This window comes from Actinacidiphila guanduensis (genome assembly GCF_900103985.1).
In the GTDB taxonomy this organism is placed as follows: Bacteria; Actinomycetota; Actinomycetes; order Streptomycetales; family Streptomycetaceae; genus Actinacidiphila; species Actinacidiphila guanduensis.
The window spans coordinates 57672-113951 of the sequence record NZ_FNIE01000010.1 but is presented as its reverse complement, the minus strand read 5'-3'; the positions used below and the strand labels follow the sequence as shown (position 1 = coordinate 113951).

Annotated in this window: 54 protein-coding genes and 1 pseudogene (1 of these 55 cut by a window edge); 30 read left to right on the top strand and 25 right to left on the bottom strand. The window is 73.7% G+C overall.

Translation table 11 applies throughout. The features are described 5' to 3' along the window. Positions 1-71 precede the first annotated feature (71 nt). The 4 genes from BLR33_RS22370 to aroA all read left to right on the top strand — a co-directional run bounded on the left by BLR33_RS22370 (position 72) and on the right by aroA (position 4418). The gene (locus tag BLR33_RS22370; protein ID WP_093786353.1) at positions 72-1367 is read left to right on the top strand and encodes an ROK family transcriptional regulator; all 1296 of its coding nucleotides are present in this window, start codon (positions 72-74) and stop codon (positions 1365-1367) included. Positions 1368-1425: 58 nt separating this feature from the next. After that, positions 1426-2244: an AIM24 family protein gene (locus tag BLR33_RS22365; RefSeq protein ID WP_093786352.1), complete on the top strand. Its 819-nt coding sequence runs from the start codon at positions 1426-1428 to the stop codon at positions 2242-2244. Positions 2245-2459: 215 nt separating this feature from the next. Further along, positions 2460-3083, top strand: coding sequence for a bifunctional 4-hydroxy-2-oxoglutarate aldolase/2-dehydro-3-deoxy-phosphogluconate aldolase (locus BLR33_RS22360; RefSeq protein ID WP_093786351.1), 624 nt, complete (start codon positions 2460-2462; stop codon positions 3081-3083). Between the two features lie 99 nt (positions 3084-3182). Continuing rightward, on the top strand, positions 3183-4418 hold the full coding sequence (gene aroA / locus BLR33_RS22355; protein ID WP_093786350.1) for a 3-phosphoshikimate 1-carboxyvinyltransferase: 1236 nt from the start codon (positions 3183-3185) through the stop codon (positions 4416-4418). Positions 4419-4438: 20 nt separating this feature from the next. Here the strand turns inward: aroA and BLR33_RS22350 are convergent, their stop codons facing one another. Beyond that, positions 4439-4999 carry a cysteine hydrolase family protein gene (locus tag BLR33_RS22350; protein ID WP_093786349.1) on the bottom strand — a complete coding sequence of 187 codons (561 nt, stop codon included), beginning with the start codon at positions 4997-4999 and terminating at the stop codon, positions 4439-4441. Between the two features lie 109 nt (positions 5000-5108). After that, on the bottom strand, positions 5109-6110 hold the full coding sequence (locus tag BLR33_RS22345; RefSeq protein ID WP_093786348.1) for a sigma-70 family RNA polymerase sigma factor: 1002 nt from the start codon (positions 6108-6110) through the stop codon (positions 5109-5111). A gap of 232 nt (positions 6111-6342) precedes the next feature. Here BLR33_RS22345 and BLR33_RS36975 point away from each other — a divergent pair, with 232 nt between their 5' ends. After that, positions 6343-7524, top strand: a complete 1182-nt coding sequence (locus tag BLR33_RS36975; RefSeq protein ID WP_322987181.1) for an SDR family oxidoreductase — start codon at positions 6343-6345, stop codon at positions 7522-7524. A 102-nt stretch (positions 7525-7626) separates the two neighbouring features. Here BLR33_RS36975 and BLR33_RS22335 read toward each other — a convergent pair whose 3' ends face one another. Both BLR33_RS22335 and BLR33_RS22330 read right to left on the bottom strand, forming a co-directional pair. Then, positions 7627-8166, bottom strand: coding sequence for a hypothetical protein (locus BLR33_RS22335; protein WP_093786347.1), 540 nt, complete (start codon positions 8164-8166; stop codon positions 7627-7629). After that, a complete protein-coding gene (locus tag BLR33_RS22330) occupies positions 8157-8681 on the bottom strand; it encodes a thioredoxin family protein (protein ID WP_176930384.1) in 525 nt (174 codons plus the stop codon). Before BLR33_RS22330 ends, BLR33_RS22335 begins: the two co-directional genes overlap by 10 nt. 340 nt (positions 8682-9021) lie before the next feature. On the opposite strand from BLR33_RS22330, the gene BLR33_RS22325 reads away from it, so the two are divergent. The 11 genes from BLR33_RS22325 to ligD all read left to right on the top strand — a co-directional run bounded on the left by BLR33_RS22325 (position 9022) and on the right by ligD (position 20528). Beyond that, positions 9022-10068 carry a sugar ABC transporter substrate-binding protein gene (locus BLR33_RS22325; RefSeq protein WP_456049200.1) on the top strand — a complete coding sequence of 349 codons (1047 nt, stop codon included), beginning with the start codon at positions 9022-9024 and terminating at the stop codon, positions 10066-10068. After that, on the top strand, positions 10065-11138 hold the full coding sequence (locus tag BLR33_RS22320; RefSeq protein ID WP_176930383.1) for an ABC transporter permease: 1074 nt from the start codon (positions 10065-10067) through the stop codon (positions 11136-11138). The genes BLR33_RS22325 and BLR33_RS22320 overlap by 4 nt, the downstream gene beginning before the upstream one ends. Before the next feature lie 23 nt (positions 11139-11161). Further along, positions 11162-12052, top strand: a complete 891-nt coding sequence (locus BLR33_RS22315) for an ATP-binding cassette domain-containing protein (protein ID WP_093786510.1) — start codon at positions 11162-11164, stop codon at positions 12050-12052. Beyond that, a complete protein-coding gene (locus BLR33_RS22310; RefSeq protein WP_093786345.1) occupies positions 12049-13197 on the top strand; it encodes an ROK family glucokinase in 1149 nt (382 codons plus the stop codon). Before BLR33_RS22315 ends, BLR33_RS22310 begins: the two co-directional genes overlap by 4 nt. Further along, entirely contained in the window at positions 13194-13820 is a 627-nt protein-coding gene (locus BLR33_RS22305) for a hypothetical protein (protein ID WP_245771585.1), read from the top strand. The genes BLR33_RS22310 and BLR33_RS22305 overlap by 4 nt, the downstream gene beginning before the upstream one ends. 80 nt (positions 13821-13900) lie before the next feature. Then, positions 13901-15295 (top strand): bifunctional 3-oxoadipate enol-lactonase/4-carboxymuconolactone decarboxylase PcaDC, encoded by a 1395-nt coding sequence (gene pcaDC, locus BLR33_RS22300; RefSeq protein WP_093786344.1) that lies wholly within the window; start codon positions 13901-13903, stop codon positions 15293-15295. Between the two features lie 145 nt (positions 15296-15440). Further along, positions 15441-16073 (top strand): MBL fold metallo-hydrolase, encoded by a 633-nt coding sequence (locus tag BLR33_RS22295; protein WP_093786343.1) that lies wholly within the window; start codon positions 15441-15443, stop codon positions 16071-16073. 52 nt (positions 16074-16125) lie between these two features. Further along, complete coding sequence (locus BLR33_RS22290; RefSeq protein ID WP_093786342.1) at positions 16126-16914, top strand: exodeoxyribonuclease III; 789 nt, start codon at positions 16126-16128, stop codon at positions 16912-16914. Between the two features lie 200 nt (positions 16915-17114). Further along, a complete protein-coding gene (locus BLR33_RS22285) occupies positions 17115-17366 on the top strand; it encodes a TfoX/Sxy family DNA transformation protein (RefSeq protein ID WP_093786341.1) in 252 nt (83 codons plus the stop codon). Positions 17367-17700: 334 nt separating this feature from the next. Next, positions 17701-19566, top strand: a complete 1866-nt coding sequence (locus BLR33_RS22280; RefSeq protein WP_093786340.1) for a transketolase — start codon at positions 17701-17703, stop codon at positions 19564-19566. Positions 19567-19571: 5 nt separating this feature from the next. After that, positions 19572-20528, top strand: a complete 957-nt coding sequence (gene ligD, locus BLR33_RS22275; protein ID WP_093786339.1) for a non-homologous end-joining DNA ligase — start codon at positions 19572-19574, stop codon at positions 20526-20528. Between the two features lie 112 nt (positions 20529-20640). Here the strand turns inward: ligD and BLR33_RS22270 are convergent, their stop codons facing one another. Further along, positions 20641-21030, bottom strand: coding sequence for a DUF6479 family protein (locus tag BLR33_RS22270; RefSeq protein WP_093786338.1), 390 nt, complete (start codon positions 21028-21030; stop codon positions 20641-20643). A 263-nt stretch (positions 21031-21293) separates the two neighbouring features. On the opposite strand from BLR33_RS22270, the gene BLR33_RS22265 reads away from it, so the two are divergent. Further along, positions 21294-22241: an SGNH/GDSL hydrolase family protein gene (locus tag BLR33_RS22265; protein ID WP_093786337.1), complete on the top strand. Its 948-nt coding sequence runs from the start codon at positions 21294-21296 to the stop codon at positions 22239-22241. A gap of 48 nt (positions 22242-22289) precedes the next feature. Then, a complete protein-coding gene (locus BLR33_RS22260; protein WP_093786336.1) occupies positions 22290-23042 on the top strand; it encodes a ZIP family metal transporter in 753 nt (250 codons plus the stop codon). On the opposite strand, the gene BLR33_RS22255 is transcribed toward BLR33_RS22260, so the two are convergent. The 3 genes from BLR33_RS22255 to BLR33_RS22245 all read right to left on the bottom strand — a co-directional run bounded on the left by BLR33_RS22255 (position 23011) and on the right by BLR33_RS22245 (position 24954). Next, complete coding sequence (locus tag BLR33_RS22255) at positions 23011-23775, bottom strand: hypothetical protein (RefSeq protein ID WP_093786335.1); 765 nt, start codon at positions 23773-23775, stop codon at positions 23011-23013. The two genes, BLR33_RS22260 and BLR33_RS22255, sit on opposite strands and share 32 nt — an antisense overlap. Positions 23776-23887: 112 nt before the next feature. After that, complete coding sequence (locus tag BLR33_RS22250; protein ID WP_093786334.1) at positions 23888-24451, bottom strand: isochorismatase family protein; 564 nt, start codon at positions 24449-24451, stop codon at positions 23888-23890. Beyond that, positions 24448-24954, bottom strand: a complete 507-nt coding sequence (locus tag BLR33_RS22245) for a MarR family winged helix-turn-helix transcriptional regulator (RefSeq protein WP_176930382.1) — start codon at positions 24952-24954, stop codon at positions 24448-24450. The genes BLR33_RS22250 and BLR33_RS22245 overlap by 4 nt, the downstream gene beginning before the upstream one ends. Before the next feature lie 231 nt (positions 24955-25185). Here BLR33_RS22245 and BLR33_RS22240 point away from each other — a divergent pair, with 231 nt between their 5' ends. Beyond that, the gene (locus tag BLR33_RS22240) at positions 25186-26637 is read left to right on the top strand and encodes a hypothetical protein (RefSeq protein ID WP_143031734.1); all 1452 of its coding nucleotides are present in this window, start codon (positions 25186-25188) and stop codon (positions 26635-26637) included. A 50-nt stretch (positions 26638-26687) separates the two neighbouring features. Here BLR33_RS22240 and BLR33_RS22235 read toward each other — a convergent pair whose 3' ends face one another. From BLR33_RS22235 to BLR33_RS22215, 5 genes are all read right to left on the bottom strand, one after another. Further along, positions 26688-27578, bottom strand: a complete 891-nt coding sequence (locus tag BLR33_RS22235; RefSeq protein ID WP_093786331.1) for a helix-turn-helix domain-containing protein — start codon at positions 27576-27578, stop codon at positions 26688-26690. 91 nt (positions 27579-27669) lie between these two features. After that, positions 27670-28254, bottom strand: coding sequence for a DUF6907 domain-containing protein (locus BLR33_RS22230; RefSeq protein ID WP_093786330.1), 585 nt, complete (start codon positions 28252-28254; stop codon positions 27670-27672). Next, a complete protein-coding gene (locus tag BLR33_RS22225) occupies positions 28251-28520 on the bottom strand; it encodes a hypothetical protein (protein ID WP_093786329.1) in 270 nt (89 codons plus the stop codon). Before BLR33_RS22225 ends, BLR33_RS22230 begins: the two co-directional genes overlap by 4 nt. 100 nt (positions 28521-28620) lie before the next feature. After that, on the bottom strand, positions 28621-29802 hold the full coding sequence (locus BLR33_RS22220; RefSeq protein ID WP_093786328.1) for a helix-turn-helix domain-containing protein: 1182 nt from the start codon (positions 29800-29802) through the stop codon (positions 28621-28623). An 18-nt stretch (positions 29803-29820) separates the two neighbouring features. Beyond that, on the bottom strand, positions 29821-30468 hold the full coding sequence (locus BLR33_RS22215) for an HAD family hydrolase (RefSeq protein WP_093786327.1): 648 nt from the start codon (positions 30466-30468) through the stop codon (positions 29821-29823). A gap of 99 nt (positions 30469-30567) precedes the next feature. Here BLR33_RS22215 and BLR33_RS22210 point away from each other — a divergent pair, with 99 nt between their 5' ends. Together BLR33_RS22210 and BLR33_RS36970 are read left to right on the top strand one after the other, a co-directional pair. Then, complete coding sequence (locus BLR33_RS22210) at positions 30568-31122, top strand: NUDIX domain-containing protein (RefSeq protein ID WP_245771584.1); 555 nt, start codon at positions 30568-30570, stop codon at positions 31120-31122. Positions 31123-31262: 140 nt separating this feature from the next. After that, positions 31263-31544 (top strand): HAD family hydrolase, encoded by a 282-nt coding sequence (locus tag BLR33_RS36970; protein WP_093786326.1) that lies wholly within the window; start codon positions 31263-31265, stop codon positions 31542-31544. 37 nt (positions 31545-31581) lie between these two features. Here the strand turns inward: BLR33_RS36970 and BLR33_RS22200 are convergent, their stop codons facing one another. Beyond that, a complete protein-coding gene (locus BLR33_RS22200) occupies positions 31582-32121 on the bottom strand; it encodes a GNAT family N-acetyltransferase (RefSeq protein WP_093786325.1) in 540 nt (179 codons plus the stop codon). Between the two features lie 213 nt (positions 32122-32334). Between BLR33_RS22200 and BLR33_RS22195 the strand changes: the two genes are divergently transcribed. The 6 genes from BLR33_RS22195 to BLR33_RS22170 all read left to right on the top strand — a co-directional run bounded on the left by BLR33_RS22195 (position 32335) and on the right by BLR33_RS22170 (position 39518). Beyond that, positions 32335-33177 carry a nitrilase-related carbon-nitrogen hydrolase gene (locus BLR33_RS22195; protein WP_093786324.1) on the top strand — a complete coding sequence of 281 codons (843 nt, stop codon included), beginning with the start codon at positions 32335-32337 and terminating at the stop codon, positions 33175-33177. A 1-nt stretch (position 33178) separates the two neighbouring features. Next, positions 33179-34585 carry an aspartate aminotransferase family protein gene (locus BLR33_RS22190; RefSeq protein WP_093786323.1) on the top strand — a complete coding sequence of 469 codons (1407 nt, stop codon included), beginning with the start codon at positions 33179-33181 and terminating at the stop codon, positions 34583-34585. Beyond that, entirely contained in the window at positions 34582-35979 is a 1398-nt protein-coding gene (gene hydA, locus BLR33_RS22185) for a dihydropyrimidinase (RefSeq protein ID WP_093786322.1), read from the top strand. Before BLR33_RS22190 ends, hydA begins: the two co-directional genes overlap by 4 nt. Positions 35980-36042: 63 nt before the next feature. Next, on the top strand, positions 36043-37059 hold the full coding sequence (locus BLR33_RS22180) for a TIGR03842 family LLM class F420-dependent oxidoreductase (protein WP_093786321.1): 1017 nt from the start codon (positions 36043-36045) through the stop codon (positions 37057-37059). A 156-nt stretch (positions 37060-37215) separates the two neighbouring features. Then, positions 37216-38100, top strand: coding sequence for an inositol monophosphatase family protein (locus tag BLR33_RS22175; RefSeq protein ID WP_093786320.1), 885 nt, complete (start codon positions 37216-37218; stop codon positions 38098-38100). Positions 38101-38111: 11 nt separating this feature from the next. Continuing rightward, the gene (locus tag BLR33_RS22170) at positions 38112-39518 is read left to right on the top strand and encodes a phytoene desaturase family protein (RefSeq protein ID WP_093786507.1); all 1407 of its coding nucleotides are present in this window, start codon (positions 38112-38114) and stop codon (positions 39516-39518) included. A gap of 55 nt (positions 39519-39573) precedes the next feature. Here BLR33_RS22170 and BLR33_RS22165 read toward each other — a convergent pair whose 3' ends face one another. Further along, positions 39574-39903 (bottom strand): hypothetical protein, encoded by a 330-nt coding sequence (locus BLR33_RS22165; RefSeq protein ID WP_093786319.1) that lies wholly within the window; start codon positions 39901-39903, stop codon positions 39574-39576. A 351-nt stretch (positions 39904-40254) separates the two neighbouring features. Next, positions 40255-40770, bottom strand: a complete 516-nt coding sequence (locus BLR33_RS22160) for an NUDIX domain-containing protein (RefSeq protein WP_093786318.1) — start codon at positions 40768-40770, stop codon at positions 40255-40257. 140 nt (positions 40771-40910) lie between these two features. On the opposite strand from BLR33_RS22160, the gene BLR33_RS22155 reads away from it, so the two are divergent. Beyond that, entirely contained in the window at positions 40911-42032 is a 1122-nt protein-coding gene (locus BLR33_RS22155) for a glycerate kinase (protein WP_093786317.1), read from the top strand. Between the two features lie 321 nt (positions 42033-42353). Here BLR33_RS22155 and pssA read toward each other — a convergent pair whose 3' ends face one another. The 9 genes and pseudogenes from pssA to BLR33_RS22110 form a co-directional block, all read right to left on the bottom strand. Then, on the bottom strand, positions 42354-43163 hold the full coding sequence (gene pssA / locus BLR33_RS22150) for a CDP-diacylglycerol--serine O-phosphatidyltransferase (RefSeq protein ID WP_245771610.1): 810 nt from the start codon (positions 43161-43163) through the stop codon (positions 42354-42356). A 40-nt stretch (positions 43164-43203) separates the two neighbouring features. Next, positions 43204-43851, bottom strand: coding sequence for a phosphatidylserine decarboxylase (locus BLR33_RS22145; protein WP_093786316.1), 648 nt, complete (start codon positions 43849-43851; stop codon positions 43204-43206). Positions 43852-44055: 204 nt separating this feature from the next. Continuing rightward, positions 44056-45270, bottom strand: a complete 1215-nt coding sequence (locus BLR33_RS22140; protein WP_093786315.1) for an acyl-CoA dehydrogenase family protein — start codon at positions 45268-45270, stop codon at positions 44056-44058. A gap of 1 nt (position 45271) precedes the next feature. Next, positions 45272-45826 carry a MaoC family dehydratase gene (locus BLR33_RS22135; RefSeq protein WP_093786314.1) on the bottom strand — a complete coding sequence of 185 codons (555 nt, stop codon included), beginning with the start codon at positions 45824-45826 and terminating at the stop codon, positions 45272-45274. 2 nt (positions 45827-45828) lie between these two features. Then, positions 45829-47814: pseudogene (locus BLR33_RS22130) on the bottom strand (methylmalonyl-CoA mutase family protein); the annotation flags it as partial. Between the two features lie 204 nt (positions 47815-48018). Continuing rightward, positions 48019-49368 (bottom strand): crotonyl-CoA carboxylase/reductase, encoded by a 1350-nt coding sequence (gene ccrA, locus BLR33_RS22125; RefSeq protein WP_093786312.1) that lies wholly within the window; start codon positions 49366-49368, stop codon positions 48019-48021. A gap of 400 nt (positions 49369-49768) precedes the next feature. Then, positions 49769-50554 carry a TetR family transcriptional regulator gene (locus BLR33_RS22120; RefSeq protein WP_093786311.1) on the bottom strand — a complete coding sequence of 262 codons (786 nt, stop codon included), beginning with the start codon at positions 50552-50554 and terminating at the stop codon, positions 49769-49771. A 21-nt stretch (positions 50555-50575) separates the two neighbouring features. Further along, positions 50576-52381, bottom strand: coding sequence for a 3-hydroxyacyl-CoA dehydrogenase family protein (locus BLR33_RS22115; protein WP_093786310.1), 1806 nt, complete (start codon positions 52379-52381; stop codon positions 50576-50578). A 269-nt stretch (positions 52382-52650) separates the two neighbouring features. Continuing rightward, complete coding sequence (locus BLR33_RS22110; RefSeq protein WP_093786309.1) at positions 52651-53763, bottom strand: Rv2578c family radical SAM protein; 1113 nt, start codon at positions 53761-53763, stop codon at positions 52651-52653. 194 nt (positions 53764-53957) lie between these two features. Here BLR33_RS22110 and BLR33_RS22105 point away from each other — a divergent pair, with 194 nt between their 5' ends. Beyond that, positions 53958-54410, top strand: a complete 453-nt coding sequence (locus BLR33_RS22105) for an SRPBCC family protein (RefSeq protein ID WP_093786308.1) — start codon at positions 53958-53960, stop codon at positions 54408-54410. Between the two features lie 141 nt (positions 54411-54551). Next, positions 54552-56280, top strand: the 5' portion of a protein-coding gene (locus BLR33_RS22095; RefSeq protein ID WP_322987180.1) for an MFS transporter. 890 nt of this gene lie beyond the right edge of the window; the window shows 1729 of its 2619 coding nt (coding positions 1-1729); the start codon lies at positions 54552-54554; the stop codon falls past the right edge of the window.

Here is a 56280-nt window from a genome sequence, read left to right as displayed (position 1 = left end):
TGTGAGAAAAGGTGGCGTCAAGACCCTGTGCAGCGATAGATTCACGCCGGACGGTCCAGGAGGGAGCAAGGATGGCTGAGCGGGTCAAGCGCACGGTGCGTGACCTGCGCCGCGGCAACCGGGCATCGCTCCTGCGCCACCTGTACTTCGAAGGCCCCCTCAGCCGGCAGGAGTTGGGCCGCGACACCGGCCTGAGCGCCGGGTCGATCAGCAACGTCGTCGGCGAGCTCATCGCCGACGGAATGGTCGAGGAGGCCGGCGCCGTCGAGTCCGACGGCGGCCGCCCGCGCATCCTGCTCCAAGTCGCCGCCGGCTACGGGTACGTGGTCGGCGTGGACGTCGGCGAGACCCGGGTCCGGGTCGAGCTGTTCGACCTCGCCCTGACCGAGCGGGCCTCGGCCGACCTGCCGCTGAGCGACGGCGGCCACGACGTGGACCACGTGGTGCGGCTCGCCCTGGAGGGCATCGGCACCGTGGTCCGCGAGGCGGGTGTCGACGACCGCGAGGTGCTCGGCGTCGGCATCGGCGTGCCCGGCATCGTGGAGCAGGGCGACCGCGCCCCCGGCGACGGCGACGGCATCGTCGTGCACGGCCAGACCATCGACTGGGAGGCCGTCCCGCTCGGCCGGCTGCTGCGGGCCGGCACCGCTCTTCCGCTCTACATCGACAACGGTGCCAAGACCCTCGGCCAGGCCGAGATGTGGTTCGGCGGCGGCCGCGGCTCCGGCAACGTGGTGATCGCCCTGATCGGCTCCGGCGTCGGCGCTGCGGTGGTCGCCGACGGCCGCCCGTACCACGGCGCCAGCAGCAGCGCGGGGGAGTGGGGGCACACCACGCTGCGGGTCGGCGGGCGCACCTGCCGCTGCGGCTCGCGCGGCTGCCTGGAGGCGTACGTCGGCGCCGAGGCGCTGCTCGGCCGCTGGCCGGGGCGGCCGGACGGGGTCAGCGAGGAGAGCGCGCTGGCCGCGATGCTCGCCGCCGCCGACCACGACCCGCACGCCGGCGCGCTGCTCACCGAGGCCGCCGAATACCTCGGCGCCGGCATCGCCGACCTGATCAACCTCTTCAACCCGCAGCGGATCGTCATCGGCGGCTGGGCCGGGCTGCTGCTCGGCCCGCGGCTGCTGCCGGCCGTCCGCGAGTTCGCCGCCGCCTACGCGCTGCGCCACCCCGGCGCGCAGACCTCCATCGAACTCGGCCGGCTCGGCGCCGACGCGGTCACCGTGGGCGCGGCCACCCTGCCGCTGGGCCACTTCCTGGACACCGGCGGCGAGCTCCCGGTGCGGCTGCCGGCCCAGACCCGCGGCGACGCGGACCATGGCGGCTCGGACCCGGTGCGGAACCGAATCGCCCGCGCGGTACGTTGACGGCTCGGTGCCCCGCGCACCGCCCCGCAGTGTGACCGCAACGCCGAGGAGCCCTCCCGTGACCCTCCAGCAGCAGATCGTCGGCAACGCCATGCAGATGGCCGTGTGCACCCTCCGGCCCGGTCAGACCGTGTACTGCGAGGCGGGCAAGTTCCTCTTCAAGACCGCCAACGTCTCGATGGAGACCCGGCTCGGCGGCCCCGGCAGCCGGCCGGCCGGCGGCGCGGGCCCGGGCGCGGGCGGCGGCATGGGCGGCCTGCTGCGCCAGGCGATGGGCACCGCGATGCAGGTCGGCCAGCGCGTCCTGGCCGGCGAGTCGCTCGCCTTCCAGTACTTCACCGCGGCCGGCGGCGAGGGCACCGTGGGCTTCGCCGGGGTGCTGCCCGGCGAGATGCGCGCCCTGGAGCTGAACGGCTCGCGGGCCTGGTTCGCCGAGAAGGACGCCTTCGTCGCGGCCGAGGAGACCGTGCAGTTCGGCATCGCCTTCGCCGGCGGCCGGCAGGGCATGAGCGGCGGCGAGGGCTTCATCCTGGAGAAGTTCACCGGCACCGGCACCGTGATCATCGCCGGCTCGGGCAACTTCATCGACCTCAACCCGGCGGACTTCGGCGGCCGCATCGAGGTCGACACCGGCTGCATCGTCGCCTTCGAGGACGGCATCCGCTACGGGGTGCAGCGCATCGGCGGCCTGAACCGCCAGGGCATCATGAACGCCGTCTTCGGCGGCGAGGGCCTGTCGCTGGCCACGCTGGAGGGCGACGGCCAGGTGATCCTGCAGTCCATGACGATCGAGGGCCTGGCCAACGCGCTGAAGAAGGCCCAGGGCGGCGACAAGCAGGGTCCCACGGGCGGGTTGTTCTCCACCCACGTGGGGTGACGGCCGGGCGGCGGTCGCCGGGTGCCGGCCGGGCCGGGCCACAGGGGATGACGGGCCACCCCTGGGGTCTCATGCTCCTCTCATGTCACGGTGCGGTGACAGCTGCTTCCGGCCGGGGCATGGGAGCCCCGGCCGGCCGGTAGCGTCGGACCACGTGCATCCGGCAGTGCCGCCCGCACCCGCGCGGCACCGGCAAGGAAGGTGGGCCCACCACCGTGTACCGCTGGGAGATCACCCGGGCCGCACTGGCCCAGCGGGTATTCGCCACCATCCGCAGCAGGAGTTACGACCAGGCCGCCGCCACCGCCGACACCCTGCTGTCGGCCGGGCTGACCACCCTGGAGATCTCCCTCACCACGCCCTACGCCCTCGAAGCCGTCACCACCCTGGTGCGCGAGGTCGGCGACGACGCGGTGATCGGCGCCGGCACGGTGCTGGACGAGGTCTCCGCGCGGATGGCCATCGAGGCGGGCGCCCGCTTCCTGCTCTCGCCCAACCTCGACGAGCGGGTCCTGCACGCAGGCCACCGCTACGGCATCCCCGTCTTCCCCGGCGTCGCCACCCCCACCGAGGCGGTGCGCGCCATGGAACTCGGCGCCGACGCGCTGACCCTCTACCCGGCCACCGCCTACACCCCCGAGTGGGTGGGCGACGTACGGGCGATCATCCCGCAGGCCGCGCTGCTGCCCATCGGCGGCATCACGGTCAGCGAGGCCCCCGGCTGGGTCGCGGCCGGCGCGGTGGCCGTCGGCATGGGCTCGGCGCTGACCGACGGCGACCGGGCCACCGTCACCAAGCGCATCACCGAACTCCTGGACCGGCTCGCCGACACCGCCTGAGCCGGGGCCCCATCGGGCTCAGCGGGAGGGTCCGGGGCGGGGCCGTAGAATCCGGAGCCGGGGCGGGAGTCCCCCCTGCGCCTGGAGGAGGAGACCGCCGTGACCGTCCTTGCCGTGCCCGGCTCGAAGTCCGTGACCGCCCGCGCGCTGTTCCTCGCGGCCGCCGCCGACGGCGTGAGCGTGCTGCGCCGGCCGCTGGTCTCCGACGACACCGACGGCTTCGCCGAGGCCCTGACCGCACTCGGCTACGGCGTGGACCGCTCCGGGCCCGACTGGCGGATCACCGGCCGCCCGGCCGGCCCCGCCGTGCCGTCCGCGGACGTCTACACCCGCGACGGCGCCACCGCCGCCCGCTTCCTGCCCGCGCTCGCCGCGGCCGGCCACGGCAGCTTCCGCTTCGACGCCTCCGCGCAGATGCGCCGCCGCCCGGTCGGCCCGCTCACCGCGGCGCTGCGCGACCTCGGCGTCGACCTGGTGCACGAGGGCGAGGAGGGCAGGCTGCCGCTGCGGATCGAGGCCCGCGGCATCAAGGGCGGCGCCATCGAGCTGGATTCGGGCCTGTCCTCGCAGTTCCTCACCGCGCTGCTGCTCGTCGCCCCGCTCACCGCCGAGGGCCTGCGCATCCGCGTGACGGGCCTGGTCTCGGCGCCCTACGTCGAGATCACCCTGGCGATGATGCGCAGCTTCGGCATCGACGCCGTGCGGGACGGCGACACCTTCACGGTGCCGCCCGGCACCTACCGGGCACGCGACTACCCGGTCGAGCCCGACGCCTCCACCGCCTCCTACGTCTTCGCCGCCGCCGCGCTCACCGGCCGCAGCGCCACCGTCCCGGGCCTTGGCACCGGCGCTCTCCAGGGCGACCTGCGCTTCGTGGACGTGCTGGCCCGGATGGGTGCGAAGGTGGAGACCACCACGGAGGGCACCACCGTCACCGGCACCGGGCGGCTGTCCGGGGTCACGGCCAACATGCGGGACATCTCCGACACCATGCCCACCCTGGCGGCCATCGCGCCCTTCGCCGACGGGCCGGTGCGCATCGAGGACGTCTACAACACCCGCGTCAAGGAGTGCGACCGGCTCGACGCCTGCGCCGCCAACCTGCGCGTCCAGGGCATCAACGTGGCCACCGGCCGGGACTGGATCGAGATCCGGCCCGGCACCCCCCGGCCCGTCGAGATCGCCTGCCACTCCGACCACCGCATCGCCATGAGCTTCTCGGTGGCCGGCCTGCGCACCCCCGGCACCACCCTCGACGACCCCGGCTGCGTGAAGAAGACCTTCCCCGGCTTCCACGACTTCCTCGCGGAACTCCGCCGCGCGTGGGGGCTGTAGCGGGGGAAGCAGGCGGACCGTCAGACCTTCTGCCGGAAGTCCACCTCGGCGGCCGGCACCGTGCCCGCCGTACGGCCCGGCGCGGACTGGAACTTCCAGTACAGGTTGGTGTGGGCGATCACCTGGGCCGGCGGCGGGGCACCCCACTCGGTGAGGTCCTCGGTGGTGTGGGCGTCGCCGACCAGCAGCGCGTCGTAGCCGCGGGTGAGGGCGCCGTGCAGGGTGGAGCGGACGCACATGTCGGTCTGCGCGCCCGCCACCACCAGCCGGCCCACCCGCAGACCCGCCAGCACCTGCTCCAGGTCGGTGTCCTCGAAGGAGTCGCCGTACTCCTTGGCGATGCGCGGCTCGCCCTCGGCGGGCGCCAGTTCGGGCACGATCTGCCAGCCCGGCGAGCCCTGCGCCCGCTCCTCGCCGTGGTCCTGCACCCACACCACGGGGGCACCCTCGGCGCGGGCCCGCTCCACCAGGCCCGCGATGGCGGCCACCACCGCGTCCCGCTCGTGCGCGCCCCGCACCACGTCGTTCTGCACGTCGATGACGAGGAGCGCGGTGTTCGGCCGGTCCGCCAGTGTCGTCATGCTGCCCTCCTGCTCGCGCGCCGCCGCCGGCACGACTGCCGGCGTCGGTCCCACGCTAGCGCCGGGCACCGACAACGGGGCCGGCGCCGTGTCCTGCCGTGCCGTGCGGTCACGGCAGGGTGCGGGGCATCCCGAACCAGGGCAGCACGGCGTTCTCGAAGCGGGTGACCGCGCTGACGCGCTGCCCGCGCAGGGTGAGCACCAGCAGCCCGCTGGAGTGGCGGCGGCCCTCCGGCCCGCGCAGGTAGACCGCCAGGGCGGGCTGGCCGTTGGCACGGGTCGGCACGAAGGCGTACTCCCGGTCGGCGCGGACCAGTTCGGTGTAGAAGCGGCCGGCGGCCGGCCGGCCCCGGTACTCCAGCGGGATCGGCGGCATCGACACCAGGACGTCCTCGGTGAGCAGGGCCACCAGCGCGGGGACGTCGCCCGAGCCGTACGCCCGCACGAAGCGCTCCACCAGCGCCTGCTCCTGCCGCGAGCCCGCCGCCGGGGGCGCCTGCGACGCCGCCTCGGGGTCCAGACGACGCTCCAGACCGGAACGGGCCCGCTTGAGCGCGCTGCTGACCGACTCCACGGTGCTGCCGAGCATGTCGGCCACCTCGCTCGCCCGGTAGCCGAGCACGTCGCGCAGGATCAGCACCGCGAGCTGGCGCGGCGGCAGCAGTTGCAGCGCCGTCACGAAGGCGAGCGAGACCGCCTCGGTCTGCTCGTAGCGCGCCTCCGGGCCGAGCGGCCCCGCCTCCAGCAGCGCGTCCGGGTACGGCTCCAGCCACACCACCTCGCCCAGCCGGCTCGGCTCGGGCGGCTCGACCTGCGGCACGCTCCACTCCTTGGCCGGACGGCGGCGGGCCGCCCGCAGCGCGTTCAGGCACCGGGAGGTGGCGATCCGGTACAGCCAGGTGCGGAGCGAGGCGCGCCCCTCGAAGCCGCCGAGCCCCTGCCACGCCGACAGCAGGGTGTCCTGGAGCGCGTCCTCGGCGTCCTGGAGCGAGCCGAGCATGCGATAGCAGTGCACCTGCAGCTCCCTGCGGTGCGGCTCGGTCAGCTCCCGGAACGCCTCGCCGTCCCCGGCCCGCGCCCGCTCGATCAGATCCCCCGCTGCCGCGACCATCCGTGCGTCACCCTTCCCTCTCCGACGGATTCCGGCGGACTCCGGCGAACTCCAGCGAATGCCGGCGAACCCGTGCCTCGCCCTCGGCCGTACGGACACCGGCCGGGCCGGAAACCGGGCGCCCACCGGGCGACCGATTCCGCCGTTCCGCCGTGTCTCCACCACCGCAGGGTCCCGCGCGCCAGGGAAGCGGCGGGCGGGAGAACGAGCAAGCCGACCGAGAGGACACGAGATGCCACGCGAGAACGCCGCGAACGGTACGGGAGCTACGGGTGGTGCCGCCGACGCGGCCCGCGCGGCGGCGGCCCCGGCGCCGGGGCAGGCGGGCCGAAGCGGCCTGGCGGGCCGCACCGCGATGGTGGTGGGCGCGAGCCGCGGCCTGGGCCGCGGAATCGCCGAGGCACTCGCAGCCGCTGGTGCGGAGGTCGTCGCGATCTCGCGCGGCACAGCGGAGTACGGCGGCGCGCCGGCGGGCGCGGGCGTCGGGCTGTCCCGTGGTGCGGCGGGCTACGGCGGGCCGTCGGCGGATGCGGGTGGGGAGGGTGCCGGGCCCTCCGGCGGTGCGGGGGAGTACGGCGAGGGGACGGCGGGGGCCCATGCGGGCGCTGCCGCGGTTTCCCACGAGAGTGCGGAGCATCGACGGGGGATCGGCGAGGCGTTGACGGGTGCGGAGGGTGCCGGGCCCTCCGACGGCACGGGAGAGTACGGCGGGGCGCTGGCGGGCGCAGAGGGTGCCGGGGATTTCCGTGGCGTGCCGGGGGCCGACGGGGAGGCCGTTCCGGGTTCCCGCGGTGCGGCGGCGGACGCCACGGGTGGGGGTTCCGTCACCGTCGAGCGGGCGGACGCCCGGGACGCCGCGGCTGCGGGCAGCCTGCTCGACCGCTACGACCCCGACCTGCTGGTGCTGGCCGCCGGGGCGAGCCCGCTGATGCGCCCGCTGCAGCACCAGACCTGGGAGACCTTCTCCGCGGCCTGGGAGACCGATGTACGGATGGCCTTCCACTGGGTGCGCGAGGCACTGCTGCGGCCGTTGCGGCCCGGCAGCCGGGTGGTCGTCATCAGCAGTGGCGCGGCCCTGGCCGGCTCCCCGCTCAGCGGCGGGTACGCCGGGGCCAAGGCCACGCAGCGCTTCCTGACCGGCTACGCGCGGGGCGAGGCCGAGCGGGCCGGGCTCGGCGTCACCTTCACCGCCGTGCTCCCCGAACTCACCCCGCTCACCGACCTCGGCCGCCCGGCCGTACGCGCGTACGCGGCCCGTGAGGGGGTCCCCGTGCTCGAATACATCGCGGGCCTGGGCGAGTTGCTCACCCCCTCGGCCGCCGGCGCGGCCCTGGTCCACCTCGCCGAACTCCCGCCCACCGACGTCGCAGTGGCCTATCTCCTCACAGCGGCCGGCCTGAAACCGCTGGAGTGACCACCGCCGCACCCCCGGCGCCTCGGAGCCCACCCTCCACCGACGCACCCGCCCACCGGGCTGCTTACGGGGGGCGGCCCCGGGTTCACCCCGCGCCCGGGTTCACCCCGGGACGTCCACCGCCAGCACCCGGTCCCGTACCGGCATCAGGCAGCCCTGGGTGGCCGAGCAGGCGCCGTACCCGAGCCGGACGGGAGCCTCGGCGGCGCCCTTGCCGGACAGGCGCGCCGTCAGACGCAGGGTGACCGGGCCGTCGGGGTAGACGGGCAGGGTCACGTCCAGGTCGGCCATGTGCAGGCCGTGCGGGCGGGCCGAGGCGGTCACGGGGCCCTCTGCGGTGAGCGGTCCTCCGACCGACAGCCGGGTGGGGATGCCCAGGCCGTCCACCCCGGCGTCGGGCAGGGTGAGGCTGTAGACGTGGAAGCCGGCCCGCTGCGGCCGCAGTGTCGCGCTGACGGCGACCGTGTGCGCTCCCGAGCGCTCCAGCGTCACCGCGACATTCACCCCGCCCGCGGTGAACGAGCCGTGCGTGCGCGGCCGTTGGCCCTGCCCGCAGCCCGCCGTGAGCACCAGCGCCGCCAACACCCCGGCGGCCGCCGCGTGCCATCGCGGACGCCGGGCCGACGCGCCGCTCAGGCCCATTTCTTGAGGAACAGGTCGACCTGGGACTCCGGCATGGAGCGGGCGTCGGCGAACTGGCCCTGGTCGGTGGTGGTCCGCACCGTGCCCTTCGCGTCGAGGACGACGAGGGCGGGGATGCCGCTGGTCTGCAGGTCGAGGTAGCGCCCCGCGATGTCGAGGTTGTGGTCGAACCGGCCGACATCCACACGGACCACGTGGTAGTGGTCCACCAGCTTCGCGGTGGCCGGCCGGGTGAACGTGCGGCCCAGGACCACGCAGTCAGGGCACCAGTCGGCCCCGAAGTCGATCAGCACGGGGCGGCCGTCGGCCGCGGCGGCGCGCCGGGCGGCGGCGATGTCGGCCGACGCGTTCCGCGCCGGGTCGTAGCCCCCGGGCCGCTCCGAGGGCGCCGCGGTGCCGGCCGGCGTGCTCGGCGCCGCGGCGGCCGTCGTGTGCGCCGCGTGGACGTCCCCGCGCGCGGCGCCCCCCTTGGCACCGCACCCCGCGAGCGTCACAAGTACGGCGGCCGCGGCCACCGCGGCACCCAGCGGCCGGCCGGCACGCGCCGCCCCACCCCGAACCCTCATCGGTCCCCCCAAGGACACGTCCGCAACAGAACGCGCACTCTACAACGCCCCGGACATCGCCGCCCACTTGAGAACCCGCAGGTCCGTGGACGCGGCCCGGGAGGGCGGGGGCACGGCCGCACCGTCCGGGTGCGGCGGCGCCCACCGCGCGGGCGGCGCGTTCCCGGTCGGTCCGCCAGGGGTGCCGGACCCCTTGACGGATGCTCGGCGGCGCCGGGAGGGTCACTCGCAACACTGCACCGCACACCCATCACGGCTGCACCATCGACGCAGGGAAAGGCAGGGTCACGTGGCCAAGGCAAGGGCGGGAACCAGGGGCGGACCGCGACGGCACGGCGGGGGCCGGCGGGCGCTGGGACTGGCGCTCGCGGCCGCGCTGGCGGTGGCGGGCCTGGCCGGCTGCAGCGCCACCGGCGGCAAGCGGGCCGAGGACCGGGCGAAGCGGCTCGCGGCGAACCACTCCGCCGTGAACACCCCGCGCTGGACCTTCGCCATGGTGACCCACTCCGCGGCCGGCGACACCTTCTGGGACATCGTGCAGAGCGGCGCCAAGCAGGCCGCCGCCAAGGACAACATCAAGTTCCTCTACTCCAGCAGCGACCAGGGCGACCAGCAGGCCCAGCTGGTGCAGGCCGCCATCGACCAGCACGTGGACGGCCTGGTGGTCACCCTCGCCAAGCCGGAGGCGATGAAGGCCGTCGTCGCCAAGGCGGAGCGGGCCGGCATCCCCGTGATCACCGTCAACTCCGGCGCCGAGCAGTCCAAGCAGTTCGGCGCCCTCACCCACATCGGCCAGGACGAGACGGTGGCCGGCAACGCCGTCGGCGACGAACTCGACGCCCGCGGCCGCAAGCACGCCCTGTGCGTCCTGCACGAGCAGGGCAACGTCGGCCTGGAGCAGCGCTGCGACGGCGCCAAGGCGCACTTCCACGGCCGGATGGACAAGCTCTACGTGGACGGCACCAACATGCCCGACGTGCAGTCCGCCATCGAGGCCAAGCTCCAGGCCGACCCCTCGATCGACTCCGTGGTCACCCTGGGCGCCCCCTTCGCCGACGCCGCCGCCAAGGCCAAGCAGCAGGCGGGCTCCAAGGCCGAGGTCGACACCTTCGACCTCAACGCGCAGGTCGCCACCGCCCTGAAGGCCGGCACCATTGGCTTCGCCGTCGACCAGCAGCCCTACCTGCAGGGCTACGAGGCGATCGACCTGCTGTGGCTCTACCGCTACAACGGCGACATGCTCGGCGGCGGCCAGCCGGTGCTCACCGGCCCGCAGATCGTCACCAAGAAGGACGCCGGCGCGCTGCTCGCCGCCACCCAGCGGGGCACCCGGTGAGCGCCCCGGCCAGTAGCCCCGCCGGCAGCCCGGCCAGTGCCCCGGCCGGCCCCGCCGACGAGCGGCTGGCGCCCCGCTCGACGGCCCGCAAACTGCTGGGACGGCCCGAACTGGGCTCCGTGGTCGGCGCGATCGCGGTCTTCGTCTTCTTCTCGCTGGTCGCCGACTCCTTCCTGCGCGCCTCCAGCATGGGCACGGTCCTGTACGCCTCCTCCACCATCGGCATCATGGCCGTCCCCGTGGCGCTGCTGATGATCGGCGGCGAGTTCGACCTGTCGGCCGGCGTGATGGTGACCAGCTCCGCGCTGACCTCCTCGATGTTCAGCTACCAGATGACCGCCAACACCTGGGTGGGCGTGGGCGTCTCGCTGCTGGTGACGCTCGCGCTCGGCGCCTTCAACGGCATCATGCTGGTGCGCACCAAGCTGCCCAGCTTCATCATCACCCTGGGCACCTTCCTGATGCTCACCGGCCTCAACCTGGGCCTGACCAAGGCGATCGACGGCACCGTGGCCACCAAGTCCATCGGCGACATGCAGGGCTTCCCCACCTGCCGCGACCTGTTCGCCTCGCACTGGACGATCGGCTCGGTGGACCTCCAGGTGACCATCCTGTGGTGGCTGGGCCTGGTCGCGGTCGCCACCTGGGTGCTGCTGCGGACCCGGGCCGGCAACTGGATCTTCGCCGCCGGCGGCAACGCGGAGGCGGCCCGCGCGGTCGGCGTGCCGGTGGCCCGCACCAAGGTCGGCCTTTACATGGCGGTCGCCTTCTGCGCCTGGATCTCCGGCCAGCACCTGCTCTTCTCCTTCGACGTGGTGCAGTCCGGCGAGGGCGTCGGCAACGAGTTCCTCTACATCATCGCGGCCGTCATCGGCGGCTGCCTGATGACCGGCGGCTACGGCAGCGCCATCGGCTCGGCGGTCGGCGCGCTGATCTTCGGCATGGCGAGCAAGGGCATCGTCTACGCCCAGTGGAACCCCGACTGGTTCCAGTTCTTCCTCGGCGCGATGCTGCTGCTCGCCGCCCTCCTCAACGCCTGGGTGCGCCGGCGTGCGGAGGCGGCCCGATGACGACGGAGAACCCCGGCACCCCGATGACCACGACCCCCGAACTCGTGCCCCCGGCCGGCCCCCTGGTGGAGCTGACCGCGGTGAGCAAGTCCTACGGCAACGTCCTCGCCCTGCGCGAGGTCTCCCTGGAGGTGCACGCCGGCCAGATCACCTGCGTGCTCGGCGACAACGGCGCCGGCAAGTCCACCCTCATCAAGATCATCGCCGGCCTGCACCCCCACGACTCCGGCACCTACGCCATCGAGGGCGTGCCCGTCCAGCACACCTCCCCGCGGCAGGCCCTGGACCGCGGCATCGCCACCGTCTACCAGGACCTCGCCGTGGTACCCCTGATGCCGGTCTGGCGGAACTTCTTCCTCGGCTCCGAGCCCACCCGCGGCCGCGGCCCGCTGCGCCGCCTGGACACCGCCACCATGCGCGCCACCACCCGTGAGGCGCTGCTGCGCATGGGCATCGACCTGCGTGACGTCGACCAGCCCATCGGCACCCTCTCGGGTGGCGAACGCCAGTGCGTCGCCATCGCCCGCGCGGTGCACTTCGGCGCGAAGGTGCTGGTCCTGGACGAACCCACCGCCGCCCTGGGCGTCAAGCAGTCCGGAATGGTGCTGCGCTACGTGGCCGCCGCCCGCGACGAGGGCCTCGGTGTGGTGCTCATCACACACAACCCGCACCACGCCTACCTGGTCGGCGACCGCTTCGTCCTGCTCAAGCGGGGCACCATGTCGGGCAGCCACCTCAAGGAGGACATTACGCTGGACCGGCTCACCCGGGAGATGGCAGGCGGCAGCGAGCTGGACGAGCTGACCCACGAGCTCGGCCGGACCCGGGGAGGCGGCACAATGTCCACGGACGGGCCCACGGCGGAGAAGGCCGCCCCGTCCCCCGAACCGCCCGACCCGGAGACCAGCGCTTGAGTGCCAACCGAGAACGCGTCTACCGCGGCAGCGCCGCCCGGGCCACGGTCTGGCGGGCCGTGGCCGGCGCCGACGTCCGCGAGCGCCGCTCGCACCTGACCGCGCCCCGCGTGCCCACCGTCGGCATCGACATCGGCGGCACCAAGGTGATGGCCGGCGTGGTGGACGCCGACGGCAACATCCTGGAGAAGCTGCGCACCGAGACACCGGACAAGTCCAAGAGCCCCAAGGTGGTCGAGGACACCATCGTGGAGCTGGTGCTGGACCTCTCCGAGCGGCACGACGTGCACGCGGTGGGCATCGGGGCGGCCGGCTGGGTGGACGCCGACCGCTCCCGGGTGCTCTTCGCCCCGCACTTGGCCTGGCGCGACGAACCGCTGCGCGAGCGGCTCTCCGAGCGCCTGCTGGTGCCCGTCATGGTCGACAACGACGCCAACACCGCGGCCTGGGCCGAGTGGCGCTTCGGCGCCGGCCGCGGCGAGGCCGACCTGGTGATGATCACCCTGGGCACCGGCATCGGCGGCGCCATCCTGGAGGACGGCCACGTCAAGCGCGGTCGGTTCGGCGTGGCCGGCGAGTTCGGTCACATGCAGGTGGTGCCCGGCGGCCACCGCTGCGCCTGCGGCAACCGCGGCTGCTGGGAGCAGTACAGCTCCGGCAACGCCCTGGTCCGCGAGGCCCGCGAACTGGCCGCCCAGGACTCCCCGGTGGCGTACGGGATCATCGACCGGGTCGGCGGCAACGTCCGCGACATCACCGGGCCGCTCATCACCGAACTCGCCCGCCAGGGCGACCCGATGTGCGTGGAGCTGTTCCAGGACATCGGCCAGTGGCTCGGCGTCGGCATCGCCAACCTCGCCGCCGCCCTCGACCCCTCCTGCTTCGTCATCGGCGGCGGCGTCAGCGCCGCCGACGACCTGCTGATCGCCCCGGCCAGGGACGCCTTCCGGCGCACCCTGACCGGCCGCGGCTACCGGCCCGAGGCGCGCATCGCCCGGGCCGAACTCGGCCCCGAGGCGGGCATGGTGGGCGCCGCCGACCTCGCCCGCCTGGTCGCCCGGCGGTTCCGCCGGGCCAACCGGCGCCGGGTCGAGCGCTACGAGCGCTACGGACGCACCTACGGACGGCAGGCGAACCAGCCGTGACCACATCCGACCAGCCGGGCCGCGCGCCCGGCAGCGGCGCCCCGGCAGCCGCCGGCGCCCCCGGCGCCCCTGCCGACGGGCCGCCCCAACTGCGGTCCCTGCCGCGCTGGGTGCGCTGGACCGTGCTGCCGCTGCTGGTCCTGGTCCCGCTCGGCTACATGATCATCTCCGCCGAGCAGAGCCGGGCCAGCGGCAACGACCCGCTGCAGAACCGGGCCGGGCGGCAGCTCACCCAGGTCTACCCGCCGCGCGTGACGCAGCGGATCTACCAGGTGCCGGTGCCGGTCGGCTCGCGCTTCACCCGCTACCTGGAGCAGAACTCCTGGGACACCAGCGTGCTCTACACCGAGTTCCTCACCACCCCCGGCGGCCTGGACACCTTCCTCGCCCAGGTCGGCACCAGCCGCACCGCGCTGGTCCCGGGCAAGGTGACGATGAACGCCGCGCAGTGCAAGGCCACCGGCTGGCACTTCGGCTCCGGCCGGGCCTGGGCCGGGGTCGTCCTCAAGGCCCCGGGCGACCGGCCCGACCACGACATCACGGTGGACATGACCCACCCGGACAGCCCCCGGGTCTACGTGGTCTCCACCGTCAACTTCCAGCACGGCTTCGGAGGCGGCTGAGTGCCGCCGCCGCGGGCCCGCCGCGCACACCCCCCGGCCCCCGCGGCCCCTGTGTTCCCTGCACCCGACAGCGTGAGGCGATGACCGACGTGACCGACGAGACCGCCGACCGGCTCGGCACGTATCCGGCCGCGGCCACGTACCCGTCGTACCCGGGACGCGGCACCACCTTCGGCGAGGGCCGGGCCGGCGCCGTCACGGCCGCCCGCACCGAGGAGGCCGAGGACCCCGACGACCGCGACGACCTGCAGCCCCCGCTGCAGTACCGCTTCGACGGCCCGGACGGCGCGCCCGTGCTCGTACTCGGCCCCGCGCTCGGCTCCACCTGGCACATGTGGGACCGCCAGCTGCCCGAACTCACCGGCACCTGGCGGGTGCTGAGGTTCGAGCTGCCCGGCCACGGCGGCGCCCCCGCCGAACCCGCCTCCACCGTCGACAACCTCGCCCGGCGGCTGCTGGCCGTCCTGGACGACGAGGGCGTGGACACCTTCGGGTACGCCGGCTGCGAGCTGGGCGCGGCCGTGGGCGCCCGGCTCGCGCTGCTGCGGCCCGACCGGCTGGCCGCGCTCGCCCTGGTGTCGGCCGCCGCCCGCTTCGGCACCGCCGACACCTGGCGGCAGCGCGGCGTGGTGGTGCGCGCCAACGGCCTGGACCGCACGGCGGCGAACACCCCGCAGCGCTGGTTCACCCACGCCTTCCTCAGCACCCAGCCGGCCATCACCGACTGGGCGGTGCAGATGGTGCGGACCACCGACACCGCCTGCTACATCGCCGCCTGCGAGGCACTGGCCGCCTTCGACATCCGCGACCAGCTGTCCAGCATCACCGTGCCCACCCTCGTCGTCGCCGGCGCCGACGACACCGAGACGCCGCCGGCCGACGCCCGGCTGCTGGTGGCCGGCATCCCCGACGCGCGCCTGGCCGTCGTCCCCGGCACCGGCCACCTCGCGCCCGTCGAGGAGCCGACAGCGGTGGGCACCCTGCTGGCCCACCACTTCGAGAGCGCCTGGGCCGAGCGCACCCCCGCGGCCACGCCCTTCCCGCCCGTGCCCGCCGCCGTCGCCCCCCGGGCCCCGGCGGCCCCGGCCGCGCCCGACTCCTACGCCGAGGGCATGCGCATCCGGCGCGAGCTGGTCGGCGACGCCGAGGTGGAGTCCGCGATCGCCCGGGCCAGCACGTTCGGGGCGAACTTCGACGAGTTCGCGACGCGGTGGGGGTGGGGCGAGACATGGACGCGCCCCGGGCTCGACCGGCGGACCCGCAACTTCGTCGCCCTCACCGCGCTGACCGCGCTCGGCCGGCTCGCCGACCTCGCCGACCACACCCGCGCGGCCCTGCGTGGCGGGCTCACCCCGGCCGAGATAGAGGAGACGCTGCTGCACACGGCCGTCTACTGCGGGCTGCCTGCGGCGCGGGCGGCGGTGGAGGCGGCGCGGGCGGTGATCGCGGAGGAGACCGGCACGGCCGGAGGGTAAAGGGATACGGCTCCCCGCCGTCGGGGTTCCCTTTCGCGGCCGGGTGCGCGCAGTTCCTCCTCCAGGGCTCCGCCTGGGAGCACCCCAGCGCCCCTGAGCCACCTCCGCCTTCGCGTGTAAGGCGGGGCGGTACGACAATGGCCTCATGGAGCTTACGAAGATGGGGCATGCCTGTGTGCGGATCGAGCACGAGGGGCGGGTGGTGGTGATCGATCCCGGCGGCTTCAGCGAGGAGGACGCCGCCGTGGGGGCCGACGCGATCCTCGTCACGCACGAGCACCAGGACCACTTCAACGAGGACCGGCTGCGCCGGGGCCTGGAGGCGAACCCCGCAGCCGAACTATGGACGCTGCGCAGCGTCGCCGAACAGGTGTCGGCCGCGTTCCCCGGGCGCGTGCACACCGTGGGGCACGGGGACACGTTCACGGCCGCCGGGTTCGATGTACAGGTGCACGGCGAGCTGCACGCGGTGATCCACCCCGACATCCCGCGGATCACCAACATCGGCTTCCTGATCGGCGGTTCGGTCTTCCACCCCGGTGACGCCCTCACCGTGCCCGGCCACCCCGTCGACACCCTGCTGCTGCCGGTGATGGCCCCGTGGAACAAGATCGCCGAGGTGATCGAGTACGTCCGCGAGGTCAAGCCGCGCCGTTCGATCGACGTCCACGACGCCCTGCTCACCGAACTCGCCCGCCCCATCTACGACCTGCAGATCGGCAACCTCGGCGGCGCCGACCACCTGCGGCTGGCCCCCGGCGAGGGCACCGCCGCCTGACCGGTGGCCCCGTGGCGGCCCGCTGTCGGACCCAGCCGCTAGGTTGAGGGGCATGCGCATCGCGACCTGGAACATCAACTCCATCACCGCCCGCCTGCCGCGGCTGCTCGCCTGGCTGGAGTCCAGCGGCCCCGACGTGGTGTGCCTCCAGGAGATCAAGTGCACCGCCGAGCAGTTCCCGCACGAGGAGCTGCGCGCGCTGGGGTACGAGGCCGCCGTGCAGGCCACCGGGCGGTGGAACGGGGTGGCGGTGCTCTCCCGGGTGGGCCTGGCCGATGTCGTGCACGGCCTGCCCGGCGCCCCGCGGTACGAGGACGTGGAGGAGCCCCGCGCGCTCGCCGCCACCTGCGGCCCGGTCCGCGTCTGGTCGGTCTACGTGCCCAACGGGCGGGAGGTCGACCACCCCCACTTCGCGTACAAGCTGCAATGGCTGGAGGCCCTGACCGCGGCCGCGGCGGGCGACGCGGCGGGGGAGCGCCCCTTCGCCGTCATGGGCGACTACAACGTGGCGCCCGCCGACGAGGACGTGTGGGACATCGCCGTCTTCGAGGGCGCCACCCATGTCACCCCCGCCGAGCGGGCCGCTCTGGCCGCCCTGCGCGGCGTCGGGCTGACCGACGTGGTGCCCCGCCCGCTGAAGTACGACCACCCGTTCACGTACTGGGACTACCGCCAGCTCGCCTTCCCCAAGAACCGCGGCATGCGGATCGACCTGGTCTACGGCAACGCGCCCTTCGCCAAGGCGGTCTCCGACGCGTACGTGGACCGCGAGGAGCGCAAGGGCAAGGGTGCCTCCGACCACGCCCCGGTCGTGGTCGACCTGGAGCTGTCTGCCGATTGAGGGACGCGGCGGGCGCGGTGGGCCCGTCACTACAGCGGGGGACGGTCACGGGCGTGTCAGCCCGCGATGGGCCGGAAGGGCGGGGCCGCGCGTGCATCATGGCGCCAGCGGACATCCCACACACCCCTTCCCCCTCTGCTGTCAATTCACCTGACGCACCCTCACACGACCTTCACCACCGGCTTGTACGGAGGCACCACGTGGACTCCCTTCAACAACTGCCGAACATCGGGGCGGTGCTCGCCGACCGGCTGCGCCGCGCCGGCGTCGGCGACGCCGGCGAACTGCGCCGGCTGGGCTCGGGCCGGGCCTTCGAGAAGATCCGCCCGGACCTGCCCGAGGACGCCGCCACCCACACCCTGCTCGCCCTGGAGGGCGCCCTGCGCGGCATGCGCTGGACCGCCATCCCGCAGACCGAGCGCGAGACCCTCGTCCACCGCGTCCTGGGATGAGCGCTCCGCCGTGACCGGCGCCGTCGACGCCGGCGGTGATCCGCCGCGGCCCGGCCGCAACCCGGCCGGGACGTCCCGGCGACGCCGCTCACGGGCTCCCAGGCCCCAGGCGCTGGCGGCGCCCCTCGCAGCGAGGACGGCACGAGCCGCGCACCGCGCACGCCCCGGGCACCGCATCCGGAGCGTGTCCGGACGATCCCGGTGCGCCCCGGTCTGCGACCCTTCGTCCCGCCCGCCGTTTGCCCTGCCCGGGTCCGGGCAGCCGCAACGAGAGGGGGCACCCGGAGGGTGCTCCCTGCCCGCAGGACACCGCAGCGAAGGGAGAACCGTCCCCATGGCCCCCACCGTCACGCAGGACGCCGTACTCAGCGACGCACAGATCGCCGATCTCGCCCAGCAGTTGCGGGTGGACTCGGTGCGGGCCGCGGATGCCGCAGGATCGGGTCACCCCACCTCCTCGATGTCCGCCGCCGAGCTGATCGCGGTCCTCCTCGCCCGCCACCTGCACTACGACTTCCGGCATCCCGAACTGCCCGGCAACGACCACCTGATCTTCTCCAAGGGCCACGCCTCCCCGCTGCTGTACGCGGCCTACAAGGCCGCGGGCGCGATCAGCGACGACGAGCTGCTCACCTTCCGCAAGCTCGGCAGCCGCCTCGAAGGCCACCCCACCCCGAAGATCCCGTGGGTCGATGTGGCCACCGGCTCGCTCGGCCAGGGCCTGCCGATCGGCGTCGGCGTGGCGCTCGCCGGCGCCCGGCTGGACCACCTGCCGTACCGCACCTGGGTGCTCTGCGGCGACAGCGAGCTGGCCGAGGGCTCGGTGTGGGAGGCGTTCGAGCACGCCGGCATGGAGGGCCTGGACAACCTGACGGTGATGATCGACGTCAACCGGCTCGGCCAGCGCGGTCCCACCCGGCACGGCTGGGACCTGGACGCCTACGCCCGGCGGATCCGCGCCTTCGGCTGGCACACGATCGAGATCGACGGGCACGACGTGCAGGCAGTGGACGAGGCCATGACCGCCGCCCGCGACAACCGCGGCGCCCCCACCGCCATCATCGCCAGGACCCGCAAGGGCCGGGGCGTGGCCGCGGTGGAGGACAAGGAAGGCAAGCACGGCAAGCCGCTGCCCGACGCCGAGGAGGCCATCCGCGAGCTGGGCGGCATGCGCTCGCTGCGGGTGCACGTGCAGGAGCCCGAGCAGGCGGCCGAGCCCAAGCGCCCGGCCGACGACCCGGACGCCCGCCTGCCGCGCTACGACAAGGGCGGCTCCGTTGCCACCCGCACCGCCTTCGGCGAGGCCCTGGCCGCGTTCGGCGGGCTGCGCGGGGACATCGTCGCGCTCGACGGCGAGGTCGGCGACTCCACCAAGGCCGGGCTCTTCGGCGAGGCCCACCCCGAGCGGTACATCGAGTGCTACATCGCCGAGCAGGAGCTCATCGGCACCGCCGTGGGCCTAGGAGTGCGCGGCTGGACCCCGTACGCCTCCACCTTCGCCGCCTTCCTCACCCGCGCCCACGACTTCCTGCGGATGGCCGCCGTCTCCCGGTCCGACCTCAATGTCGTCGGCACCCACGCCGGTGTCGCCATCGGCGAGGACGGCCCCTCGCAGATGGCGCTGGAGGACCTGGCCATGACCCGCTCGCTGCACGGCAGCACCGTGCTCTACCCCTGCGACGCCAACCAGACCGTCCAGCTCATCACGGCCATGGCCGAACGGACGGGCATCAGCTACCTGCGGGCCACCCGCGGCAACACCCCGGTGATCTACGGCCCCGGCGACGCCTTCCCGATCGGCGGCAGCAAGGTGCTGCGGTCCGGCCCCGACGACCAGGTCACGCTCATCGGCGCCGGCGTCACCGTGCACGAGGCGCTGGCCGCCGCCGACATGCTCGCCGAGGAGGGCGTCAAGGCCCGGGTGATCGACCTGTACTCGATCAAGCCGGTGGACGCCAAGACACTGCGGGAGGCCGCCGAGGCCACCGGCAGGTTCGTCACGGTGGAGGACCACCACCCCGAGGGCGGCCTGGCCGACGCGGTGCTGGAGTCCTTCGGCAACGGCCACCCCATGCCGCTGCTCACCCGCCTCGCCGTGCACTCCATGCCGGGTTCCGCGACCCCGCGCGAGCAGCTGGACGCGGCCGGCATCGGCGCCACCGCCATCGCGGCCGCCGCCCGCAAGCTCGCGGCGGCCTGACCGCGATGGCCCCCACCACCGCCGGCGCCACGGTCACCCTGGAGGCCGGGCGGCACGAGGTGCGCATCACCCGGGCCGGCAAGGAGCTCTTCCCCGCCGGCCCGGGCGGCGCGCTCGCCGTCACCAAGGCCGACCTGGCCGCGTACCACCGGGACATCGCCGAGTACGCGCTGCCGCACCTGGCCCGGCGCCCGCTGATGCTGGAGATCCACCCGGACGGCATCGGCGGCCAGCGCTTCATGCAGAAGAACGTCCCCGGGCACTACCCCGACTGGATCCACCGGGCCGAGCTGCCCAAGGAGGGCGGCACCGTCACGCAGGTGCTCGCCGACTCCGCCGAGACGCTGGTCTACCTCGCCGGGCAGGGCTGCACCACGCTGCACCGCTGGCTCTCGCGCGCCGACAAGCCGCGCCGGCCCGACCTCATGGTCTTCGACCTCGACCCCTCGCAGCCGCCGGGCGAGAAGGCGGACTTCACCCCCGTCCGGCAGGCCGCCCGCCGGCTCGGCGAGCTGCTGGACGACCTCGGCCTGCCCTGGGCGCCCATGACCACCGGCTCGCGCGGCCTGCACCTGGTGGTCCCGCTCGCCCGCCGGGCCGACGCCGACGAGGTGCGCGACTTCGCCCGCGAGGTCGCCGACCACCTCGCGGCCCGGCACCCCCGCGAGCTGACCACCGAGATCCGCAAGGACGCCCGCGGCGGGCGGCTGTTCCTGGACGTGATGCGTAACGGCTACGCCCAGACCGCCGTCGCCCCCTACGCCGTCCGAGCCCTGCCCGGCGCCCCGGTCGCCGTCCCCGTCTCCCCGGACGCCCTCGACGACCCCGCGCTGACCGCCGACCACTGGACCCTGCGCACCGCCCTCGACCAGGCCCGCACCAGCCCCTGGGCCCACCTGGCCGACGCGTCCCCCAGGACGCTGGGCCCGGCCCGCAGGAAGCTGCGCGCCCTGGCGGAGTGAGGCGGCGGTACGGCACGCACGAGGGGCGCCCCCGGAATCCGATTCCGGGGGCGCCCCTCGTGCGTGCCGCGGCTCGGGCGGCCAGGCGCGGTCAGGCGCGGCTGGTCCGCGGCTAGTCCACGTTCGGCCCGCTGTGCCGGCGCCCGTGCGTCCGCGCGCGCCCGGCGTGGACGCCCGCGTCGTGCACCTCGTGCGGGAACCGGCGCCGGCCGTCCGTCGGCATCACATCCGGCTCCACCTCGCGCGAGTCGTGGCTGCGCGCGGCCTCGCCCTGGTGGCCGGGACCGTGGTCGCTCGGCCCGTCGAACTCCTCGTGCCGCGTCTGCCAAGCGCCCGCCCGGGGCCTGCGGCCGCGCGGAAGCGGGGGCTCCCGGCCCACTCGCCGCATCCCCACGTACACGGCCCCGATGAGGACGATCACAATGCAGATGCCGATGATCAGCGGTCCCACCGCCCGGTCGGGCAGTGCCAGCTGGGTCGTGTACTGCTCGGAAAGGGACATCTCGACACCTCCTCGTTCTGCGGGTGCCCGCGATCACGCTCCCCACACGAGCCCGGGGCAACCGAAAACCCGGCCCGCCCGCACCGGCACCCTCCGTGATCGGCCCCCTCTGGTGCGCGAACAGCGCGTGAACCCGCCGTGACCCCACGGTGCCGAACCCATTGACAGCGGCCACCGGTCCGTCGAGCCTTGACCCGCGCCGCGGCCGGAACCGGCCCGCGACGCCGATCGGCACAGCGACAACCGAGCGGGGGAGGGGCCTGATGGCCGTGCGCAGGGGCGGGACGGACAGCAGGGGCGGTACCGGGACCAGGCGGCTGGGCGTCGCGATCGCCGCGCTCGGCGGAGCGCTCGCCCTGACCGCGGCGGCGGTGAGCCCCACGGCCGCGGTCGGCCGGCCCGAGCAGGGCCGCCACCACGGCCCCGCCCTGCGCTACACCGCACTCGGCGACTCCTACACTGCGGGGCCCGCCATACCCACCCAGGTCGACGCCGCCTGCGCCCGCTCCGATCACGACTACCCCTCGCTCGCGGCCGCCGCCGAGCACGCCGACCTCACCGACGTCAGCTGCTCCGGCGCCACCACCGCCGAGATGTGGCAGGCCCAGGGCACCAACCCGCCGCAACTGGACGCCGTCCACCGCGACACCGACCTGGTCACCCTGCAGATCGGCGGCAACGACATCGGCTTCGGCTCGATCATCGCCACCTGCGCGGCCCTGTCCGCCACCGACCCGGCCGGCAGCCCCTGCGAGCAGCACTACACCGCGGGCGGCACCGACCAGCTCACGGCCAACGTGCTGCAGACCGCCCCCAAGGTCGCCGCCGTGCTGCGGGCGATCCACACCCGCGCCCCGCACGCCCGCGTGGTCGTCGTCGGCTACCCCGACCTGCTGCCCGACGACGGGGTCGGCTGCTTCCCTGCGGTGCCCTTCGCCGCCGGCGACTTCCCCTACCTGCGGGACACCGAGAAGCGGCTCAACACCATGCTCAGGGCCGAGGCGCTGCTGCACGGCGCCGCCTACACCGACACCTACACGCCCACCGTGGGCCGCGACATGTGCCGGGCGGCCGACGTGCGCTGGATCGAGCCGCTCACCCCCGCCTCCCCGGCCGCCCCCGCCCACCCCAACGCCAAGGGCGAGCAGGCCATGGCCGCCGCCCTGGAACGGCAGCTCGCCCACGTCCTGCCCGGCTGCGGCGGCCGCTAAGAGGGCCCCGGATTCGCTCACACTCGCGGGGTCCTGGATCATGGCGGCATGCCGGTCCTGATCGCCGCGGGCGCCTTCGTGATGACGCTCATCGGCGGCCTCGTCGCCCAGCACATCGGGGACCGCCGCCACCTGGTCCTCGGGCTCGCCGCCGGGCTGATGCTGGGCGTGGTCGGCTTCGACCTGCTCCCCGAGGCGCTGGAGAGCCAGCCCCAGCACGTCTTCGGGGTGCCGGCGGCGCTGCTGATGTTCGTGGCGGGCTTCCTCGCGCTGCACGTCGTGGAGCGCTCGGTGGCCATCCACCGCGCCCACGAGGGCGAGTACGCCTCGCACACCCACGGCCACGGCCACCCGCACGCGCCCACCCAGGGCATCGGTGTGGCCGCGGCCGGCGCCCTGGTCGGCCACAGCGTGATGGACGGCTTCGCGATCGGCGCGGCCTTCCAGGCGGGCGACACCGTCGGCGCCGTCGTCGCCATCGCGGTCATCGCGCACGACTTCGCCGACGGCTTCAACACGTACACGATCACTCGGCTCTACGGGAACGGCCGCCGCCGGGCGCAGGCGCTGCTCGCCGCCGACGCGCTGGCCCCCGTCGCCGGCGCCGCGATCACCCTGGGATTCACCATCCCGGCCGCGGCGCTCGGCCTCTACCTCGGCTTCTTCGCCGGCTTCCTGCTCTACCTGGCGACCTCCGACATCCTGCCCGAGGCGCACAGCCCGCACCCGGCCGGCACCACCTTGATGTGCACGGTCGCCGGGGCCGGGATCATGTGGCTGGTGATCGGTCTCGCTGACTAGCCAGGCCCTTGGGCGCGGAGGTGGCCGCCTTGGTCACGTCCGCGACCAGCTCGACGACGTCCGATCCGTACGCCTGGGAGTTCACCACCCGCAGCAGCAGGCAGAACGTGCCGTCCGGGCCGTACTTGCGGGCCAGCCGGACATGGTGGCGGGCGAGGTAGCGGGTCGCGGCCTGGTTGGCGATGCCGCGCTGGCCCGAGGCGAGGAAGACCGGGCGGTCGTTGCCGGAGTCCTTGCCCGCAGACAGCCGGGCCAGCAGCACGTACTCCACCGCGCCCTTCTCCAGCCGGTAGGTCTCGCCGCCGACGGTGATCGCGCCCTGGTTCGGGCCGGGCGCCGGGTCGGTGTCGACCTCCACGCCGGGCAGCATCGAGCGCAGGTGCGCGGCCAGCCGCAGGTTCGCCGCCGGGGCGCCGATGCAGAACTCGGTCCTGGCGCCGAAGCCCTGCCAGGCCGTGTCGTGCGCCAGCACCTCCGCGTGCGCCCCGCACTCCTTGATCACCGCCGCCAGCTCCAGCAGCGCGAAGGCGTCGTGCCGGGCGAGGCTCCAGCTCCGCGCGCCCGGGTCGCGCGGCACCACCAGCAGACACTCCGACTCCACCGGCAATCCGAAGAACCGCTGCTTGCGGCGGAGCCTGCGCCGCAGCAGAGCGGCCCGGAGCAGCCAGCCGGCCACCCCGCCGACCACCAGCCCGGCCACGACCAGGACGAGGTTGCGCACGTCGTCGCTCATGGCGCGGCATCGTAGCGGTGTTCGAGCCGCCGCGGATATGGGGTCACCGGCCCGGGGCGGCCGCGGACCGCCGCCGGGCATGGGCTCCGGCGGCGGTCCGGTCTGCTCGCCGCTACCCGGCGGCGGGCAGCAGCGCCAGGATCTCCTCGGTGCTGCCGGTCTCGCCGAGCCGCGGGAAGATCCGGCCCACGGAGTTGGCGTGCGCGTCGGCGTCGGTGTCGGTGACCGCGTCGGTGGCGATCGTGACGTTGTAGCCGTGCTCGTAGGCGTCGCGGGCGGTGGACTCCACACCGATGGAGGTGGAGATGCCCGCCAGCACGATCTGGGTGACGCCGCGGCGGCGCAGCTCCAGGTCGAGACCGGTGCCGTAGAAGGCGCCCCACTGCTTCTTGCTGACGGTGATGTCGCCGGGCTGCTGGTCCAGCTCCTTGACCAGGTCGGACCAGCCGGCGGGGAACTCGACCGCGCCCGGGGTGCCGCCGTCGGTGCGGCCGGGCGCTATGCCGGTGACGTTGACCAGCACGACCGGCAGGCCGCGCTCGCGGAAGGCAGCGGCGAGGGCGGCGCTGCGGGCGACGACCTCGTCGGCGGGGTGGACGGTGGGCAGGGCGACGATGCCCTGCTGCAGGTCGATGACGACGAGGGCGGTGCGGGCGTCGAGGGTGGTGGCGCTCATGGTGCTGGACTTCCTTCGGAAACGGGGTGGTTCTGACGGTCGGACGTTCCGGGGGTTCGTGCGCCGGGCTCGGTGCCTGGCTCCACCAGGCGGTGCAGCAGGGGCAGCACGTCGGCGAGCGCGCGGTGCTCGGCGGTGCTCAGCCGGGTCTCGATCGCCTCGGTGAGCCAGCCGCGGCGGGCCCGGCGGCCGCTGCCGAGCAGTTCGGTGCCGCGCGGGGTGAGGGAGAAGACGACCTGGCGGCCGTCGGTGGGGTGCGGGCTGCGCACGACCAGGCCCCGCTCCTCCAGCGCCGTGAGCGTGGCGCGCATCGACTGCGGGCGGACCAGCTCGCCGCGGGCCAGGGCGGCCGTGGTCGCCGGGCCTGTGCCGAGGCGCGCCAGCACGGACTGCTGGGAGGGCGTGAGTTCGGCGGCCGGCGTCGCCGCCCGCAGCCTGCGGGTCAGCCGGGCGACGAGCGTGGCCAGCTCGTCTGCGGTCCTGGCGGGGTCGGTCGTGGGCACGCGCCCCACCGTAGGAGTTCGACAGGCTGACTTGCAAGTTTTCCTGTCGATCGGAGGTGTCCGGGACCCGTGCTTCGATCACGCGGCGAAAACCCGCCGTAGCAGCGCTGTAACGCGGCGGGTGTCCAATGCGGGACGGATGCAGGCGGTCGTGGAGGGTGACGGACGGTCACGGACGGGTGCCGGCGGGTCCGGGTGGGCGCCGAGCCGAGCGGCGGCCCGTGGACCGGCGTGACGCTCCTGACGGAGGAGGGCTTGGTGGCGGAGGACTTCACGCACTACTTCCGGTCCCTGATCGCCGCGCTCGGCGAACGGCCGGGCTGGTACGGGGTGCTGGCCGCGCGCGAGCCACAGGCCGTCAACGACTACGGCAGCGGCCGCGAGGTGCCGCCCTGGGACGTCGTCCGCACCGTCCTGCGCGACCTCGCCGTCAACTCCGGTGCCCAGGACGCCGATCCGGCCGAAGCGGGCCGCGCGTACGCCCTCCACCGGGCCGCCGTCGCGGCCGAGGACGCCGTGCCCGGGGCCGCGACGAGGCTGCGCCGCCGGCTGGAGACGGCGAACCGCGCCCGCGAGAGCGCGGCGGCCCGCACCCGGGAGGCCGTACGGGCCTACGAGGCCGCCGCACCCGACGACCCCGCCACGGCCGCCTCCGCGAACGCCCTCGCCTGGGCCCGCGACGACCTCGCCCGTGCCACGGCCCGCTGCGAGGAACTGCGCGCCCGGCTGGCCGCGGCGGCGGACCCGGAGCGCTCGGCGGCGGCTTTACTGCGGCAGGAGCCCACGGCCGCGGCGAACGACCGCAGGACACCGGCGGCGCCGGCCGCCCACGCCGCGCCCGCGCCGCGGGGCGCGCGGTTCGCCGGGGCCCCGCAGGCGGCCCCCGAGTCGGCGCCCTCCCCGCGGACGGGCCGCTTCGCCCGGGCCCCGCGGGGGGCCCGGTTCGCGGGTGCGCCGAAGACCGGTCCGGTGGACAGCGGGGTCGCGGGGGCCCCGCTGGCCGCGGGGTCGGCACCGAGGGGCGCCCGGTTCGCGGGGGCGCCCACGACCGGCGCGGTGGGGGCCGGGCCCGCGGGGGGCCCGGCGCCCACCGGATCGGCCCTCAGGGGCGCGCGGTTCGCCGGCGCGCCGGCCGCGGCGCCGGCCCCCCAGGCCCAGCCGGCACCGGCGGACCCGCGCTTCGAGCGGGAGGCGCAGGCGGCGGCGTCCCGGCTGGGGGAGCTGCGCCGGGCAGGCGACAGCGGTGCGGCCTACCTCGTCCTGTGCGCGGCGGCGGAGGGCCCCGCCGAGCTGATTCCTTACGTCGTACGGGAGTTGGAGCGCACCGGGCTTGCCGCGGACGTCGCGACCCTCCTGTGGGAGACGGCCGCGCAGCCCCCGGCCCGGCTCGCCGAAGCGGTGAGCGCCCTCGCGGCGAACGGCCGGGCCGGCGACTGCCGCACCCTCCTCCACCAGGCCGCGGCCCGCCCCGCGCACGACATCGCCGTGGTGGCCGAGGCGCTGCAGACGGCCGCCCGCACCCCTGAGTTGGCCGAACTCCTCGAGACCCTGGCCCGCACCCGCCCCACCCCCACGGCAGCGGCAGTGGCCCAGGCCCGCCCCACCCTGCGCACCCCCCTCCTCCAAGCAGCAGCCCGCGTCTCCCCTTCCTGCGCAAGAGCCCTCACCCAGGCCCTGCCGTAGAACTGGGCGTGGCTCGGTCCACAGTGGTGCGCCGCACAAGGGGTGCCGCTTCATGCCCGTGGCGACCGGGCGTGCGCTGTGGTGTCCACGGCTTGGCGGTCGTATTCCTGGCGGAGGCCGTCGATGAGGGCGAGTGATTCGTCCTGGGGGAGGGCGGTGTTGAGGAGGAGGTCGTGGGTCATGCGGGCGAGGGTGACGGTGGCCGGGTCCGCGGTGGTCTTGACGGTGTCGCCGGTCACGATGTGGGCGATCGGGTGTTCGTCCTCGGTCTCGGTGATGCGCAGGGCGCTGTCGAGGCCGTGGACCACCGATGCCGTGTAGGGCAGGACGTGCACCGCCGCCCGTCCCTGCCGCATGAGTTCGGCGAGGGCGTCGAGTTGGGCGGCCATGGTCTTCGGGCCGCCCAGCGGGCGGCGCAGGGCGGACTCGTGGATCACGGCCCAGTAGGCCGGCGAGGTGCGGGTGCGCAGGAGGGGGCGGTGGGCGGTGCGGGTCGTCCACCGTCTTTGCTGCTCGGGGAGGTCGGGTGCGGGGGCGTGGGCGCGGCGGAATGCGGCGGAGTACAGGTCGGTCTGCAGTAGGCCGGGGATGAAGTGCAGGTCCCAGTCCCGGATCGTCACCGCGTGCTGTTCCTGGTCCGCGATGTCCAGGAGCACTTCCGGCCCGGGCCCGGATCGGCCTGCTTCTATGTGGCGGACGAAGAAGCCGTTGGTCTCCAGCAGTTCGTCCAGCCGGGGTGCGAGGTCGGGGTGGAGCAGGCGGCGGCCGGTTTCGAGGTTCGCCACGAAGGAGGGTGTTACGTAGAGCAGATCGGCGAGTTGGGCCTGGCTCAAGCCCTTGGCCTCGCGGTAGTAGCGCAACTCGGCGCCGTAGAGCAGCCGTGGGGACGCGGAGGACAGGCGGGGTGAAGGATGACGCTTGCGCGTACGGGAGTTGGGCATGGGTGAGCCTTCGGCGCGGTGTGTGGGAATCGGCGTCTGATGACGGGCAGCACGCCCGGAGAGCGGGGCCGTCGTTCAGGCAGATTGGGGTTCAACGGCCTTGCACGCAGGGGAGCTTGGCAACAGGTTCGGGCTGCCGGTCCTCGCGGATGCGCTCCCATTCTTCGCGGGCTTCGACGAGGGCCTTGCCTGCGACCTGCTCCAGCAGGTCCAACTGGGCGCGCATCGCCGTCAGGAAGGCAGCCAGCCGGGCCGGGTCGAGGTCGATGACCGCGCATTCCGGCGCCAGCTCGATGTTCAGCAGCGGCACGCGCCGGGCCGGGTCCTCCTCGTAGGGGTAGCAGTCCAGTGAAGCCCGCATGACCGGGTGCTCCACGGGCGTCTCCCAGTCCTCGAACGCCTTGGACTGGACCGCGATCGACGTTCCCGGGAACGCCGCCCAGAGGGTGAGGTCCTCAAGACGCCGGGCCAGGGACCCCGGCGGGACACCGGTCTCGCTCGGATCCTCCTCCGCCCAACTCCCGAGCGGCCCCGAGTACTTCCGACCGTCCGTGGTGGTGATCGTCCACCGCCGCACACCGCCCACGGGGGAGGATGCGGACTCGGCAGAGGCAGAGCCGCCACCTTGCAATAGGGCCGGGGCGGTGGGGCCCGCAGCCGAGTTCGTCGTACTCATCGCTTGTTCCTCACGCACTCGTGGGCGGCCGGGTCACGGTCGCTTGGACAGCTGGGCGGCACCGCCGTGGGGGGCCGCTGGTGGGTGGGGCATCCGACGACCGGCCTGAGCCGCAGCGTGCCTGCCCCGGCCGCCGTGCTGACCTGGCCGATGAAGCTCAGCGAGCCCGAGACCGCGCCGCAGTGCCAGCACGCCTCGCCATGAAGACGTGAGATGGAGATGTCGTCGCACACCAGGGTGGGCAGTGCGATGGAGGTGGCGGTCATGGGCGCCCTTTCCCTCTGTTCCCGTCGGACAGAGGGATCGTGGCTGCCGGACGCCGCCGCAAGTGCTACACGGAGTAGCACTTTCGGCACGTGCGGGTGATCAGATCGCGCCGATCCATTCCGCGAGGGCGGTGAGGGCCGGGTCCTGACGGCGTGACAGCCGCAGCAACGTGCCGGTGGTCTCCCGCGCCCAGGCATGCCCGCGCACATGCTGGGGAGCGATCCTGCGGGCCACGCACAGGCTCTCGAACGCGTCCTCGCGCCGATTTCCCCATGCTTGGGCGCGCGCCAATTCCACGTAGAACCCGCTGCGGCGCTCCGGCGGCAGCGCCCGCGAAGGTGCCCACCCCCGAGCGATTGCCAGTGCCTGGTCGACGCCGGGGTCCTGGAGGCTGACAGCGAAGCTCAACTCGTGGACGCGGACGCTGTCCGGGCCGAACGCGGTGCCCGCGTAGATGCCCTCGGGCGTGTGCTGGGCGAGCACGCGGGCCTCGGCGAGGTGGTCCGCCGCGCGGTCCGTACGTCCTGCCCGGCCGGCCATGACCGCGGCCCGCATGTGCAGGGCGCCCCGCGCGGCGGCCACCGTCGGGCCGGAGACCGAGGGTGCGGCGTCGATCGCCGACTCCAGAGCCCTGAGGCCCGGTTCGTGGGCGCGGGCCGCGAAGAACACCTCGCCGCGCACGTAGCCGACCACGGACGCAAGGAGGTCGTCCTCGGTCTGCGGGACGGCCCAGCGCATCAGATCGATCATACGGGCGGACAGATCCTTCGCACCTGCCTTGTATGCGGCGGCGTCCGCCGATCGTGCAGCCGACACCAGCAGCCGCGCGACCACCGGCCGCTCGGGGGCAGGCGCCCGGTGAAGGGCCCGCAACAGCTCGGCGAGGAGCGCGGGAGCGGCCTCGGCCAGACGCACGTACTGCGAGCCGAGCCGCCACCGCTCCGAGTCGGCAACTGCGCTCTGCAACTCCGCCAGCGGTCGTACGGGGCCGTCGTCTGCCAGGTCGTAGGCGGCGATGGCGTCGGACAGCGCGGGGAGCGCCGCGTGGACTTTGCCGACGACGCGGCCGCCGTCGGCCAGGAGCCGGGACGGATCGATACCGAGAGCGGCCGCGAGTGCGTCCAGGGTGCCATCCGAAGGGCGACGCGCACCGCGCTCGACGCTGCGGACGGTGGCATGGCTGAGGCCGGACGCGTCCGCGAGGTCGCGTTGGGTCATGCGGCGGGCACGTCGGGCGGTGGCGATGCGGGAGCCGACGCCACGCATCGGATCGGTCGGCATGTCCGGACTGTAGCGAAATCAGCGGTCGGCGGTCAGGCGGTCCGCCAGGTCGGTCAGCGAATCGACCCGCAGGTCGGCGGTGCGCACCAGTTCGGGGTCGTCGGCCCACAGGTGCCCCCATGGGCCACGTCGCAGGTGTGCGGTGGACAGGCCGGCCGCAGCTGCCGCGTGGACGTCGTTGGCCGGGTGGTCGCCCACGTACAGCACGTCCGGCGGTGCGCACCCGGCGGCTGCGACGACCCGGTCGAAGAAGAGGGGATCGGGCTTGGCGACACCCCACTCGCCGGAGGTGGCTGTCACGGTCGCGGGCAGGTCCAGGCCGCGCAGGAGTTCGCCCGCCCGGATGGTCTGGTTGCCTGCCACGATCACGCGGTAGCCGGCGGAGCGCAGTGCGGTCAGGGCGGAGCGGACGTCAGGGTAGAGGTCGGTCTCGTCCAGGTGCTCGCCGCGGCCGGCGGCCTCGCGGGCGGCGTACTCGGCCGCGACGTCGATGCCGGGCCGGAGAAGGCGGAGCGCGTCCGCGTTGTCGCGGCCCTGGGCCACGACGGCACCGACAAGCGCGGACACGGTGTGCCGCGGAACGCCCAGCCAGTCGGCCCAGGACGCCCAATAGCGTGTGTCGGAGACCAGGGTCTCGCCGATATCGAGGGCCACGGCGCGGATCACCGCACCAGGGTACGACCGCATCAAGGCTTTCCTGAGCAAGGGCTGAACGGTGCGGTAGCGTCCCCGACGACCGGTTCGGGACAAGGCAGGGGCGCGCGCGTGTCGGTGTGGAAGAACCTCGGTGAGAAGACCGTCTACCAGAACCCCTGGCTCACGCTGAACCTCGCCGATGTCGAACTCCCGGACGGGCGCCACCTCGACCACTACCTGATCCGGCAGCGGCCCGTCGCGCTCGCCACTGCCGTGAACGAGCAGGGCGAGGCTCTGCTGCTGTGGCGCCACCGCTTCATCACCGACTCGTGGGGCTGGGAGTTGGCGGCCGGTGTCGTCGAAGTCGAGAAGGGCGAGAGCGCCGAGGCGGCAGCCGCGCGGGAGATGCTGGAGGAGACCGGCTGGCGCCCCGGGCCCCTGAAGCACCTGCTCACAGTGGAGCCGTCGAACGGCCTGTCCGACGCCCGGCATCACGTCTATTGGGCACAGAGCGCCGAGTACGTCGGGCATCCCGAGGACGACTTCGAATCGGAGCGCCGCGAGTGGGTGCCCTTGGCCTCGGTGCCCTCGCTGGTCGAACGGGGCGAGATCCGTTCCGCGAACTCCGTCGCGGCGCTGCTCCTCCTCCACCACATGCACGCCGCCGGTACGGCGGCCCCATAAAGCCACGCACTCTCCGGGGCGGCACTCGTCCTCGACCGGCTGGCAGCCGTGCCCGGCGTCGTGTAGACCGTCGTCACCGGGAACGTACGGGCCGTCGCCGAGATCAAGCTCGCCGCCTTCGGCCTTGACCGCCCCATCCGGTGGAACCTCGGCGCCTACGGCGAGGACGCCGACGAGCCCGCCGACCTCGTGCGCCTTGCGCTCCACCGCGCCGGAGACATCGACCCCACGGACGCGGTACTCGCCTCGGCGACACCCCCGCCGACGCCGCCACCGGCCGGGACGCCGGCGTGCCCGTGATCGGCGTCGCCACCGGAGGCAGCAGCGCCGAGGAACTGCGTCGAGCGGGAGCCGCGAGAGTCCTCCCCGACCTCACGGACGCGGACCGGGTGGTGGACTGGGTAACCGCCGTCAGCCCGTAGCCCGACCCTCCCTGCCGCGGCCCCACGGGACCCCGTCTCAGGGCCGGGTGGGTTTCCACTCCGCGGCCAGCAGCCCCAGCAGGACCTCGTCCAGGAACTCACCCATCACCCACGCCGAAGACCGCAGGACGCCCTCGCGGACGAAGCCGTTGCGCTCCGCCGAGGCGAGCATCGCCGCGTTGTCGGACAGCGTCTCGATCTGCAGGCGGTGCAGGCCGCGGACCGTGAAACCGTAGCGGCACAGGACGGCGACCGCGTCGGTGCCGTAGCCCTTGCCGCGGCAGGAGGGGCGCAGGCCCAGGCCGATGTGCGCGCAGCGGTTGTGGGTGTCGATGCCCCACAGCGTCGCCATGCCGACCAGGGTGCCGCCCGCCAGCTCCACCACCGAGAACGGGACCCGCTGGTCCTCCACGTCCTCGGCCACCAGGCGCGGGTCCTTCGTGCCGGGCGGGATCGGCCGCCACGGCCCGCCCTCGGCCCGCGAGGAGTTGACGACGTCGTCGAACAGCTCCGTCCGCAGGACCGCCACGTCCTCCTCGTGCCGGGCCCTGAGCCCGACCTTGCTCCCACTCAGCATGCACGCTTCCTATCGACCGGACCGCCGCCCCCACAACTCGGTTTCGCGCCCCCCGTAAGCACCAACCTTGCGCCGAAAAAGAGTGAAACACCCCCGTACCACAGCGGTAACCGCCAGGGCCTTGTCAGAGTGGGGCGCGGGACTTACGTTCGTCGCACGGCAGGAATCTACGTGCGTAGAGTCGGACGTGAGGTCACGTCGGAGGAGCTGCTCATGAGCAATGTCGTACGGGCCGCCCTGGTGCAGGCCACCTGGACCGGGGACACCGAGTCGATGATCGCCAAGCACGAGGAGCACGCGCGGGCCGCCGCCGCGCAGGGCGCCAAGGTGATCGGCTTCCAGGAGGTGTTCAACGCCCCCTACTTCTGCCAGGTCCAGGAGGACGAGCACTACCGGTGGGCCGAACCCGTGCCCGACGGGCCCACCGTCACCCGGATGAGCGCGCTCGCCCGCGAGACCGGCATGGTCGTCGTCGTGCCCGTCTTCGAGGTCGAGCAGTCCGGCCACTACTACAACACCGCGGCCGTCATCGACGCCGACGGCACCGTCCTCGGCAAGTACCGCAAGCACCACATCCCCCAGGTCAAGGGGTTCTGGGAGAAGTTCTACTTCCGCCCGGGCAACCTCGGCTGGCCCGTCTTCGACACCGCCGTGGGCCGGATCGGCGTCTACATCTGCTACGACCGGCACTTCCCCGAGGGCTGGCGCGCCCTGGGCCTGGCCGGCGCCCAGCTGGTCTACAACCCCAGCGCCACCAGCCGCGGCCTGTCGGCCCACCTGTGGCAGCTGGAGCAGCCCGCGGCGGCCGTCGCCAACGAGTACTTCGTCGCCGCGATCAACCGGGTCGGCCAGGAGCCCTACGGCGACAACGACTTCTACGGCACCAGCTACTTCGTGGACCCCCGCGGGCAGCTCGTCGGCGACGCTGCCTCCGACACCAAGGAGGAACTCCTCGTGCGCGACCTCGACTTCGGGCTCATCGACGAGGTCCGCAAGACCTGGGCCTTCTACCGCGACCGGCGGCCCGAGGCCTACGGCCCGCTGACGGAGGCGTGAGATGACCCCGACCGGCACCGCGACCGGCAGCCAGACCGGGCCCCAGACCGGCCCGAGGACCGGCGCCAGGACGGAGAGCGCCCACGCCGCCCTGCACGCCCGCCACCGCGCCGTCCTGCCCGACTGGCTGGCCACCTACTACGCCCGCCCGATCGAGCTGACCCACGGCGAGGGCCGGCACGTGTGGGACGCCGAGGGCAACCGCTACCTGGACTTCTTCGGCGGCATCCTCACCACGATGACCGCTCACGCGCTGCCCGAGGTGACCGCCGCGGTCGCCGAGCAGGCCGGGAAGATCCTGCACACCTCCACGCTCTACCTCAGCCGCCAGGCCGTCGAGCTCGCCGAGCGCATCGCCCGCCTGTCCGGCATCCCCGACGCGCGGGTCTTCTTCACCACCTCCGGCACCGAGGCCAACGACACCGCGCTGCTGCTCGCCACCGCCTACCGCGGCTCGAACCAGATCCTGGCGCTGCGCAACAGCTACCACGGCCGGTCCTTCACCTCCATCGGCGTCACCGGCAACTCCTCCTGGTCCCCGACCAGCCTCTCCCCGCTGCAGACCCTCTACGTGCACGGCGGGGTGCGCACCCGCGGCCCCTACGCGCACCTGTCCGACGCGGAGTTCACCGCCGCCTGCACCGCGGACCTGGAGGACCTGCTCGGCCAGGTCGGCGGGCGGGTCGCGGCGCTGATCGCCGAGCCGATCCAGGGCGTGGGCGGCTTCACCTCCGGCCCCGACGGACTGCTCGCCGCCTTCCGCCGGGTGCTCGACCGGCACGGCATCCTGTGGATCACCGACGAGGTGCAGACCGGCTGGGGCCGCACCGGCGACCACTTCTGGGGCTGGCAGGCGCACGCGCAGGCCGGGCCGCCGGACATCCTCACCTTCGCCAAGGGCATCGGCAACGGCCTGTCCATGGGCGGTGTCGTGGCCCGCGCCGATGTGATGAACTGCCTGACCGCCAACTCCATCTCCACCTTCGGCGGCAGCCCCATCACCACCGCGGGCGCGCTGGCCAACCTCGGCTACCTGCTCGACCACGACCTGCAGGGCAACGCCCGCCGGGTCGGCGGCCTGCTGCGCTCGCGGCTGGAGGCGGTCGCCGCCGGCAGCCCCCTGGTCCGCGAGGTGCGCGGCCGCGGCCTGATGCTCGGCGTCGAACTCGTCGAGCCCGGCACCGACACGCCCTCGCCCACCGCCGCCGCCCTCGTCCTGGAGTCCGCCCGCGAGCACGGCCTGCTCATCGGCAAGGGCGGCCGCGACGGCAACGCCCTGCGCATCGCCCCGCCGCTGACCCTCACCGTCGCCGAGGCCGAGGAGGGCGCGCAGGCGCTGCGGGCCGCCCTCGCCGAGGCCGCGGAATCCCTCGGCGGCCCGGCCGCGCAAGGGGGGAACGCCCTGTGAGCCGCACCCTGATCCGCGGTGGCCTGGTGATCACCGCGGCCGACGAGACGTACGCCGACGTCCTGATCGAGGACGGCCGGATCGCCGCGCTCGCCGCCCGCGACAGCGCCGCGGCCGCCGGCTGGACCGCCGAGACCGTCATCGACGCCACCGACCGCTACGTCATCCCCGGCGGTGTGGACGTCCACACCCACATGGAGATGCCCTTCGGCGGCACCACCGCCTCCGACACCTTCGAGACCGGCACCCGGGCGGCCGCCTGGGGCGGCACCACCACCATCGTGGACTTCGCCATCCAGGGCATCGGCCAGTCGCTGCGGGCCGGCCTGGACGCCTGGCACGCGAAGGCCGACGGCCGCTGCGCCGTCGACTACGGCTTCCACATGATCGTCTCCGACGTCGGCGAGCAGGTGCTCAAGGAGATGGACATCCTGGTCGAGGAGGGCGTGACCAGCTTCAAGATGTTCATGGCCTACCCCGGCGTGTTCTACAGCGACGACGGGAAGATCCTGCAGGCCATGCAGCGCGCCTCCGGCAACGGCGGGCTGATCATGATGCACGCGGAGAACGGCATCGCCATCGACGTCCTCGTCCGCCAGGCGCTCGCCGCGGGGAAGACCGACCCGCGCTACCACGGCGAGGTCCGGCACGCGCTGCTGGAGGCCGAGGCCACCCACCGGGCGATCCAGCTCGCCCGCGTCGCCGGCTCCCCGCTCTACGTCGTGCACGTCTCCGCCGAGCAGGCCGTCGCCGAACTCGCCGCCGCCCGCGACCAGGGCCTGCCGGTCTTCGGCGAGACCTGCCCGCAGTACCTGTTCCTGTCCACCGACAACCTCGCCGAACCCGGCTTCGAGGGCGCCAAGTACGTGTGCAGCACCCCGCTGCGCCCGGCCGACCACCAGGCCGCCCTGTGGCGGGGCCTGCGCACCGACGACCTGCAGGTGGTCTCCACCGACCACTGCCCCTTCTGCTTCACCGGCCAGAAGGACATGGGCGCCGGCGACTTCTCGAAGATCCCCAACGGGCTGCCCGGCGTGGAGAACCGGATGGACCTGCTCCACCAGGCGGTCCTGGACGGCCACCTCACCCGCCGCCGCTGGATCGAGACCGCCTGCGCCACCCCGGCCCGCATGTTCGGCCTCTATCCGCGCAAGGGCACCATCGCGCCCGGCGCCGACGCCGACGTGGTGGTCTACGACCCGCACGCCGAGCAGGTCGTCTCCGCGCAGACCCATCACATGAACGTCGACTACAGCGCCTACGAGGGTCGCCGCCTGACCGGCCGGGTGGAGACCGTGCTCTCCCGCGGCGTGCCCGTCGTACGGGACCGCGCCTACGTCGGGCAGGCCGGCCACGGCCGGTACGTCCCGCGCGGCACCTGCCAGTACCTGTGAGCGACCTGTGAGCGCGTGAACCCCGGGCCCGTGAAGGCGGCGCCCGCCGCGGAAGGAGCAGTCATGGACCTGGGCCTCGTCCTGCAGACCGACCCGCCCGCCTCGGCCGTCGTGGAGCTGATGCGCCGGGCCGAGCGCAACGGCTTCAGCCACGGGTGGACGTTCGACTCCGCCGTGCTGTGGCAGGAGCCCTACGTCATCCACAGCCGCATCCTGGAGCACACCGAGCACCTCACGGTGGGCCCCATGGTCACCAACCCCGGCACCCGCACCTGGGAGGTGACCGCCTCCACCTTCGCCACCCTCAACTCGATGTACGGCAACAGGACGGTGTGCGGCATCGGCCGGGGCGACTCGGCGATGCGGGTGGCCGGGCGCAGGCCGAACTCGCTGGCCCGGCTCGGCGAGGCGATCACCGCCATCCGCGACCTCGCCGAGGGCCGCGAGGCGGTGGTCGACGGCACCGCGCTGCGGCTGCCCTGGGTCGAGGACGGCCGGCTGCCGGTGTGGATGGCCGCCTACGGGCCCAAGGCGCTGGCGCTGGCCGGCGAGAAGGCCGACGGCTTCATCCTGCAACTCGCCGACGTCTACCTCACCGAGCAGATGGTCAAGGCCGTGCGCGCCGCGGCCGAGCGGGCAGGGCGCGACCCGGCCGCCGTCACCGTCTGCGTGGCGGCGCCCGCGTACGTCACCGACGGCAGCGCCGAAGGGCTCGCGCACGCCCGCGAGCAGTGCCGCTGGTTCGGCGGCATGGTCGGCAACCACGTCGCCGACCTCGTCGCCCGCTACGGCGAGCACTCCGCCCTGGTCCCCGAGGAGCTGACCGCCTACATCGCCAGGCGGCAGGGCTACGACTACGCCCACCACGGCCGCACCGGCAACCCGGACACCGCCTTCGTGCCCGACGACATCGTCGACCGCTTCTGCGTCCTCGGCCCCGTCGAGGCCCATCTCGACAAGCTCGCCGCCCTGCGGGCCGTGGGCGTCGACCAGTTCGCCGTCTACGCCATGCACGACGCCAAGGAGGAGGTCGTCGACGCCTACGGCGAGCACGTCGTCCCGGCGCTGAGCCGGTCCTGAGCCGGGCTTCCCGCCCGCCCGGGGCCGGCCCCCGAACCGACCTCCGGCCGGCGCCGGGCGGATCCACGGCTGCCGTCGAGAGGAACCGGCGGGTTGCCGGGACGGCTGACGCGGCTCACCCGGCCGCGCCCGGGCGGCGTCTGCTTTGATGGCCGTATGGCGAACGCAGTAGGTGGGGGCGGCGGGCTGGCAGCAGCCGTGGACGGAGTGCGCGGCGAGCAACTGCTCGGCGACGTCGAGGAGATCGTCCGGTCCGTGGTCGACGCGGAGGTGACACCGCGCTGGCGCCGCCTCGCCGACTCCGACATCGAGGAGAAGCACGGCCCGCACGACCTGGTCACCACCGCCGACCGGCAGGCCGAGGCGCGGCTGACCGAGCGGCTGACCGCCCTGCTGCCCGGCTCGGTGGTGGTCGGCGAGGAGGCCATCAGCGCCGACCCCGACCTGCTCGGCCTGCTGCGCGGCCCCGACCCGGTGTGGGTGATCGACCCGGTGGACGGCACCTCGGCCTTCGTCCGGGGCGACACCGGCTTCTCCACCCTGGTCACCCTCGTGCAGGGCGGGCAGCCGCTGCTGTCGTGGACCTACGCCCCGCAGCTCGGCCACTTCGCCACCGCCCGCCGCGGCCACGGCGCCCGCATGGACGGCCAGGTGCTGCGCACCGCCCCCCGCGAGGGCCTGCGGCTGTGGATCTCCAACCCCGTCTTCCGGTTCGCGGACGAGCGCGCCGCCATCGCCCGGCTGAGCGCCGCCGGCGTGGAGACCGTGCCCTGCGTCACCAGCGCCGGCCTGGCCTACCTGGAGGTGGCGCGCGGCCTGGCCGACGGCGTCGCGTTCTTCTGGGAGGCGCCCTGGGACCACTCGGCCGGTTTGCTGATGGTCGCCGAGGCCGGCGGCACCAGCCTGACCGCGGCCGGCAAGCCCTTCAGCATCCCCGGCGGCAACGCCCTGCCGTTCACCGTGGCCAGGGACGCCGACACCGCGGCCCGGGTCGTGGCGATCCTGCGCGGCGACGCGGAGGCGGGGGAGGAGCGGCGGTGAGCCGGGCCGTGGTGGTGGACGCCGTGGTGGTCGGCGCGGGCCCCAACGGCCTGACCGCCGCTGTCGAACTCGCCCGCGCGGGCCTGTCCGTGCAGGTCTACGAGGCCGCCGACACCGTCGGCGGCGGCGCCCGCACCGAGGAGCTGACCCTGCCGGGCTTCCGGCACGACCCGTGCTCGGCCGTCCACCCCTTCGGTATCGGGTCGCCCGCCTTCGACGCGCTGCCGCTGGCCGAGCACGGCCTGCGGTGGCTGCAGCCCGAGGTGCCGATGGCGCACCCCTTCCCCGGCGGCGACGCGGCCGTCCTCGGCCGCACCATCGGGCAGACCGCGGCCTCGCTCGGCCCCCGCGACGCGCCCGTCTACCGCAGGCTGCTCTCGCCGTACGCCGGGCACTGGGAGACGCTGGCGGCCGACTTCTTCCGGCCGCCGTGGGCCGGACTGCCCAAGGACCCCTACCGCTTCGTCCGGCTCGGCCTGACCGGCACTCCGCCCGCCGCGGTGCTGGCCCGGCGGTTCCACGACCCCAAGGGCCGGGCGCTGCTCGCGGGCCTGGCCGGGCACGCCATCACCACGCTCACCCAGCCCTTCACCGGCGCGATGGCGCTGCTGTTCGCCATCGCCGCCCACGAGCGGGGCTGGCCGGTGGCCCGCGGCGGCTCCCAGGCCATCTCCGACGCCCTGGCCGCACACCTGGCCGAACTCGGCGGCACCATCACCACCGGCGTCACCGTCCGCAAGCTGGACGAGCTGCCGCCCGCCCGCGCCTACGTCTTCGACACCTCGCCCACCGCGCTGGCCCGGATCGCCGCCCTCGGCGACGCCTACCGCGGCTACCGCTACGGCCCCTCGGTCTTCAAGATCGACTACGCCCTCGACGGGCCCGTCCCCTGGACGAACGAGACCGCCCGCCGGGCCGGCACCGTGCACATCGGCCCCACCTACACCGAGATCGGCGAAGCGCTGCACCGGGCGGTGACCGGCCGGATGCCGCAGACGCCCTTCCTGATCACCGCGCAGCCCGGCGTCGTCGACCCCTCGCGGGCACCCGAGGGCAAGCACGTGTTCTGGGCCTACGGGCATGTGCCGCGCGGCTGGCACGGCGACGCCACCGACGCCGTCGAGCGGCAGATCGAGCGCTTCGCCCCCGGCTTCCGCGACCTGGTGCTGGCCCGCTGCGTCACCGGCCCCGCCGGGCTCGCCGCCCGCAACGCCAACTACGTGGAGGGCGACATCGCCTGCGGTGCCTTCTCCGGCCTGCAGACGGTGCTGCGGCCGAAACTCGCCGCCGTGCCCTACGCCACCCGCCGGCCCGGGGTGTTCCTGTGCTCCTCGGCCACCCCGCCCGGGCCCGGCGTGCACGGCATGAGCGGCCACAACGCGGCCACGGCGGTGCTGCGGCACCTGGCGCGGGCGTGAGGACGGGCCGCGACCCGGGCGTGAACCCGGGCGCGGCCCGCGGGAGTCGCGCTGCTCAGGCGGTCGGGTAGCCGGGCGCCTGGTAGCCCGGGGCCTGGTACCCGGCGGGCGGCTGGCCGCCGAACACGCCGTTGGGGTCACGGACTTCGGACAGCGCGCGCTTGACCGGCACCTTGGCGAAGTAGCCGGCGCCGAAGAGGATGCACTGCACGACGTACCAGAACTTCTCGGCGCCGGTCATCTCCACCAGGCCGTACTCGCTGAGCGCCTTCTTGACCGGGACCTTCTGGAAGTACGCGGCACCGAAGTAGATGCAGCCGAGGACGTACCAGAACTTCTCCCAGGAGGTGTTGCTGCCCTGCCCGAGGAACTGCCGCTCTGCCATTGCTCTTTCCGCCTTGTCTTGTTGTCCGGACGCCGCCTGGGCGGGTGTCGCTCGTCGTGTGGGAGAGCCGGGGAAACGCGCCGATCCGGGACCCTCGCGAGCGGCACCGCGCCGGCGGCGGACCGCGACGCAGGCATGCCGAAGCACGGGATTGAGATGGCCTGGGTGCGCAATCGCCAAGTTGCCGGCCGCTGTTGCGGCCGACCGCCCCCCGGTGCGCAGACCGAATCATAGGGTCTGCGGTGCACCGGTGTCCCCCGGAAAGAGTGAACTTCGGGTACGAAACCTCTGGTCGGAGGGGTTGCGTCCGCTTCGGGCGGCCGTGGCGGCGACGGCTGCGGCTGGTGCGCCCTACGAGGTGGGTGCGGCCTGCTCCGCCGGGTTGCCGTCGACCAGCTCCACCGGTCCGGTGCCCGCCTCCAGCGCGGCCAGGCCGTGGCGGATGCGGCTTGCCGTGTCGGGGTGGAGATAGCGCTCCAACTCCTCGACGCGGACCAGCTTCCAGGAGTCCAGCTCCTCCTCCTGCAGCCGGATCGCGGCCAGTTGCCCGTCGTCCAGCACCCCGCCGTCGTAGAGGTGGGTGACCAGCGGGGGCCGCCGCCCGCCGCCGCGCACCCAGTCCACCGCGAGCAGGGCGCCCGGGGCCAGGTCGAGACCGATCTCCTCCGCGGTCTCACGGCGGGCGCCCTCGCGCGGGGTCTCGTCGGCGTCGGACTCGATGGTGCCGCCGGGCAGTGTCCAGGTGCCGTCGTCGCGGTAGTTGGGCTCCACCAGCAGCAGGCGGCCGTCCGCCGACCGGAACAGGGTGCTCGCGCTGGCGAGGATCTTGGGCAGGGAGGCGATGTAGGAGGCGTAGTCGGAGGTCATGCCGCCCAACCTACGGTGCCGGGTGGACCCGTGCGGGCCGGTCGCCGACCGCTCACCCTGTGTGCGTGCCGTGGGCGGCCGGGGCGGTGGCGGGATAAGGTCCGAAACGGCGCGACGTCTGGTCGGGATGGAGATCTCACGTGTCCGATGGTGTTCGGCGGGTCCTGGTGGCCGCGGACAAGTTCAAGGGCTCGCTGACAGCGGTGGAGGTCGCCGCGCACGTCACGGCGGGCCTGCACGCGGTCGCGCCCCGGGTGGCCGTGGAGTCGCTGCCGGTCGCCGACGGCGGCGACGGCACGGTGGACGCGGCCGTGGCCGCCGGTTTCGAGCGCCGCACCGCCCGGGTGGCCGGGCCGATCGGCGAGCCGGTCGAGGCGGCGTACGCGCTGCGTGACGGGACCGCGGTGGTGGAGATGGCCGAGGCGTCCGGGCTGCGGCACCTGCCGCCGGGCATCTTCGCGCCGCTGACCGCGACCACGTACGGCACCGGCGAGCTGCTGCGGGCCGCGCTCGACGACGGCGCCACCACGATCGTGCTCGGCGTCGGCGGCAGCGCCACCACCGACGGCGGCGCGGGCATGCTCAGCGCCCTCGGGGCGCGGCTGCTCGACTCCGACCGGGTGCCGGTGCCGCCCGGCGGGGCCGCGCTCGCCACCCTGGTCAGCGCGGACCTCTCGGGGCTCGACCCGCGGCTGGCCGACGTGGAGGTGGTGCTCGCCAGCGACGTCGACAACCCGCTGTGCGGGCCGACGGGCGCGGCGGCGGTGTACGGGCCGCAGAAGGGTGCCACGGAGGAGGACGTGCGGCTGCTGGACGCGGCGCTCGCGCACTACGCGAAGGTGCTGGGGCCGCGGCCGGCCCGCACGCGCGGGGCGGGAGCGGCCGGCGGCATCGGCTATGGGGCGCTCGTGGGCCTGAACGCGCGGTTCCGGCCGGGGATCGAGGTCATGCTCGACGTCCTGGGCTTCGAGGCCGCGCTCGCCCGTGCGGACCTGGTCATCACCGGGGAGGGCTCCCTGGACGCGCAGACCCTGCACGGCAAGGCTCCCGCCGGGGTCGCCGCCGCCGCCCGCGCCGCGGGGGTCCCCGTGGTCGCGGTGTGCGGCCGCCTCGACCTCACCCCGGAACAGCTCGCTGCGGCGGGCATCACCCGGGCCTACTCCCTGTCCGCCCTGGAACCCGACCCCACCCGGAGCATCGCCCTGGCCGCGCCCCTCCTGCGCACCCTCACCACATCCCTGGCCGCGGACTTCTTGAGCTGAGGGTCGGCTTCTCGCCACAGGGCTCCCCGCTGCTGCCGCCCGCAGCCCGCATCGGGCTGCGGGGGGTGCCCCCTCCGGGGGGAGCAGTCCCCCCGCCCCTGGGTACGGCCTCGCCGTTCGCGCGAAGGGCGAGGCTTTTCAGGGGCGCTGGGGGTGCCCCAGGCGAAGCCCTGGGGGAGGAACTGCGCGCTCAGCAGGCCACCGGCCTGCGGCCGGGGATGGTGAGGGTGGGGCAGACGGGTAGCCGTAAGGGACGGGGAGGACGGGGGAAGGTCCCGGGACACGGGGTGGAACCCCGTCGGTGGGGACCCCCGACAAGCGTCAGCGCACCTGCGCCCGGGCCGATCGCCTCGCCGCCCGGATCGTGTTGACTCGGCGGGTCGTCGCGAAGCAGGGGATCGTCGCCGCGGCGACGCACTGGAGGGCGCAGCCGGCCTGCAGGAGCGAGTGGCCGCCGGGGACGTCGAAGGTCCAGGCGGCGATGCAGCCCATGCTCACCAGCGTCCAGCAGAAGGTCGCCAGGGCGAGGCGCCCGCGCGGCTTGGGGTACTCGACCCGGCTCACCATGAGCCACGCCACACCGACGATCGCCAGCACCGTGGGCACGAAGGGCAGCTCCAAGAGCACCAGACCCACCACCGTCATCGCCCCGAAGGGGCTCGGCATGCCCTGGAAGACCCCTTCCCGCAGCGTCGTGCAGGAGAAGCGGGCCAGCCGCAGCACCACCGCGAGCACCACCAGCACGGCCGCGGCCGCGGCCACCTTCCCGTGCGCGTCGTCCGAGACGATGCCCCAGACCACCACGAAGTACGCCGGCGCGAGGCCGAAGCTGATCAGGTCCGAGAGGTTGTCCAGCTCCGCCCCCATCGCCGAGCTGCGCAGCTTGCGCGCCACCAGCCCGTCGAAGAGGTCGAAGACCGCCGCCATCAGCATGAGCGTGACCGCGTTGCCCGCGCTGTGCTTGGACATCGCGCTGTCCGAGGTCCCCATCAGGTGCGGGACCAGCACACCGGTGGTGGTGAAGTACACCGCCATGAAGCCGCAGATCGCGTTGCCGAGGGTGAGCGCGTCCGCGATGGACAGCCGCGTGGACAGCGGCAGCTCGTCCACCTCGTCGGCCAGGTCGCTCACCCAGTTCGACGAGCCGTCCCGCGTACCGTGCGCATCGTGCTCAGTCACGGTCAAGGCGCGTCACCCCAGCAGTGGTCTTCTGCCCGACCTCCACCGCGGGCTCGACGCCCTCCGGCAGGTAGATGTCGACGCGCGAGCCGAACCGGATCAGCCCGATCCGCTCGCCCTGCTCGACCTTGCAGCCCCGCGGCACGTACGGCACGATCCGCCGCGCCACGGCCCCGGCGATCTGCACCACCTCGACATCACCGATCTCGGTGTCGAAGTGCCACACCACCCGCTCGTTGTGCTCGCTCTCCTTGTTGAACGCCGGAACGTACCCGCCGGGGATGTGCTCGACGGAGGCCACCGTGCCGCTCAGCGGGGCCCGGTTCACGTGGACGTTCAGCGGGCTCATGAAGATCGCCACACGGGTGCGGCCGTCCTTCCACGGCATGATGCTCTGCACCACGCCGTCGGCCGGGGAGACGACCCGGGCGTCGGTGATCTCCCGCTCGGGGTCGCGGAAGAACCACAGCATGCCGGCCGTGAGGGCGGTGGCGGGAACGGCCACGGCCGCCCAGCGGCCGGAGCGGCGGGCGCGCAGCAGGCTCACCGCCGCGGTGGCCGCCGTCGGCAGGAGCCACGACGACACACCGCGTGCGAGCCGGACCCGGCCGCGTGGTGCAGAGGATTGGCTGTGGGGCATGGAAGACCTTCGTAGCGGAGGGTGCCGCGAATTGCTTCAAGGGGACGGCGGCTTTGGTCGATGGTATCGGCAGACACGGGCAACTCGGCAAGCTGATGGGCGAGTCGATGGCTGGTTCCCGTGCTCGCAATCCTCACGCAGTGTGACACTCCGCGCCGAATCGGCTCGGCGGGATCGGTGCGAAACCACCGCGAACCGGAAGGTTCAGCCCTCGATACGGTACTCCTCCAGCAGCCGTCGGCCAATGATCATTTTCTGGATCTCGGCGGTGCCCTCCCCGATCAGCAGCATCGGGGCCTCCCGGTAGAGCCGCTCGATCTCGTACTCCTTGGAGAATCCGTAGCCGCCGTGGATGCGGAACGCGTCCTCCACCACTTCCTTGCAGTACTCCGCGGCCAGGTACTTCGCCATGCCCGCCTCGAGGTCGTTGCGCTGCCCGGAGTCCTTCTTGCGGGCCGCGCCGACCATCATCCGGTGCGCCGCCTCCACCTTCACGCCCATCTCGGCGAGCTTGAACTGGATGGCCTGGTGCTCGGCGATCGGCCGGCCGAAGGTGTGCCGCTGCTGGGCGTAGGAGATGCCCAGCTCGAAGGCGCGCCGGGCGACCCCGCAGCCGCGCGCGGCCACGTTCACCCGGCCCACCTCGACCCCGTCCATCATCTGGTAGAAGCCGCGCCCGGTGCTCCCGCCGAGCACACGGTCCGCGGGCACCCGCACGTCCTGGAGGACCAGCTCGGTGGTGTCCACGCCCTTGTAGCCCATCTTCTCGATCTTGCCGGGCACGGTGAGCCCGGACACCTTCGGGTTCGGGCCGAATCCGGGCTCCTTCTCGATCAGGAAGGTGGTCATCGACCGGTGCGCGGGCGCGTCGTCCGGCAGCCCCTCGTCGGTGCGGCACAGCACGGCCACCAGATGCGAGGTGCCGCCGTTGGTCAGCCACATCTTCTGGCCGTTGAGCACATAGGAGTCGCCCTCGCGCACCGCCTTGGTGCGGATCGCCGAGACGTCCGAGCCGAGCCCCGGCTCGGACATCGAGAACGCGCCGCGCACCTCGCCCGCGGCCATCCGCGGCAGGAAGTAGTCCTTCTGCTCCTGGGTGCCGTGCTGCTGGAGCATGTACGCGACGATGAAGTGGGTGTTCACGATGCCCGACACGCTCATCCAGCCGCGGGACAGCTCCTCCACGGTGAGGGCGTAGGTCAGCAGCGACTCGCCGAGCCCGCCGTACTCCTCGGGGATCATCAGGCCGAACACGCCCAGCTCGGTCAGGCCCTCCACGATCGCGGTGGGGTACTCGTCGCGGTGCTCCAGCTCGGTGGCCACCGGCAGCACCTCGCGGTCCACGAAGGCGCGCACGGTGGCCAGGATCTCCCGCTGGACCTCGGTCAGGTCCTCGGTCTGCGCGAGGCGCTCGCCCATGTCAGTTCCCTTCCTGCGACTGCGACTGCGACTGCGACTGCGACGGCTGGGGGTGGGGCCGGGGCTGCGGGCGGCCGGGCTGCTCCCCGCCGCGCTCCTTCACGTATGCGGCTGTGGGCACCATCACCTTGCGGCGGAAGACGCACACCAAGGTGCCGTCCTGCTTGTATCCGCGGGTCTCCACCTGGACGATGCCGCGGTCGCTCTTGGACTGCGAGGGCCGCTTGTCCAGCACCGTGGTCTCGCCGTAGACGGTGTCGCCGTGGAAGGTCGGCGCCACGTGCCGCAGCGACTCCACCTCCAAATTGGCGATCGCCTTGCCGGAGACGTCCGGCACCGACATGCCGAGCAGCAGCGAGTACACGTAGTTGCCCACCACCACGTTGCGGCCGAAGTCCGTGGTGTGCTCCGCGAAGTTGGCGTCCATGTGGAGCGGGTGGTGGTTCATGGTGAGCAGGCAGAAGAGGTGGTCGTCGTACTCGGTGACGGTCTTGCCGGGCCAGTGCCGGTAGACCGCGCCGACCTCGAACTCCTCGTAGGTGCGCCCGAACTGCACGGTCAGACCTCCAGCTTGTTGGCGCGCCGGATCTCCTGCACGATCCGGCCGATGATCCCGGTGATACCGAAGTCCTTGGGGGTGAAGACGGCCGCCACACCGGCGGCGCGCAACTGCTCGGCGTCGGCGGCCGGGATGATGCCGCCGACCACCACCGGCACGTCCCCGACGCCGGCCCGCCGCATCCGCTCCAGCACGTCGGGCACCAGGGCGGTGTGCGAGCCGGACAGGATCGACAGGCCCACGCAGTGCACGTCCTCGGCGACGGCGGCGGCCACGATCTGCTCGGGGGTGAGCCTGATTCCCTGGTAGACCACCTCGAAGCCGGCGTCGCGGGCCCGTACCGCGATCTGCTCGGCGCCGTTGGAGTGCCCGTCCAGGCCGGGCTTGCCGACGAGCAGCCGCAGCCGGGCGTCGCCGAGTTCGGCCGCGGTGGCGGCCACCGAGCAGCGCACCTCGGCGAGTTCGGCGCCCGCCTCGCCCTGGGCGGCGACGGGGGCGCTCCGCACGCCGGTGGGGGCGCGGAACTCGCCGAAGACCTCCCGCAGCACCCCGGCCCACTCCCCGGTGGTCACCCCGGCCCTGGCGCACTCCAGGCTCGCGGCCATCAGGTTCTCGGTGCCCTCGGCGGCCGACCGCAGCCCGGCGAGCGCCTTGGCGGTCCGCTCGACGTCACGCTCGGCCCGCCAGGCGCGCAGCGCGTCCACCACGCGCGCCTCGTCGGCCGGGTCGACGGCCAGCACGGCCGTCTCCAGGTCGGCGGTGAGCGGGTTGGGCTCGGTGTCCTGGTGGATGTTGACGCCGACCACCTTGTCCTCGCCCGACTCGATCCTGGCCCGCCGCTCGGCGTGCGAGGCGACCAGCTGCGACTTCAGGTAGCCGGACTCCACCGCGGCCAGCACGCCGCCCAGGTGCTCGATGTGCGCCATCTCCGCGGTGGCCCGCTCGACCAGCTCGTCCACCTTGGCCTCCACCACGCGGCTGCCGGCGAACAGGTCCTCGTACTCCAGCAGGTCGCTCTCGTGCGCCAGCACCTGCTGGATGCGCAGGCTCCACTGCTGGTCCCAGGGCCGGGGCAGGCCCAGCGCCTCGTTCCAGGCCGGGAGCTGGACCGCTCGGGCGCGGGCGTCCTTGGACAGGGTGACGGCGAGCATCTCCAGCACGATCCGCTGGACGTTGTTCTCCGGCTGCGCCTCGGTCAGGCCGAGGGAGTTGACCTGCACGCCGTAGCGGAAGCGGCGCTGGCGGGGGTCGCGGATGCCGTAGCGCTCACGGGTGAGGGTGTCCCAGATCCGGCCGAAGGCGCGCATCTTGCACATCTCCTCCACGAAGCGCACCCCGGCGTTGACGAAGAAGGACATCCGGGCGACGACCTCGCCGCGCCGTTCGGGCGGCACCTGGCCGCAGGCGAAGACGGCGTCCAGCACGGCGACGGCGGTGGCCATCGCGTAGGCGATCTCCTGCACCGGCGTGGCACCGGCCTCCTGCAGGTGGTAGCTGCAGATGTTGATCGGGTTCCAGCGCGGCATCGCGTGCACGGTGTACGCGATCATGTCCGTGGTCAGCCGCAGCGAGGGGCCGGGCGGGAAGACGTGGGTGCCGCGGGACAGGTACTCCTTGACGATGTCGTTCTGCGTGGTGCCCTGCAGCCGCGCGACGTCGGCGCCCTGTTCCTCGGCGACGACCTGGAGCAGCGCGAGCAGCCACATGGCGGTGGCGTTGATCGTCATCGAGGTGTTCATGCGGTCCAGCGGGATGTCCTGGAAGAGCCGCCGCATGTCGCCCAGGTGCGCCACGGGCACCCCGACCCGCCCCACCTCGCCGCGGGCGAGCACGTGGTCGGGGTCGTACCCGGTCTGCGTCGGCAGATCGAAGGCGACCGACAGCCCGGTCTGGCCCTTCGCCAGGTTCCGCCGGTACAGCGCGTTGGACGCCTCGGCCGTGGAGTGCCCGGCGTAGGTCCGCATCAGCCACGGCCGGTCCCGCTGCTTTCTGTGCTCGCTCGCCTCCGGGGGCTTGTCACCGGTGTCGACGTTCCTCGTTCCAGCGCTCTCCCCCTGCCCTCGGCGGGGGGACCCCCATCGCTCGTCGCTCGTCGCTTTCGACACCGGCGCCCCCTTTGGCTCGCTCGCGCGGGGAACCGTTCGGTCGCGGGCAGCGTCCGGAATCTGCTTCTCGCCCATGGGCCCTCCTCACGCGTTCCGGAAGCGGGTGATGGCCGGGAGGTGGCGGGCGCGCAGCGCGGGGTCGGTGACGCCGAGGCCCTTGTTGGGGGCCAGGGCGAGGACGCCGACCTTGCCCTGGTGCAGGTTGCGGTGGACGTCGTAGGCGGCCTGGCCGGTCTCGGCGAGGGGGTAGGTGCGCGAGAGGGTGGGGTGGATGCGGCCCTTGGCGATCAGGCGGTTGGCCTCCCACGCCTCGCGGTAGTTGGCGAAGTGCGAGCCGATGATCCGCTTGAGCGACATCCACAGGTACCGGTTGTCGTACTCGTGCCGGTAGCCGGTGGTGGAGGCGCAGGTGACGACGGTGCCGCCCTTGCGCGTGACGTAGACCGATGCGCCGAAGGTCTCCCGTCCGGGGTGCTCGAAGACGATGTCCACGTCCTCGCCGCCGGTCAGTTCGCGGATGCGGGCGCCGAACCGCTTCCACTCGCGCGGGTCCTGCTCGTTCTCGTCCTTCCAGAACCGGTAGTCCTCGGCGCTGCGGTCGATGACCAGCTCCGCGCCCATCGCGCGGCACAGCTCGGCCTTGCGCGCGCTGGAGACCACGCAGATCGGGGTGGCGCCGCCGGCCAGCGCGAACTGCGTGGCGTAGGAGCCGAGTCCGCCGCTGGCGCCCCAGATCAGCACGTTGTCGCCCTGCTTCATGCCGGCGCCGTTGCGTGAGACGAGCTGCCGGTAGGCGGTGGAGTTCACCAGGCCGGGGACGGCGGCCTCCTCCCAGGTGAGATGCGCGGGCTTGGGCATCAGCTGGTTGGACTTCACCAGGGCGATCTCGGCGAGCCCGCCGAAGTTGGTCTCGAAGCCCCAGATCCGCTGCTCGGGGTCGAGCATCGTGTCGTTGTGCCCGTCGGCGGACTCCAGCTCCACGCTCAGGCAGTGCGCGACGACCCGGTCGCCGGGGTGCCACTTGTTGACGCCGGGCCCGGTGCGCAGCACCACGCCGGACAGGTCGGAGCCGATGACGTGGTACGGCAGGTCGTGCCGGGCGGCGAGCGGGGACAGCCGGCCGTAGCGCTCCAGGAAGGCGAAGGTGGAGACCGGCTCGAAGATCGAGGTCCACACCGAGTTGTAGTTGACCGAGCTGGCCATCACGGCCACCAGCGCCTCGCCGGGGCCGAGTTCGGGCAGCGGCACCTCGTCCACGTGCAGCGAGGCGCGCGGGTCCTTCTCGCGGGTCTCCAGGCCCGCGAACATCTCCGCCTCGTCCCGGTGCACGGTGACCGCGCGGTAGGAGGCCGGCAGCGGCAGGGCCGCGTAGTCGGCGGGGGAGGTGTCGGGCGCGAGGATCGCGTCCAGGATTTCCTTGGTGGAACTCGTCATGTCACTCGCCTCCGGCGATGCGTCCCCGCACGTCGGACTCGGTGCGGGGGCGCGGTCTGCTGGTGTGTCGGGGGTGGAGCCGGTGCGCCGTCGTCGGTTCGGCGGTACGTGTGACGGTGGTACTGGACGGGTGGTGGGGTGCGGGCCTCGTTGAGGCGCCCGCTTCGGGCCTGTGACGCAGGCGGTCCGGGCGCCGGGGACAGGCGGCGCGCGGGGGATCGGCGGACACCGTCCCTCCGGACTGTTCGCCTTACCGTATGGCACCGGGTGTCACTGGTAAAGACACTGGGTGCCAACAATTTCTCTCAAGTGTCACCCTGATGCCCCAGATGAGCAACACAAAGGCCGCCCGGGGGTCCGGGCGGCCTGGTAGTGCGCTTCCGCAGGGGTGCGGCGGGTCTCAGGCCCGGCGCAGGGCGTCCTCGATGCTGCGCATGATCTCCGCCGGCGAGGCGTCGGTGCGGGCCACGGCCACCACCACCTCGCCCTGCCGGGAGACCGAGGGTGCCGAGGCGGCCCGCGCGGGTATCCGGCCGGGCCCGATCGCGGTGCCCAGCGTCGCCTTGATGACGTCGAAGGCGTGGTCCAGTTGCGCCTCCACATCGCCCTTGCCGCCCGCCCGCAGCCAGCGCCGCAGCACATGGTTGTGGGCGGCGACCACCGCGGAGGCGGCCACCTCGGCGAGCAGCGGGTCGTCGTCGCCGTCGCGCTGGGCGCCCTCGTCGAAGTGGCCCAGCAGGTAGCGGGTGAAGAGCCGCTCGTAGCGGGCCACCGAGGCGATCTCGCGCTCCCGCAGCGTCGGCACCTCGCGGGTCAGCCGGTAGCGCTCCACGGAGACCTCGGGCATGTAGGCGTACATCCGCAGCACCTCGGTGATGCCGCGGCAGACCGTGTCCAGCGGGGGCTCGCGCGGGTCGGCGGAGTCCAGCACCTCCTGCACCCGCACCAGCGTGTCGTCGTGGTCGGGGAAGATCGCCTCCTCCTTGGAGCGGAAGTGGCGGAAGAAGGTGCGCCGGGCGACGCCCGCGCTGGCGGCGATCTCGTCCACGGTCGTGGCCTCGTAGCCCTGCGTCGCGAACAGCCGCATGGCCGCCGTGGCGATGTCCCGCCGCACCCGGTGGCGCTGGGCCGCCGCCCGGCGGCCGCTGGCGGTGTCGGGTGCGGCGGACTTCACAGGCTGAGACATGTGGGGAACGTAACACGCCCCTCACCGGTGGGCGTATTCGCGGAACCCCCGGCCGGTCTTGCGGCCCAGGCAGCCCGCCGAGACCAGGTGCTCCAGCAGCGGCGCGGGTGCCAGGCCCGGGTCGCGGAACTCCTCGTGCAGCACCTGCTCGATGGCGAGCGAGACGTCCAGGCCCACCACGTCGAGCAGTTCGAACGGGCCCATCGGGTAGCCGCCGCCCAGCTTCATGGCCGCGTCGATGGCGTCCACGCTCGCGTAGTGGTCCTGCAGCATCTTCACCGCGTTGTTCAGGTACGGGAAGAGCAGCGCGTTGACGATGAAGCCGGCCCGGTCGCCGCAGTCCACGGGGTGCCTGCCGAGCGCCGCGCACACCTCGCGGGCGGTCGCGGCGGTGTCCTCGGCCGTCAGCACCGTGCGCACCACCTCGACCAGCTTCATCGCCGGCGCCGGGTTGAAGAAGTGCATGCCGACCACGTCCTGCGGCCGGCCGGTGGCGCGGGCCATCGCCACCACGGGCAGCGAGGAGGTCGTCGTCGCCAGCACCGCGCCCGGCCGGCACACCTTGTCCAGCACCCGGAACAGCTCCTGCTTGACGAACAGGTCCTCGGCCACCGCCTCGACCACCAGATCCGCGTCCGCGAAGGCGTCGTACGCGCCGGTGGGCGTGACCCTGGCGACGGCCTGCTCGCGCTGCTCCGCGGTGATACGGCCCTTGGCGACCGAGCGGTCCAGCGAGGCGGCCAGGCGTGCCACCGCCCGCTCGGCCTTCTCCGGCGTCCTGGCGGCCAGCACCACGTCCATGCCCGCCTTGGCGAACACCTCCGCGATACCGGTCGCCATGGTGCCCGAGCCGGCCACGCCCACCCGCCGCACCCGGCGGCCCGTGCCCGTCGCGGGCCGTTCGGGCGGCGAGGCCGCGTCGGGCACGACAGTGCCGGAGCCCGGGGCGGTGTAGGTGTAGAAGCCGCGGCCGGACTTGCGGCCGAGCAGCCCGGCCGCGGACAGCTGCCGCAGCACCGGCGCCGGGGCGTGCAGGCGGTCCCGGGTGGCCTCGTACATCGCCTCCAGGACGGTGGTCGCGGTGTCGGTGCCGATCAGGTCGAGCAGCGCCAGCGGGCCCATCGGCAAGCCGCAGCCCAGCCTCATGGCCGCGTCGATGTCCTCCCTGGTGGCGTACCTGGACTCGTACATCGCGGCGGCCTGGTTGAGGTAGCCGAAGAGCAGGCCGTCGGCGATGAAGCCGGGGCGGTCGCCGACCGGCACCGGCTCCTTGTCCAGGGAGCGCACCAGGCCGGTCACCGCGCGGGTCGTCTCCGGGGAGGTGAGCACGGTGGAGACCACCTCCACCAGCCGCATCGCGGGCGCGGGCGCGAAGAAGTGCAGACCGAGCACGCGGTCCGGGCGGGAGGTCTCGGCGGCGAGGCGGGTGACGGAGAGGGCGTTGGTGCCCGTGGCCAGGATCGCCTCGGGCCGCAGCAGGCCGTCGAGCGCGGTGAAGACCTCGCGCTTGACGTCGTAGCGCTCGTCGACCACCTCGATGACGAGATCGGCCGCGGCGGCCGCGCCCAGGTCGGGGAAGGTGCGGAACCGGGCGAGCGCGTCGGCCCGCTCGGAATCGGAGAGCCGGCCGCGCGCGACGGCCCGCTCGGTGCGGGCGGACAGGGCGGCGGCGGCCCGGCGGGCGGCTGCGTCGCTGACATCGACGCCGATCACCTCGTGCCCGGCGCAGGTGAGCACCTCGGCGATGCCGGTGCCCATGGTGCCCAGGCCGATGACGGCGACCACGGAGGGAAGGGGGGCGGGAACGGAAGACGTCGGACGGTCCATCGCGTGACTCCAGGTGCGATCTTCCGCGGGCGCAACGGGCGCGCACGGCAAGGGGGTTGAGGTGGAGTCGCGGGGCGCGCAGACACGCCCGCGGAAGAGGCACGGCCCTGTCCCGGGGCCGCGCCGCGATCTGCCGAACCGACAACGGCGACCGTCCGGCGGCTGCGTCACCATCCGCCGAACGTGTCCCTCGAATATAACTCGCGGGTAACTTGAGCGCCAGCCCTCGCGCCCAGGTGATGTGGGGCACTCACAGATGAGCGGCTGCCTCACATCAGGGTGAGCTGGGTGGGCTCGGGCGCGCTGGGCGCATGCCCTTGCCCGGACGGCGGGCCCGGGTCCTCGGTGTCCCCGGCGTCCCCGGCGTCCCCGGCGTCCCCGGAGTTCCCGGCGTCCGTTCGGCCGGCCGCCTCCCGGCGGGCGTCCGCGCGGAAGCCGGCCGCCGGGCCGCAGCCGAACTCCGCGGCGAACTCGTGCACTTGGCGGGTGATCCGCCGCTGGTACCACTTCGGCGCGTACGAACCGCCCGCATACAGCGCCTCGTAGCGCCGCAGCAGGTGCGGGTGGGTGCGGGCGAGCCAGGCGGTGTACCACTCGCGGGCGCCCGGCCGCAGGTGGAGCACGAGCGGGGTCACCGAAGTGGCGCCCGCGGCGGCTATCGCCCGCACTGCCGCCCGCAGTTGCTCGGGGGAGTCGCTGAGGAAGGGCAGCACCGGGGCCATCAGGACCGCGGTGGGTATGTCGTTCTGCGCGAGGGTGCGGCAGACCGCGAGCCGTGTCTCGGGGGAAGGCGTGCCCGGTTCGACGCTGCGCCACAGCTCGCCGTCGAGGAATCCGACGGACAGCGCGATGGACACCGAGGTGACCCGTGCGGCCTGCCGCACCAGTTCGAGGTCGCGCAGGATGAGCGAGCCCTTGGTGAGGATGGAGAAGGGGTTCGCCCGGTCCCGCAGCGCGGTGAGGATGCCGGGCATCAATTGGTATCGACCCTCGGCCCTCTGGTAGCAATCCACGTTCGTGCCCATGGCGACGTGCTCGCCCTGCCAGCGGGGGGAGGCGAGTTCGCGGCGCAGCAGCTCCGGCGCGTTCACCTTCACCACGATCTGCGAGTCGAAGTCGTGGCCGGTGTCGAGGTCGAGGTAGCTGTGCGTCTTGCGCGCGAAGCAGTACACGCAGGCGTGGGAACAGCCCCGGTACGGGTTCACCGTCCACTCGAAGCGCATCCGCGAGGTGCCGGGCACCCGGTTGAGGATCGACTTCGCCCGCACCTCGTGGAACGTGATGCCGCGAAAGCCCGGCGTGTCGAAGGTCCTGGTGGTCACCGCCGACGTGCCGAAGAGCGCTCCCGCGGAGTCCTCGGCGCTCAGCCCGTCCCAGCGCATGGCGCCCTCCTTCCGTCGTCCGCCCCCGGGGCCGCGGGCCGGCCCCTCGTCCACAATAGAACACAGATTCGAAAACCGGGTGTGGTTGGCTTGGGGTGTCGCGTGAAGAACACGCGCGAAGGCGCGGGACCGGCCGGCGGGGCAAGGCGCGCAGCAGCGCCGCCCGCCCCGGTCCGCAGGAGACAGGAGTAACCATGGCGCTGGTCGAAGCCACCACCGAGCGGATCGTCGCCGCGGAACCGGAGCGGGTGTACGCCGCCCTCTCCGACTACGCGGGCACCCGCCGGTCGGTGCTTCCTGCGCAGTACAGCGAGTACGAGGTCCGCGAGGGCGGCCAGGGCGCCGGCACCGTGGTGCACTGGCGCCTGCAGGCCACCAGCAAGCGGGTCCGCGACTGCCTCTTCGACGTCACCGCCCCCGCCGACGGGCAGCTCGTCGAGACCGACCGCAACTCCTCGATGGTGACGGCATGGACGGTGACGCCGGAGGGCGAGGGCAGCAAGGTCGTCGTGAAGACCACCTGGCAGGGCGCCGGCGGCGTCGGCGGCTTCTTCGAGCGCACCTTCGCACCCAAGGGCCTCAACCGGATCCAGGACGAGGTCCTCGCCAATCTCGCCGCGAGCGTCGAGAAGCAGCCGGGCGCCTAACTCCCCGGGAACTCGGCCGGTTTCGCGATCATTCACTGATACGGGTGGTTTTGCCGGCTTCCTGAGACTCGTCGCACCTGTCCGTCGTTGTCGCCTCATGCGGGAGACGGTGGCGAAGCAGGTGCGACGAGGGGAGTGGCAGTGAGTTCCAGCACGCTGGCCGGGCATGCGGCCGCGGCGAAGGACGAGGTGGGGGGCGGTGCGGCACAGATCGCACCGGAGCAGGTCGCCGCCGCGGGCCTCGATGCGGCGGGTCCGACCGCGAGCCCGGCTGCCGGACCGCCCCAGGAGGGCGCCCCCGCAGCCGCGGGCGGTGCGGCCGAGGAGGCCGCCGACACCGCCGGCACCGCCGCCCCCGGTGCCGGGTCCGTGCCGCTCAGCCCGCGCCGGCTGCGCCTGGTCTTCCTCGGCCTCATGCTCGCCCTGCTGCTGGCCGCCCTCGACCAGATGATCGTGGCCACCGCCCTGCCGAAGATCGTCGGCGAACTGCACGGCCTGGACCGCATGTCCTGGGTCGTCACGGCCTACCTGCTGGCCTCCACGATCGGCCTGCCCATCTACGGCAAGCTCGGCGACCTGCTCGGCCGCAAGGGCGTCTTCCAGTTCGCGATCCTGGTCTTCGTCGTCGGCTCCGCGCTGGCCGCCTGGTCGCGCACGATGAACGAGCTGATCGCCTTCCGCGCCATCCAGGGCGTCGGCGGCGGCGGGCTGATGATCGGCGTCCAGGCGATCATCGCCGACATCGTGCCGCCCCGGCAGCGCGGCCGCTACATGGGCCTGATCGGCGCCGCGTTCGGCGTCGCCTCGGTGGCCGGACCGCTGCTCGGCGGCTTCTTCACCGACCACGCCTCCTGGCGCTGGTGCTTCTCCATCAACGTGCCCTTCGGCCTGGTCACGCTCCTGGTGATCACCCTGGTGCTCAAGCTGCCCCGCCCCAAGGCCCGGCCGCGCCTGGACGTCCTGGGCGCCCTGCTGCTGGCCGCCGGCTCCACCTGCCTGGTGCTGCTCACCACGTGGGGCGGCTCCACCTACGGCTGGCGGTCCCGGGAGATCATCGGCCTGGGGATCGCCACCGCCGTCTGCGCGCTGCTCTTCGTCGTCGTGGAGCGCTTCGCCGTCGAACCCGTGATCCCCCTGCGGCTGTTCCGCGACGGGGTCTTCAACACCAGCGCCATGATCGGCGCCGTGGTCGGCGTCGCCCTCTTCGGCGCCGCCAGCTACCTGCCGACCTTCCTGCAGATGGTCGACGGCGCCAGCGCCACCGGCTCCGGCCTGCTCATGCTGCCGATGATGCTCGGCGTCGTCGCCGCCTCCATCGCCGGCGGCCAGCTGATCAGCCGCACCGGCCGCTACAAGGTCTTCCCCGTCGTCGGCGGCGGCCTGTCCGCCCTGGGCATGTACCTGCTGTCCCGGCTGGACGCGCACACCGGCCGCCCCGAGTACAGCGTCTACATGGCCGTCCTCGGCCTGGGCATCGGCATGATCCTGCCGGTCCTGGTGCTCGCCGTGCAGAACTCCGTGCGGCCCTCCGACATCGGCTCCGCCACCAGCGCCAACAACTACTTCCGGCAGATCGGCGGTTCGGTCGGCGCGGCCGTCTTCGGCACGCTGTTCGCCAACCGCCTGGGCGACCGCCTCGCCGTCGAACTGCCGCACGGCGCCGCCCTCCCCGACCCCCAGTCGGTGACCCCGCAGCTGGTCCGCACCCTGCCCGCGGCCGTCCGCGACGGATACGTCGCGGCCTACGCCGAGGCCATGCCGCGGATCTTCCTCTACCTGGTGCCGGTCCTGGTACTCGGCTTCGCCCTCGCCTTCCTGCTCAAGGAGAAACCTCTGGTGACCCAGCACGGCCCCGCCGCCCCGGCGGCGT

Coding starts and splice junctions, on each gene's coding strand:
- BLR33_RS22220 (WP_093786328.1), bottom strand. CDS start 29,802: ATGCCGACCGATCCGATGCGTGGCGTCGGCTCCCGCATCGCCACCGCC.
- BLR33_RS22105 (WP_093786308.1), top strand. CDS start 53,958: ATGGCGCTGGTCGAAGCCACCACCGAGCGGATCGTCGCCGCGGAACCG.
- BLR33_RS22235 (WP_093786331.1), bottom strand. CDS start 27,578: ATGCCCAACTCCCGTACGCGCAAGCGTCATCCTTCACCCCGCCTGTCC.
- BLR33_RS22175 (WP_093786320.1), top strand. CDS start 37,216: ATGGCGAACGCAGTAGGTGGGGGCGGCGGGCTGGCAGCAGCCGTGGAC.
- BLR33_RS22345 (WP_093786348.1), bottom strand. CDS start 6,110: ATGGTCGCGGCAGCGGGGGATCTGATCGAGCGGGCGCGGGCCGGGGAC.
- BLR33_RS36975 (WP_322987181.1), top strand. CDS start 6,343: ATGCCACGCGAGAACGCCGCGAACGGTACGGGAGCTACGGGTGGTGCC.
- BLR33_RS22145 (WP_093786316.1), bottom strand. CDS start 43,851: ATGCCCCACAGCCAATCCTCTGCACCACGCGGCCGGGTCCGGCTCGCA.
- BLR33_RS22165 (WP_093786319.1), bottom strand. CDS start 39,903: ATGGCAGAGCGGCAGTTCCTCGGGCAGGGCAGCAACACCTCCTGGGAG.
- BLR33_RS22115 (WP_093786310.1), bottom strand. CDS start 52,381: ATGGACCGTCCGACGTCTTCCGTTCCCGCCCCCCTTCCCTCCGTGGTC.
- BLR33_RS22270 (WP_093786338.1), bottom strand. CDS start 21,030: ATGTCCCTTTCCGAGCAGTACACGACCCAGCTGGCACTGCCCGACCGG.
- BLR33_RS22200 (WP_093786325.1), bottom strand. CDS start 32,121: ATGCTGAGTGGGAGCAAGGTCGGGCTCAGGGCCCGGCACGAGGAGGAC.
- BLR33_RS22265 (WP_093786337.1), top strand. CDS start 21,294: ATGGCCGTGCGCAGGGGCGGGACGGACAGCAGGGGCGGTACCGGGACC.
- pcaDC (WP_093786344.1), top strand. CDS start 13,901: ATGACCGACGTGACCGACGAGACCGCCGACCGGCTCGGCACGTATCCG.
- BLR33_RS22160 (WP_093786318.1), bottom strand. CDS start 40,770: ATGACCTCCGACTACGCCTCCTACATCGCCTCCCTGCCCAAGATCCTC.
- BLR33_RS22290 (WP_093786342.1), top strand. CDS start 16,126: ATGCGCATCGCGACCTGGAACATCAACTCCATCACCGCCCGCCTGCCG.
- BLR33_RS22255 (WP_093786335.1), bottom strand. CDS start 23,775: ATGAGCGACGACGTGCGCAACCTCGTCCTGGTCGTGGCCGGGCTGGTG.
- BLR33_RS22250 (WP_093786334.1), bottom strand. CDS start 24,451: ATGAGCGCCACCACCCTCGACGCCCGCACCGCCCTCGTCGTCATCGAC.
- BLR33_RS22190 (WP_093786323.1), top strand. CDS start 33,179: ATGACCCCGACCGGCACCGCGACCGGCAGCCAGACCGGGCCCCAGACC.
- BLR33_RS22195 (WP_093786324.1), top strand. CDS start 32,335: ATGAGCAATGTCGTACGGGCCGCCCTGGTGCAGGCCACCTGGACCGGG.
- BLR33_RS22225 (WP_093786329.1), bottom strand. CDS start 28,520: ATGACCGCCACCTCCATCGCACTGCCCACCCTGGTGTGCGACGACATC.
- ligD (WP_093786339.1), top strand. CDS start 19,572: ATGGCCCCCACCACCGCCGGCGCCACGGTCACCCTGGAGGCCGGGCGG.
- BLR33_RS22370 (WP_093786353.1), top strand. CDS start 72: ATGGCTGAGCGGGTCAAGCGCACGGTGCGTGACCTGCGCCGCGGCAAC.
- BLR33_RS22335 (WP_093786347.1), bottom strand. CDS start 8,166: ATGGGCCTGAGCGGCGCGTCGGCCCGGCGTCCGCGATGGCACGCGGCG.
- BLR33_RS22350 (WP_093786349.1), bottom strand. CDS start 4,999: ATGACGACACTGGCGGACCGGCCGAACACCGCGCTCCTCGTCATCGAC.
- BLR33_RS22140 (WP_093786315.1), bottom strand. CDS start 45,270: ATGGGCGAGCGCCTCGCGCAGACCGAGGACCTGACCGAGGTCCAGCGG.
- BLR33_RS22280 (WP_093786340.1), top strand. CDS start 17,701: ATGGCCCCCACCGTCACGCAGGACGCCGTACTCAGCGACGCACAGATC.
- BLR33_RS22110 (WP_093786309.1), bottom strand. CDS start 53,763: ATGCGCTGGGACGGGCTGAGCGCCGAGGACTCCGCGGGAGCGCTCTTC.
- BLR33_RS22180 (WP_093786321.1), top strand. CDS start 36,043: ATGGACCTGGGCCTCGTCCTGCAGACCGACCCGCCCGCCTCGGCCGTC.
- BLR33_RS22260 (WP_093786336.1), top strand. CDS start 22,290: ATGCCGGTCCTGATCGCCGCGGGCGCCTTCGTGATGACGCTCATCGGC.
- BLR33_RS22230 (WP_093786330.1), bottom strand. CDS start 28,254: ATGAGTACGACGAACTCGGCTGCGGGCCCCACCGCCCCGGCCCTATTG.
- BLR33_RS22315 (WP_093786510.1), top strand. CDS start 11,162: ATGACCACGACCCCCGAACTCGTGCCCCCGGCCGGCCCCCTGGTGGAG.
- BLR33_RS22295 (WP_093786343.1), top strand. CDS start 15,441: ATGGAGCTTACGAAGATGGGGCATGCCTGTGTGCGGATCGAGCACGAG.
- BLR33_RS22120 (WP_093786311.1), bottom strand. CDS start 50,554: ATGTCTCAGCCTGTGAAGTCCGCCGCACCCGACACCGCCAGCGGCCGC.
- ccrA (WP_093786312.1), bottom strand. CDS start 49,368: ATGACGAGTTCCACCAAGGAAATCCTGGACGCGATCCTCGCGCCCGAC.